Annotated in this window: 42 protein-coding genes (2 of these 42 running past the window's edge); 32 read left to right on the top strand and 10 right to left on the bottom strand. The window is 74.2% G+C overall.

The genetic code is table 11. From position 1 onward, the window contains the following. From ACQKM2_RS09505 to trpD, 3 genes are all read left to right on the top strand, one after another. Positions 1 to 752, top strand: the 3' portion of a protein-coding gene (locus tag ACQKM2_RS09505) for a class II 3-deoxy-7-phosphoheptulonate synthase (protein WP_427708051.1). Its footprint begins 607 nt before the window's first position; only the last 752 of its 1359 coding nucleotides appear in the window; its start codon lies beyond the left edge, outside the window; it ends in the stop codon at positions 750 to 752. A 264-nt stretch (positions 753 to 1016) separates the two neighbouring features. After that, entirely contained in the window at positions 1017 to 1220 is a 204-nt protein-coding gene (locus ACQKM2_RS09500) for a hypothetical protein (protein ID WP_427708049.1), read from the top strand. Between the two features lie 35 nt (positions 1221 to 1255). Further along, positions 1256 to 2359, top strand: a complete 1104-nt coding sequence (gene trpD / locus ACQKM2_RS09495; protein WP_427708115.1) for an anthranilate phosphoribosyltransferase — start codon at positions 1256 to 1258, stop codon at positions 2357 to 2359. A 102-nt stretch (positions 2360 to 2461) separates the two neighbouring features. Here trpD and ACQKM2_RS09490 read toward each other — a convergent pair whose 3' ends face one another. The 3 genes from ACQKM2_RS09490 to ACQKM2_RS09480 all read right to left on the bottom strand — a co-directional run bounded on the left by ACQKM2_RS09490 (position 2462) and on the right by ACQKM2_RS09480 (position 6119). After that, complete coding sequence (locus ACQKM2_RS09490; RefSeq protein WP_427708047.1) at positions 2462 to 3775, bottom strand: cation:proton antiporter; 1314 nt, start codon at positions 3773 to 3775, stop codon at positions 2462 to 2464. Next, positions 3762 to 4418, bottom strand: a complete 657-nt coding sequence (locus ACQKM2_RS09485) for a flavin reductase family protein (protein WP_427708045.1) — start codon at positions 4416 to 4418, stop codon at positions 3762 to 3764. The genes ACQKM2_RS09490 and ACQKM2_RS09485 overlap by 14 nt, the downstream gene beginning before the upstream one ends. 102 nt (positions 4419 to 4520) lie before the next feature. Beyond that, positions 4521 to 6119: a tryptophan halogenase family protein gene (locus tag ACQKM2_RS09480; RefSeq protein WP_427708043.1), complete on the bottom strand. Its 1599-nt coding sequence runs from the start codon at positions 6117 to 6119 to the stop codon at positions 4521 to 4523. Positions 6120 to 6295: 176 nt separating this feature from the next. On the opposite strand from ACQKM2_RS09480, the gene sbnA reads away from it, so the two are divergent. From sbnA to ACQKM2_RS09355, 25 genes are all read left to right on the top strand, one after another. After that, entirely contained in the window at positions 6296 to 7330 is a 1035-nt protein-coding gene (gene sbnA, locus ACQKM2_RS09475; RefSeq protein ID WP_427708041.1) for a 2,3-diaminopropionate biosynthesis protein SbnA, read from the top strand. A gap of 68 nt (positions 7331 to 7398) precedes the next feature. Continuing rightward, entirely contained in the window at positions 7399 to 7662 is a 264-nt protein-coding gene (locus ACQKM2_RS09470; protein ID WP_007267082.1) for an acyl carrier protein, read from the top strand. Continuing rightward, positions 7659 to 8927 (top strand): beta-ketoacyl-[acyl-carrier-protein] synthase family protein, encoded by a 1269-nt coding sequence (locus ACQKM2_RS09465; RefSeq protein WP_427708039.1) that lies wholly within the window; start codon positions 7659 to 7661, stop codon positions 8925 to 8927. The genes ACQKM2_RS09470 and ACQKM2_RS09465 overlap by 4 nt, the downstream gene beginning before the upstream one ends. After that, positions 8924 to 10018, top strand: a complete 1095-nt coding sequence (locus ACQKM2_RS09460) for a beta-ketoacyl synthase N-terminal-like domain-containing protein (RefSeq protein WP_427708037.1) — start codon at positions 8924 to 8926, stop codon at positions 10016 to 10018. The genes ACQKM2_RS09465 and ACQKM2_RS09460 overlap by 4 nt, the downstream gene beginning before the upstream one ends. 92 nt (positions 10019 to 10110) lie before the next feature. Continuing rightward, entirely contained in the window at positions 10111 to 10854 is a 744-nt protein-coding gene (gene fabG / locus ACQKM2_RS09455) for a 3-oxoacyl-[acyl-carrier-protein] reductase (RefSeq protein WP_427708035.1), read from the top strand. Positions 10855 to 10900: 46 nt separating this feature from the next. Then, complete coding sequence (locus ACQKM2_RS09450) at positions 10901 to 11617, top strand: 2-hydroxychromene-2-carboxylate isomerase (protein ID WP_427708033.1); 717 nt, start codon at positions 10901 to 10903, stop codon at positions 11615 to 11617. Next, entirely contained in the window at positions 11614 to 13071 is a 1458-nt protein-coding gene (locus ACQKM2_RS09445; RefSeq protein ID WP_427708032.1) for a condensation domain-containing protein, read from the top strand. The genes ACQKM2_RS09450 and ACQKM2_RS09445 overlap by 4 nt, the downstream gene beginning before the upstream one ends. After that, positions 13068 to 14240: an FAD-dependent monooxygenase gene (locus ACQKM2_RS09440; protein WP_427708030.1), complete on the top strand. Its 1173-nt coding sequence runs from the start codon at positions 13068 to 13070 to the stop codon at positions 14238 to 14240. The genes ACQKM2_RS09445 and ACQKM2_RS09440 overlap by 4 nt, the downstream gene beginning before the upstream one ends. Positions 14241 to 14384: 144 nt before the next feature. Beyond that, positions 14385 to 14627: an MbtH family protein gene (locus tag ACQKM2_RS09435; RefSeq protein WP_427708028.1), complete on the top strand. Its 243-nt coding sequence runs from the start codon at positions 14385 to 14387 to the stop codon at positions 14625 to 14627. Positions 14628 to 14729: 102 nt separating this feature from the next. Further along, positions 14730 to 19979: an amino acid adenylation domain-containing protein gene (locus tag ACQKM2_RS09430; protein ID WP_427708026.1), complete on the top strand. Its 5250-nt coding sequence runs from the start codon at positions 14730 to 14732 to the stop codon at positions 19977 to 19979. Beyond that, on the top strand, positions 19976 to 26509 hold the full coding sequence (locus ACQKM2_RS09425; protein ID WP_427708024.1) for an amino acid adenylation domain-containing protein: 6534 nt from the start codon (positions 19976 to 19978) through the stop codon (positions 26507 to 26509). The genes ACQKM2_RS09430 and ACQKM2_RS09425 overlap by 4 nt, the downstream gene beginning before the upstream one ends. A 4-nt stretch (positions 26510 to 26513) precedes the next feature. Continuing rightward, complete coding sequence (locus ACQKM2_RS09420) at positions 26514 to 27527, top strand: ornithine carbamoyltransferase (protein ID WP_427708022.1); 1014 nt, start codon at positions 26514 to 26516, stop codon at positions 27525 to 27527. Continuing rightward, a complete protein-coding gene (locus ACQKM2_RS09415) occupies positions 27524 to 28888 on the top strand; it encodes an MFS transporter (protein ID WP_427708020.1) in 1365 nt (454 codons plus the stop codon). The genes ACQKM2_RS09420 and ACQKM2_RS09415 overlap by 4 nt, the downstream gene beginning before the upstream one ends. Positions 28889 to 29120: 232 nt before the next feature. After that, entirely contained in the window at positions 29121 to 29909 is a 789-nt protein-coding gene (locus ACQKM2_RS09410) for a Tat pathway signal sequence domain protein (RefSeq protein ID WP_427708018.1), read from the top strand. A gap of 92 nt (positions 29910 to 30001) precedes the next feature. Beyond that, complete coding sequence (locus tag ACQKM2_RS09405) at positions 30002 to 31213, top strand: inositol-3-phosphate synthase (protein ID WP_427708016.1); 1212 nt, start codon at positions 30002 to 30004, stop codon at positions 31211 to 31213. Next, positions 31210 to 32202 (top strand): SCO3242 family prenyltransferase, encoded by a 993-nt coding sequence (locus tag ACQKM2_RS09400; RefSeq protein WP_427708014.1) that lies wholly within the window; start codon positions 31210 to 31212, stop codon positions 32200 to 32202. The genes ACQKM2_RS09405 and ACQKM2_RS09400 overlap by 4 nt, the downstream gene beginning before the upstream one ends. Then, positions 32199 to 33095, top strand: a complete 897-nt coding sequence (locus ACQKM2_RS09395) for a sugar phosphate isomerase/epimerase family protein (protein WP_427708012.1) — start codon at positions 32199 to 32201, stop codon at positions 33093 to 33095. Before ACQKM2_RS09400 ends, ACQKM2_RS09395 begins: the two co-directional genes overlap by 4 nt. After that, positions 33092 to 33775: an EboA domain-containing protein gene (locus ACQKM2_RS09390; RefSeq protein WP_427708010.1), complete on the top strand. Its 684-nt coding sequence runs from the start codon at positions 33092 to 33094 to the stop codon at positions 33773 to 33775. Before ACQKM2_RS09395 ends, ACQKM2_RS09390 begins: the two co-directional genes overlap by 4 nt. Before the next feature lie 30 nt (positions 33776 to 33805). Continuing rightward, positions 33806 to 34663 carry a TatD family hydrolase gene (locus tag ACQKM2_RS09385; RefSeq protein WP_427708008.1) on the top strand — a complete coding sequence of 286 codons (858 nt, stop codon included), beginning with the start codon at positions 33806 to 33808 and terminating at the stop codon, positions 34661 to 34663. A 20-nt stretch (positions 34664 to 34683) separates the two neighbouring features. Continuing rightward, positions 34684 to 35898: a metabolite traffic protein EboE gene (eboE, locus tag ACQKM2_RS09380; protein WP_427708006.1), complete on the top strand. Its 1215-nt coding sequence runs from the start codon at positions 34684 to 34686 to the stop codon at positions 35896 to 35898. Further along, positions 35895 to 37292, top strand: coding sequence for an alkaline phosphatase family protein (locus ACQKM2_RS09375; protein WP_427708004.1), 1398 nt, complete (start codon positions 35895 to 35897; stop codon positions 37290 to 37292). The genes eboE and ACQKM2_RS09375 overlap by 4 nt, the downstream gene beginning before the upstream one ends. 30 nt (positions 37293 to 37322) lie before the next feature. Then, positions 37323 to 38144, top strand: coding sequence for a 4'-phosphopantetheinyl transferase superfamily protein (locus tag ACQKM2_RS09370; RefSeq protein WP_427708002.1), 822 nt, complete (start codon positions 37323 to 37325; stop codon positions 38142 to 38144). Between the two features lie 264 nt (positions 38145 to 38408). After that, the gene (locus tag ACQKM2_RS09365) at positions 38409 to 39086 is read left to right on the top strand and encodes a hypothetical protein (protein ID WP_427708000.1); all 678 of its coding nucleotides are present in this window, start codon (positions 38409 to 38411) and stop codon (positions 39084 to 39086) included. A gap of 205 nt (positions 39087 to 39291) precedes the next feature. After that, positions 39292 to 40071: an ABC transporter ATP-binding protein gene (locus ACQKM2_RS09360; protein WP_427707998.1), complete on the top strand. Its 780-nt coding sequence runs from the start codon at positions 39292 to 39294 to the stop codon at positions 40069 to 40071. Then, positions 40071 to 42632, top strand: a complete 2562-nt coding sequence (locus tag ACQKM2_RS09355) for an FtsX-like permease family protein (protein WP_427707997.1) — start codon at positions 40071 to 40073, stop codon at positions 42630 to 42632. Before ACQKM2_RS09360 ends, ACQKM2_RS09355 begins: the two co-directional genes overlap by 1 nt. A gap of 75 nt (positions 42633 to 42707) precedes the next feature. Here the strand turns inward: ACQKM2_RS09355 and ACQKM2_RS09350 are convergent, their stop codons facing one another. After that, positions 42708 to 43715 (bottom strand): TauD/TfdA family dioxygenase, encoded by a 1008-nt coding sequence (locus ACQKM2_RS09350; RefSeq protein WP_427707995.1) that lies wholly within the window; start codon positions 43713 to 43715, stop codon positions 42708 to 42710. 219 nt (positions 43716 to 43934) lie between these two features. Between ACQKM2_RS09350 and ACQKM2_RS09345 the strand changes: the two genes are divergently transcribed. Together ACQKM2_RS09345 and ACQKM2_RS09340 are read left to right on the top strand one after the other, a co-directional pair. Next, positions 43935 to 44723 carry a 4'-phosphopantetheinyl transferase family protein gene (locus ACQKM2_RS09345; protein ID WP_427707993.1) on the top strand — a complete coding sequence of 263 codons (789 nt, stop codon included), beginning with the start codon at positions 43935 to 43937 and terminating at the stop codon, positions 44721 to 44723. 205 nt (positions 44724 to 44928) lie between these two features. Beyond that, positions 44929 to 45489 (top strand): hypothetical protein, encoded by a 561-nt coding sequence (locus ACQKM2_RS09340; protein WP_427707991.1) that lies wholly within the window; start codon positions 44929 to 44931, stop codon positions 45487 to 45489. 49 nt (positions 45490 to 45538) lie between these two features. Here the strand turns inward: ACQKM2_RS09340 and ACQKM2_RS09335 are convergent, their stop codons facing one another. Together ACQKM2_RS09335 and ACQKM2_RS09330 are read right to left on the bottom strand one after the other, a co-directional pair. Beyond that, positions 45539 to 47371, bottom strand: a complete 1833-nt coding sequence (locus ACQKM2_RS09335; RefSeq protein WP_427707989.1) for a BTAD domain-containing putative transcriptional regulator — start codon at positions 47369 to 47371, stop codon at positions 45539 to 45541. Between the two features lie 134 nt (positions 47372 to 47505). Then, positions 47506 to 47955 carry an Lrp/AsnC family transcriptional regulator gene (locus ACQKM2_RS09330; RefSeq protein ID WP_042802011.1) on the bottom strand — a complete coding sequence of 150 codons (450 nt, stop codon included), beginning with the start codon at positions 47953 to 47955 and terminating at the stop codon, positions 47506 to 47508. 123 nt (positions 47956 to 48078) lie between these two features. Here ACQKM2_RS09330 and ACQKM2_RS09325 point away from each other — a divergent pair, with 123 nt between their 5' ends. Together ACQKM2_RS09325 and ACQKM2_RS09320 are read left to right on the top strand one after the other, a co-directional pair. Continuing rightward, positions 48079 to 49080, top strand: coding sequence for an asparaginase (locus tag ACQKM2_RS09325; protein WP_427707987.1), 1002 nt, complete (start codon positions 48079 to 48081; stop codon positions 49078 to 49080). Between the two features lie 66 nt (positions 49081 to 49146). Next, entirely contained in the window at positions 49147 to 52236 is a 3090-nt protein-coding gene (locus ACQKM2_RS09320; protein WP_427707985.1) for an NACHT domain-containing protein, read from the top strand. A 30-nt stretch (positions 52237 to 52266) separates the two neighbouring features. Here ACQKM2_RS09320 and meaB read toward each other — a convergent pair whose 3' ends face one another. The 4 genes from meaB to ACQKM2_RS09300 form a co-directional block, all read right to left on the bottom strand. Beyond that, entirely contained in the window at positions 52267 to 53250 is a 984-nt protein-coding gene (meaB, locus tag ACQKM2_RS09315) for a methylmalonyl Co-A mutase-associated GTPase MeaB (RefSeq protein ID WP_427707983.1), read from the bottom strand. Between the two features lie 12 nt (positions 53251 to 53262). After that, entirely contained in the window at positions 53263 to 55464 is a 2202-nt protein-coding gene (scpA, locus tag ACQKM2_RS09310; protein WP_427707981.1) for a methylmalonyl-CoA mutase, read from the bottom strand. Continuing rightward, a complete protein-coding gene (gene mutA, locus ACQKM2_RS09305; RefSeq protein ID WP_427707979.1) occupies positions 55461 to 57326 on the bottom strand; it encodes a methylmalonyl-CoA mutase small subunit in 1866 nt (621 codons plus the stop codon). The genes scpA and mutA overlap by 4 nt, the downstream gene beginning before the upstream one ends. Before the next feature lie 63 nt (positions 57327 to 57389). Beyond that, positions 57390 to 57671 carry the final stretch of an ROK family protein gene (locus ACQKM2_RS09300; RefSeq protein WP_427707977.1) on the bottom strand. The gene runs 984 nt beyond the window's last position, so only the last 282 of its 1266 coding nucleotides appear in the window; its start codon lies beyond the right edge, outside the window; the stop codon is at positions 57390 to 57392.

Here is a 57671-nt window from a genome sequence, read left to right as displayed (position 1 = left end):
GCGAGCGCTACGCGGCGCTCGCCACCCAGATCGACCAGGCCCTCAACTTCATGCGCGCCTGCGGCGCCGACGAACGCATCCAGCACGCCGTGGAGTTCTACGTCAGCCACGAGGGCCTGCTCCTGGAGTACGAGGAACCACTGGTCCGCGAGGACCCGGCGACCGGCCGGCGCTACGCGACCAGCGGGCACATGCTCTGGATCGGGGAGCGCACCCGGGACCTGGACGGCGCGCACGTGGAGTTCTTCTCGCAGATCGCCAACCCGGTCGCGGTCAAACTCGGCCCGACGACGGACTGCGACACCGTCCTGCGGCTGATCGACCGGCTCGACCCCGAGCGCGAGCCCGGGCGGCTCACGTTCGTCGTCCGGATGGGCGCGGGGCAGGTGCGCGACCGGCTGCCGGAGCTGGTGGAGAAGACGGCGGCGGAGGGCGCGCCCGTGGCCTGGGTGAGCGATCCCATGCACGGCAACACCTTCGAGGCGCCGTCGGGCCTCAAGACCCGCCGCTTCGACGACATCGTCGACGAGGTGAAGGGCTTCTTCGAGGTCCACCGCGAGCTCGGGACGCATCCCGGGGGCGTGCACCTGGAATTCACCGGGGGCGACGTCACGGAATGCGTGGGAGGCGGTGAGGAGGTGAGCCTGGACGGACTGAGCGAACGCTACGAGTCCACTTGTGACCCCCGGCTCAACCGCACCCAGTCGCTGGATCTCGCATTCCTGGTGGCCGAAATGTATCGGGAACGCTGAGCTCCGCTTGTTGTCGTTATCGCGGGTGCCCCGCGGGGATATCCCGATGATCCCTCAAGCGGCTCGCGAGCGGTGGTCAAGAGGGGTCCCGAGGGCTTGTTATCGCCCTCTGGGCCCCTCCTGACCTGCGGATATATCGTCCTTATCGAAATTGTGCGGCCCCGGAAGGCGGAGCGATATCAGCTCGAAGCCGTTCCTTCCTAGTGTTCTTCTCACCGGAACAAAGCGAAGCTCAAGTGGCACTCAACGGGGAGAAGAACAGAGATGCAGAGCACGTGGCGCACCCAGGTCAAGCGCATCACCGTCGCAGTCATCGCGGCGACGGCCATCGCCGGCGGGGTGCAGATCGCGGAAGAGGGATCGGCGGCGGGCACGAACCGTGTCTCCGCGGACGACACCACCCAGCACGCTCCGGCGCCCGCCACCCCGACCCCGTCGTCCACCAAGAACGGCGAGGAATGGGGCTGAGCGGCGGGGCTTGAACCCATACCTCACCGAGGGAGATTCACGTGATCACCGCCAGCGCAGAATCGGGCCAGGGGGCACGCGCCTGGCCCGCCTTGCTCCAGTCCGTCTTGGCCGGCCGTGACCTGGCCCCCGCCGACACGGCCTGGGCCATGGACCGGGTGATGAGCGGCGAGGCCACCGACGCCCAGCTCGCCGGCTTCCTGGTCGCCCTGCGCGGCAAGGGGGAGACGGTCGGTGAACTGGAGGGCCTGGTACGGGCCATGCTCCACCACGCGGTACCCCTCGACGTCCCCGGCGCCACGGTCGACGTGGTCGGCACTGGCGGCGACGGGGCCCGTACCGTCAACATCTCGACCATGTCCGCGATCGTGGCGGCCGGCGCCGGCGCCCGGGTCGTCAAGCACGGCAACCGGGCGTCGAGTTCGGCCTCTGGCTCGGCGGACGTGCTGGAGGCGCTGGGCGTGCGGCTGCGCCTGGAGCCGGCGCGGGTGGCCGCCCTCGTGGAGGAGGCGGGGATCACCTTCTGCTTCGCCCCGGACTTCCACCCGTCCATGCGGCACGCCGCCGCGGTCCGCAGGCAGCTGGGGATCCCGACCGTCTTCAACGCGCTCGGGCCGCTGACCAACCCGGCCCGTCCGACCGCCCAGGCGGTCGGCGTGGCGGACGCGCGGCTGCTCCCGCTGATCGCCGGGGTCCTGGCCCGCCGGGGCGGCAGCGCCCTGGTGTTCCGCGGGGACGACGGCCTCGACGAGCTCAGCGTCACCACCACCTCGACCGTGCTCAGCGTCGAGGGGGGAAGGGTCCGGGAGGAATGCTTCGACCCCCGCGACGCGGGCATCGCGCCCGCCCCGGTGGACGCGCTGCGCGGCGGGGACGCCGCGCACAACGCGCAGGTGGCCCGGCGGCTGTTCGCCGGCGGGGAGCGGGGCCCGGTACGCGACGCGGTGCTGCTCTCGGCCGCCGCCGCGCTGGCCGCCGCCGAGCCGTCCCGGGGCCGCACGGTCACCGAGCGGCTGCGCGAGGGGATCACCGCCGCGGCCGCCTCCCTGGACTCGGGGGCCGCGGAGGCGGTCCTGGAGCGCTGGGCGCGGGCGGCCGCCGGACACGCCGGAGCGCCGCTCGCCGCCGCGGGGCGGTGAGCGGTACGCAGCCTGCCGGACGCGGACGCGCCGCGGTGCGGCCGGGCCGGTCCCTGGGAGGGGGACGGCTCGGCCGCACCGGCGGCGGTCAGGGGTGAGGGGTCAGGGGGACAGGGCGGCCGCCTTCGCCGGCAGCCGTACCGGCTCGTGGACCAGCGGCCCCTCGGCCACGTCGTCGGCCTCCGCGCCCGGGGGCACGCCCTTGCGGATCCAGGACAGGGCCGGCGAGGTGACCGCGGTGGTCAGCAGGGCCATCAGGACCAGCATCGTGAACAGCTGGGGCCCGATCACCCCCAGCTCCAGCCCCAGGTTGAGCACGACCAGCTCGGTCAGGCCGCGGCAGTTCATCAGCGCCCCGATCGACATGGCGTCCCGCCAGGACTGGCCGGTGGCCCGGGCGGCCGCGGTGCTGCCGCCCCACTTGCCGACGAAGGCGACGACCATGACGGCCGCGGCCCACAGCCACATCATCGGATCGGCGGCGATCAGCCCCACGTCGGTCTTCAGGCCGGTGTTGACGAAGAACAGGGGCAGCAGGATGGGAATGGTGAAGGCCCGCAGCCGGGCCGCGCACAGCTCGATCACCCGGGAGCCGCGCGGGGTGATCACCCCGAAGACGAAGGCCCCGAACAGGGCGTGCACGCCGATCTTGTCGGTGGTGAAGGCGGACAGGCACAGACCGCTGAAGAGCACCACCAGGACGACGGAGTCCACCGTGCGGGCGGCCCGTACGGCCCACTTGGCGAGCAGCGGCCGGATCGCGTAGATCATGAACGCCAGGAACAGGGCCGCGAGCGCCGCGGTCGTCGCCGCCTCGACGGGGGAGCTGCTGGTGCTGACGGCGACCACGGCGGCCAGCAGGCACCAGGCGGTCACGTCGTCCACCGCCGCGCAGGCCATGGCCAGCGCGCCGATCCGGGTGTTGTAGAGCCCCCGGTCGGTCAGGATCCGGGCGAGCACCGGGAAGGCCGTGATGCTCATGGACACGGCGATGAACAGCACGAACGCGAGCTTGGTGACGCCCTTCGGGGCCATCGTGTCGTACATCAGCAGGGCCAGGCCCGAGCCGAGCACCAGCGGGAGCGCGATGCTCGCCTGGCTGACGCCGATGGCCGTGCGACTGTGCCCGCGCAGCGCCGAGAGGTTGAGTTCCAGGCCCACCAGGAACATGAACGCCAGCAGACCGATGTTTCCGAACGCCCCGGTGAACGGCAGGACCGTCCCGGGGAACAGCCATGTCTGGGCATCGGGCCACAGCCAGCCGAGCAGCGAGGGGCCGAGCAGGATGCCGACGGCGATCTCCCCGACCACCGGCGGCTGACCGAGCCGGCGGAAGAGCATGGCGCCGGCCTTGCACGCGATGATCACGGCCGGGATGGCGATCAGCAGGTCGGGCAGCGGGTCACGGGCGGACACGGGCCGCTCCTTCCCGGTCCGAGGGGACGGCGACCGGTGCGGGTATCGCCGGCAGGGGAGGGGCCGCCGCGGGTGGGCCGGGGACGGCCGTGGCGTCGGTCCAGCGGGCGTAGCGGCGCTTGCCGTACAGCAGGGGCGCCTCGTCCTCGCGCAGCGAGACCCGGGTGATCCGGACGAACACGGCGGTGTGGTCGCCGAACTCGACGGCCTGGGTGACCTCCCCGTCGGCCACCGCGTGCGAGGCCTCCGCCAGGTGCGGGCCGCCGGCGCCCAGCGGCAGCCGCCACTCGACGCGCTCGAAGCGGTCGGAGGCGCCCGAGGCGAACAGGTCGGAGACGGGGCGGGCGTTCTCGTGGAGCAGGTTGACCGCCACGTGCCCGGTCTCCAGGACGGCCTGGACGGTCGGGCTCGCGGTGCGCAGGCACAGCACCACGGTGGGCGGGGAGAGGGCGACGCTGGCGAGCGAGCTGCACGTCATGCCGCGCGGCTCGGAGTCCGTACCGATCGTGGTGATCACCGAGACGCCCGAGGGGAAGGCCGACATCAGGGGCCTGATGTCGGCTTCGGCCGCGCCTTCGGCGAGGCCGGCGCGGGAGGAGGGGGAGGAGGGAGCGGAGGGGGACGGCTGCGAGGTGGCTGTCATGGGTGGGGACTCTCCTGGGATCCGAAGGGGTGCGGCGGGGGCCCGGAAGCCGGAGGGAGGGGCCGGCTCCGGGCCTGCGCACCGGAAGGAAGCGACTGCGTACTAGCCGTGCAGCTTGCGGAGGTATTCGTACGTGCTGGGGAGGGTGTCGAGGAGGTGGTTCTGCTCCTGCTTGACCTTGCCGAACAGGGCCTCGGCGCCGGCCACCGATTCGGGCTTGTGGGCGAGGATCGGCAGCGGGGCGTCCGGTTCCAGGCCGAGGCCGGCGAAGACGCAGTAGTAGCTGCCGTTGGTCCAGAAGTTGCGGAATTCCGCCTCGAAGTTGCCGTAGTACGTGGACTCGTCCGCGATCGGCGAATTGATGGCCAGGCCGGCCTTGTAGGCGGAGATCTTCTCCTGGATGTTCTTCGGGAGGGTCAGCTCCTTGTTGGCCCGCCAGAACGGGGTGTCGTTGCGCGGCGCGTAGTAGAAGTGCGCCTGGATGAAGTCGCGGGTGTCGTCGAACATCACCTCGATCTCGTGGTTGAAGCTGTTCGCCAGCTCCGGGTTGAAGGTGCGGTCCGGGAAGTGCTTCGCGAGCTGGTAGATGGCCGCCGTGATGAAGTAGATCCCGGTCGATTCCAGCGGCTCCAGGAACGCGGAGGAGAGGCCGATGCTGACCACGTTGTTCACCCAGGCGCGGCGGTTGCGGCCGACCCGGAACTTCACGTGGTTGAACTTCGTCGTCTCCGGGTCCAGGCCCCAGAGGGCGCTGAATTCCTTGGTCGCCTCCTCCTTCGTCGTGAACCTGCTGGAGTAGACGTAGCCGGAGCCGAAGCGGCCCAGCATCGGGATCTTCCAGGTCCAGCCGGAGGACATCGCGATGGCGGAGGTGTACGGCTCGATGCCGTTCGCCTCGTCGTCGTGCGGGACGGCGGTGGCGACGGCGCTGTCGCACAGCAGGTGGTCGCTCATGTCGATGAACGGCTCTTCCAGGGCCTGGTTGATGAGCAGGCCGCGGAAGCCGGAGCAGTCCACGAACAGGTCGGCGTCCAGCACCCGGCCGGCCTTGGTGTGCAGGGCCTTGATGAACCCGCGCTCGTCCTTCTCGGCGTGCGTCATCTCGTCCTGGACGTGGTTGACGCCCTGCTTCTCGGTGGCGAAGCGGCGCAGGAAGTCGGCGACCAGGGCGGCGTCGAAGTGCCAGGCGTAGCGGGTGGACGGGGTGCCGTCGATCCACTTCGGGGACTTCTTCGCGTCCATCACCGGGGGCTCGCGGAAGCACGCGTAGTCGAACGGCTCCTCCGTCCGGCCCTCCAGCTTCCGCTTGGCCCAGTAGTGCGACATCGGGACGTTGTCGCTGTCGGGCAGGATGCCGAACGGGTGGTAGAAGTGGTCCGGGCCGCCGTTCTCCAGCTCCCGCGCGTCCGGCTGCCCCTGGCCGCCGGTTCTCCAGTTCACGAACCGCACCGCCATCTTGAAGCTGGCGTTGCACTCCCGCATCCACTCCTCCTCGGCGATGCCGAGGTAATCGAAGAGGACCTTGTGGAGGTTCGGGACGGTGGCCTCGCCGACACCGATCCGCGGAATCGCCGGCGCCTCCAGGACCGTGATGTCCACGGTGCCCTGCAGGGCCTTCCCGAGATATGCGGCGGTCATCCAGCCGGCGGTACCGCCGCCCAGGATGACGACTTTCTGAATGCGCGAGTCGGTGCCGGTCATGTGGGGACTCTCTCTTCCGTCTGCTGGGGAGTTCCGTTGTGCGATGGGAAGAGATTCGGACCGTCGACTATGCGCCACCTATAACCAGCCGTATGGCGTCGATATAGCGGATTGGCCGAATCTCGGTCCCGTTGTATCCGCACCCCGCAACTCCCAGCAGAGGATGGCTGCATCAGATGCCGTACGACGAAGGGACGAAGGGAATCCTCTCTACTGTGGGAGGAACGCCGCTCATCGAACTGGAGCGTTTGCTGCCGGGCCTAGGCTCGCGGGTGTTCGCGAAGGTGGAGCGGTTCAATCCCGGAGGAAGTATCAAAGACCGCTCGGCACTCTCCATGGTGCTGACGCGCATCAGGTCCGGGGAACTCGTCCCGGGCAAATCCACGGTGATCGAGTCGAGTTCGGGCAATCTCGCGATCGGGCTCGCCCAGATCTGCGGCTATTTCGGCCTGCGCTTCATCTGCGTCGTCGACGCCCGCACGACCCGGCAGAACGTGGCGATCCTGCGGGCCTACGGGGCCGAGGTCGAGATCGTCGTCGATCCCGACCCGGTCACCGGCGAGCTGCTGCCCGCCCGGCTGCGACGGGTCGCCGACCTCGTCGCCGACACCCCCGACGCCTACTGGCCCGACCAGTACTCCAACCCGCTCAACCCGATCGCCCACCAGAACACGATGCGCGAGATCGCCGAGGCCCTCGACGGCCGCGTCGACCAGCTCGTCGTGGCCGCGGGCACCAGCGGAACCCTGGGCGGCTGCGCCGAGTACATCCGCCGGAACGGCATGAACACCACCGTCAACGCGGTCGACGCCATCGGCAGCGTGCTGTTCGCCCCGCCCGAGCGCGTCACCCGGCTGATCCCGGGACACGGCGCCTCGGTCGTGCCCCGGCTGCTGCGCCCCTCGGACGCGGACCGGGTCATCCACGTCGGCGACCTCGACTGCGTCGTGGGCTGCCGCCGCCTGGTGCGCCAGGAAGCGGTGCTCGCCGGCGGCTCCTCGGGGGCCGTGGTCGCCGCCCTGGAACGGATCGCCCCGGACATCATCCCGGGCTCCAACGTGGTGCTCGTCCTGCCCGACGGCGGCGACCGCTACCTGGAGACGATCTACGACGACGCCTGGGTGCGCCGCCAGTTCGGCGAGGTCTCCCACCTGTGGAAGGACCCGCAGCCGGCCGTCACGCCCCACCTCGTGGATATAGGCCACGGATAGCAGCCGCTCCCACCATCGAACCCAACGCTCCCCCCCCCGCACGATCCCCACCCAACGGAGGAATTCGGATGACCACCCAGATCGCCACCCTCGACGCCGAGCGCAAGGAGCAGATCAAGGAGATCGTCTGCGACATCCTGGAGCTCGACCTCGACGAGGTGACCGAGACCAGCCTCTTCAAGGAGGAGCACGACGCCGACTCCCTGCGCACCATCGAGATCCTCGCCTCGCTGGAGCGCGTCTTCGGCATCACGCTGGAGCAGGCCGAGCTCAGCCGCATGGTCAACCTGGTCGGCGTGTACGCCGTGATCGCGGAGGCCGAGGGCAAGTGACCTCCGAGACGGCCGCGACGGGGCGGCGACCCGCCGCCCGGCACCGGGTGGTGATCACGGGTCTCGGTGTCGTGACGAGCATCGGCACGGGCGTCGACGCCTTCGCCGAGGGCCTGCGGGGCGGACGCAGCGGGGCCAAGCCCATCAGCGCGTTCGACACCACCGGCTTCGCCCATTCCAACGCCTGCGAGATCACCGACTTCGAGCCCGAGGCCTGGCTGCGCGAGCTGCCGGCCGACGAGCTCGGCCGGGCCGCCCAGTTCGCGGTCGCCGGGGCCCGCATGGCGGTGGCCGACGGCGGACTCACCGAGGCGGACGTCCGGGCCAGGCGCTCCCTGGTCTCGGTCGGCACCACCGACGGCGAGTCCCGCGACCTGGACCACCTCACCGGGCTCCAGGTCGCCCAGGGCGAGGACACCCTCGACCCGGTGGTCGCCCGGCGCGTCTGGCCGGGCCGGCTCTCCGCCGGCATCGTCCGCGAACTGGGCCTGGAGGACGTCGAGACGGTCACCGTCCCGACCGCCTGCGCCGCCGGAAACTACGCCGTCGGCTACGGCTACGACGCCATCAGCTCCGGCGACGTGGAGATGGCCCTGTGCGGCGGCGCCGACGCCCTGTGCCGCAAGACGTTCACCGGCTTCTACCGGCTCGGCACCATCGCCCCCGACGTGTGCCGGCCCTTCGACGCCGACCGGCAGGGCATCCTCACCGGCGAGGGCGCCGGCATCCTGCTGATGGAGTCACTGGAATCCGCCCTGGCCCGCGGCGCCCGGATCTACGCCGAGGTCCTCGGCTACGGGCTGTCCTGCGACGCCAGCCACCCGGTCGCCCCCGACCGGGACTCGATCGCCCGCTGCATCACCGCCGCGCACGCCAACGCCGGCATCACCCCCGCCGACGTGGACTTCATCTCCGCGCACGGTACGGGCACCAAGGCCAACGACGTCACCGAGGTCGGCGCGATCCGCCAGGTGTTCGGCGAGGACCTGCCCCGCACCGTCTCCATCAAGTCGATGATCGGCCACACCATGGGCGCCGCCAGCGCCCTGGCCTCCGCGGCCTGCGCCCTCGCCCTGCGCGAGGGGTTCATCCCGCCGACGATCAACCACCGCACCACCGACCCCGAGTGCGGAGTGGACTGCGTACCGAACGAGGCCGTCGAAGCCGACCTCAAGGTCGTGCAGAACAACGGACTCGCCTTCGGCGGCAACAACGCCGTGCTGGTCCTCGGCCACTGGGAAGACGAGAGGAGCGCCGTCGCATGAGCACGGCAGCGGAACCCCGCGAGCGGCAGCTCGTCATCTCGGGCTGGGCGGTCAGCTCCCCGTACGGGCTCGGCCGCCGGGCCTTCGCCGAGGGACTCCTCGCGCGGACGGCGGCCACCGCCCCCGTCGACACCGGGAAGTGGCCCGTCCCCTACGAGGAGGCGGGCCTGATCCCCGGCTTCGACATCAAGGAGGTGCTCGGCCGCAAGGGCACCCGCTCCATGGACCGGGCCACCGGCATCGCCGTCGTCACCGTCGGCGAGCTCCTGGAGGACTTCGGCCGGGGCCTGGCCGCCGACCCGGAGAAGACCGGGCTGGTGCTCGGCACCTCCGGCAGCGTCCAGTCCATCATGGACTTCACCAAGGACGCCCTGACGGGGGAGAAGCCCTACCTCGTCGACCCGGCCCGGTTCCCGAACACCGTGATGAACTGCCCGACCGGCCAGAGCGCCATCCGGCACACCCTCAAGGGCCCCAACGTCACCGTCTCCGGCGGTTCGGCCACCGGCCTGCTCGCCCTGAACTACGCCTCCCGGCTGCTGCGCGGCGGCCACGCCAACGCCCTGCTGGCCGGCGCCGCCGAGGAGTACTCCGTCCAGCGGGCCCGCCTGGAGCGGGTCGCCGACCACGGCGGCGCCGAGGCCGACCCGCTCGGCGAGGGCGCCGCGCTGTTCCTGCTGGAGAGCGGGGACGCCGCCCGCGACGGGGGCCGCCAGGTCCTCGCCACCGTGCTCGGCTCCCGCTTCCGGGCCTTCCCCGAGAGCGGCCGGGCCGGCTCCGCGCTGGCCCGCTGCGTCGAGGAGGTCCTCGCCGACGCGGGCGCCGCCCCCCAGGACGTCGCCCTGGTCGCCCCCGGCACCCCGGCCGGACTGCTCGGCAAGCAGGAGGAATCCGCGCTGGACGGCGTCGCGGGCGAGCGGATCGCCGTACGCCCCCTCGTCGGCGACGCCACCGCCGCCTCGGCCGCCTTCCAGCTGGCCGCCGTCCTCGCCCACGCCGGCGCCCGGCCCGCCCTGGTCGACCGGCTCGCCCTGGTCACCGCCATCGACCGGGACGGCACCGTCGGGGCCACCCTGCTCCGGCTCGGCTGAACCGGACCGTCCGGGGGGCGCACGCCGACGCGCCCCCCCGGCACCCCGCCCCGTACACGCGCACCCGCGTCCCGAGAGAGAGGCACCAATCCATGTCCGAGACACCGAGGCCGGTAGCCCTCGTCACCGGCGGCTCCCGCGGCATCGGCCGGGCCGTGGTGGAGATCCTGGCGCGGGACGGCCACGACGTGGCCTTCTGCTACCAGGCCAACGAGGAGGCCGCCCGGCTCGCCGCGAAGTCCGCGGAGGCGCTGGGGGCGCGGGTGCTGGCCCGCCGGGTGGACGTCACGGACCGCGAACAGGTCCGGGCCTTCACCGCGGAGGCCGAGGCGGAGCTCGGCCCGGTCGAGGTGCTGGTCACCGCCGCCGGCATCGTCCGCGACGGACACCTCGCCATGATGAAGGACGAGGACTGGGACGCGGTCGTCCGCACCAACCTCGACGGCACCTTCAACTTCGCGAAGGCAGTGGCCTTCCCGATGATGAAGCGCCGCCGCGGCACCATCATCACCCTCTCCTCGGTCGCCGCCGCCGGCAACGCCACCCAGAGCAACTACTCCGCCACCAAGGCCGGGATCATCGGCTTCACCAAGGCCCTCGCCAAGGAGTCCGGCCGCAGCGGCCTGCGCGCCAACGCCGTGGCCCCCGGCTTCATCGCCACCGACATGGTCGGCGGCCTGTCCGAGAAGCACGCCAAGGAGATGGTGGACCGCATCCCGCTGCGCCGCTTCGGAGAGGCGCACGAGGTCGCCGAACTGGTGTCCTTCCTCGCCTCCGACCGCGCCTCCTACATCACCGGACAGGTCTTCCACATCGACGGCGGTCTGGTCGTCTGACCCGCCCGACCACCGGGACCAGCCTGATTCACAGAGGAGTTTCGACATGGCCGGCCGTGCCGCCAAACCGCCCCGGTTCTACTTCAACCTGCGCAGCCCCTACAACTTCTTCGCCCTGCACGACATCGAGCGCCGGCACCCCGGACTGCTCGACCGACTCGAATGGCGCCCCTTCTGGGAGCCCGACGAGACCACCGGCCGGCTCCTCGAAGAGGCCGGCGGGCAGTTCCCGTACACGCCGATGAGCCGCGCCAAGCAGTTCTACATCCTGCGCGACGTACGCCGCCTCGCCGCCGACCGGGACCTGCCCCTGACCTGGCCGGCCGACCGCACCCCCTGGTGGGAGCCGGCCCACCTGACCTGGTTCCTCGCCGCCGACGCCGGCCTCGGCCGCGAGTGGGTGGCACGCGCCGGACGGGCCCGCTGGCTGGAGGGCCGCGACATCTGCGACCCCGCCACCGTCGTCGAACTGGCCGCGGAGATCGGCCTGGACGCCGCCGCCGTGGCCGCCGCCCCCGACGACGCCGCCCTGCGCGCCCGCGGGGCCGCCGCCCTGAAGGACGTGCACCGCGACGGGGTCTTCGGAGTCCCGTACTTCATCAACGGCAGCGAGCCCTACTGGGGCCTGGACCGGGTCGAGGAGTTCGCCGCCTCCTTCGCGGACGAGGCCCCCGCCCCGGCCGCCCGGCCCGAGGAGAAGGAACTCGCCGTCGTCGGAGCCGGCCGCACCACCGACATGAGCCACGCCGGAGGCTGCGGATGAGCACCACCACCGTGGAGGCGCTGCCGCTCACCGCGATCCAGCAGTCCATGTGGACGGCCTACCGGGTCTCGCCCGAGGCCTCCGCCTACAACATCGTCATGCCGCTGCGGCTGCGCGGCCGCGTCGACCCCGTCGCCATGGACGCCGCCGTCACCGCCGTCGGCGCCCGCCAGGACCTGCTGCGCTCGGTCTTCACCGAGAGCGCCGCCGGAGTGCGCCGCACCGTCAGCGAACAGCCCCTGGTCCGCCTGGAGTTCCACGACCTCGAAGGCGCCGGCGAGGCCGAACTGCACCGCGCCGCCGAGGAGGCCGGGGCCCGCCCCTTCCGCCTGGAGTCCGGAGCCTTCCGGGTGGTGCTGCTGCGCCGCTCCGACACCGACTGGGCCCTGGTCACCTCCGCCCACCACATCGTCAGCGACTTCACCTCCCGCTGGCTCCTGGTCCGCGACGTCCTCGACGCCTACGCGGGCATCGCCGCCGGCACCGAACCCGCCTGGCGCCCCATCCCCGGCTCCTACGCCGACCACGCGGCCGAGGAGCTGCGCTACACCGCCTCCGAGGCGGGACAGCGGGCCGCCGCACTGTGGCACGAGTCGGTGGCCGGCGCCGCCGCCGCCGAACTGCCCCTGGACCGGCCCCGGCCCGCCCTGCGCTCCTACCGCGGCGGAACCGTCGTACGGCAGCTCGCGAAGGACACCGCCGACGGCCTGCCCGCGGCGGCCTCCGCCGCCGGGGTGACGCCCTTCGCGTACCTCCTCTCCGTCTTCCAGGCCCTCACCCACCGCTGGACCGGCCAGGACGCCTTCGTCCTCGGCGTCCCCGCCACCAGCCGGATGGGCCGCGCCCAGCGCGACGTGATCGGCTGCTTCCTCAACACCATGCCGGTCCGCGCCGACTTCGACGCCCGCTCCACCTTCCGCAGCGCCGCCGCCCAGGCCGGCGAGCGCGTCATGCGCGGCATGGTCAACGTCCGCTACCCCTGCGCGCTGGCCTTCCCCCGCGCCACCGTCTTCCGCACCGCGCTGTTCCTCGTCCAGATGGACCGCATGGAGCCGCCGGTGCCCAACGTCCCGCCGGGCGCGGGCGAGGGCCCGTCCGTCCCGTACGCGGGGCTCGACATCGCCCTGATCGACGTCCCCCAGCAGGAGGGCCAGCTGGACCTGCTGCTGCGCATCGAACAGACCCCGGAGGGGGTCACGGCCGTCTTCTCGTACGACACCGACGTACTGGACCGCGAGACCGTCACGCGGTTCGCCGACGGCTACGAGCGGATGCTCGCCGCCGCCGTCCAGGACCCGGACACCCCGGTCGCCGACGTGGAACTCGCCGGCGCGAGCGAACTGGAGGCCCTGCTGGCCCTGGGCACCGCCGCGGGCACCGACCTCGACGGCTTCGACGGCTTCGACGGCTTCGACGAGTTCGAGTCCTTCGAGAACGCCCGGGAGCAGCGGTGAGCCCCCGCGTCGCCGTCATCGGTGCGGGACTCGGCGGCCTGACCGCCGCCGCGGCCCTGTACGCCCGGGGCCTGGACGCCACCGTGTACGAGCGCGGCGAGGCCCTGCGCGAGCAGGGCGTCGGCATGCACCTGGGACCCAACGGCACCAGACTGCTGGAACGCCTGGGCCTCGGCCCGCGCCTCGCCGAACTGGCCGTCCGCCCCGAGGCCCTGGAGGTCCGCGCCTTCCACAACGGCGCCCCGGTGGCCGTGCAGGAGATGGGCGAGGCCTGGGAGCGGCAGTTCCGCGCCCCCTACCTCACCGTCCACCGCGGCGACCTGCACCGCATGCTGGCCGGCCTGGTCCCGGCGGAGCGGGTGCGCACCGGCAAGGAGCTGGTGCGGTACGAGGAGCGCCCCGACGGGGTCCTGCTGGAGTTCGCCGACGGCACCACCGGCCGGGCCGACGTCCTGGTCGGCGCCGACGGGGTGCACTCGGCGGTGCGCCGCTCCCTCGCCGGCGACGACGCCCCCGTGTACTCCGGGAACAGCGCCCTGCGCGGACTGGTCGCCGCGGCCGACGTACCCGGCCTCGACCCGGCCCGCATGTACATGTTCGCGGGCCCCGGCGCGCGGGTGCTGTGCTACCCGGTCTCCGGCGGGCGGGAGTTCACCTACGTGGTGGTCGCCCCGGCCCCCGAGGGCGACGCCGAGTCCTGGACCAGCGCGGGCGACCGGGCCGACCTGGACTCCGTACTCGCCGGCTGGGCACCGCAGGTCCGCGAACTGGTGGGCGCGGCGGGCGAGGTGCGCCGCTGGGCCCTGTACGACCGGGCCCCGCTGGAACGCTGGAGCACCGCCCGCACCACCCTGCTCGGCGACGCCGCCCACCCGATGCTCCCGCACCACGGACAGGGCGCCAACCAGGCCGTCGAGGACGCCGTCGCCCTCGCCGTCTGCCTCGCCGAAGCAGACGCCGGCGCCCCCGGCACCGCCGCCGCCCTCGAACGCTACGAGGCGCTCCGCCGCCCCCACACCACCCGGGTACAGCTCGGCTCCCGCGAGGGCGGCAAGCCCCGGGGCGGTCCCGGCGGCGACGTCAGGGGCGCGGCCGCCGACGTGAGCTGGATCCTCGACCACGACGTGGAAGCCGCCCTGCGCACCCCGGTGACCAGCGCTGCCGCCTGAACCGCACCACCCCCTCCCACGGGCCCCCGACGCCATCCGGCGCCGGGGGCCCGTCCCGCGTTCCGGCCCGTATATGCGCTCGATAGGGCATCGATAGCGCCCTCTTCAAGGATGGCCACACCTGATCACGCGAAGGGAACAGCGATGAGCGAACAGCAGAACGGCAACCGGTCCGGCGACGGACAGGCCGAGACCCGCTACCGCGTCGTCCTCAACGACGAGGAGCAGTACTCGGTCTGGTGGTCCGAGCGCGAACTCCCCGCCGGCTGGACCGCCGAGGGCACCGAGGGCACCCGCGAGGAATGCCTCGCCCGGATCACCGAGGTGTGGACCGACCTGCGCCCCGCCAGCCTGCGCCGGCGCATGTCCGCCGCCCCCGCGGCCTGACCCACCCGCACCGCCGGGCCCGTCCCGCACCCCCGGGCCCGTCCCGGACCGCCAAGGCCTCGGGCACGGCCGACGCCACCCGATCCCGATGAAGGAGAGAACGTGAACGACCGTACGCAGTCGGGATCCGCCCCCGGCCGTCTGCTGCTGCCCGCCCTGTTCAGGGCCCAGGCCGCCCGCACCCCCGAGGCCCCCGCCGTCCTCGGCGCCGACGGATCCGCCCTCGGCTACGCTGCCCTGGACGGGCTCGCCGTCCGCTACGCCGCGGCCCTGCGCGCCCGGGGCGTGGCCCCCGGCGACTTCGTCGGCGTCTGCCTGCCCCGCGGCCCCGAACTGGTCGCCGCACTGCTCGGCGTCTGGTTCGCCGGCGCCGGCTACGTCCCCCTCGACCCCGACTACCCCGAGGCCCGCCTCGCCCTGGTGCTGGAGGACGCCGGCGCGGCCGTCGTGCTCGCCGCGCACGGCACCGCCGCCCGGCTGCCCGCCGGCACCACCGTCCTCGACGTCGCCGACGCGCCGCGGACCGTACCGGACGAGGAGGCCGCCGCCTTCCCACTGGCCCCCGACGCCGCCCGGCCCGCGTACGTCCTGCACACCTCCGGCTCCACCGGCCGCCCCAAGGGCGTCCTCGTCCCGCACGGAGGCATCGCCAACCGGGTCCGCTGGCTGGCCCACCGCCACAAGCTGGGCGCCGCCGACCGCTTCCTGCTGAAGACCACCATCGGCTTCGACGCCGCCGGCCTGGAGGTCTTCTCCCCGCTGATCAGCGGGGGAGCGGTCGCCGTCGCCCCCGAGGACGCCGAACGCGACCCGGCAGCCCTGCTGCGCGCCGTCGCCGAGCACGGGGTCACCGTCCTGCAGGGCGTGCCCTCCGTCTACCGGCGCCTGGTCGAACAGGCGGGCTGGGAGGCCGCCGGCGCCCTGCGGCTGGTCTTCAGCGCGGGCGAGCCGCTGCACGCCGAACTCTGCCGGGCGATCGCCGAACTGGCCCCGCGCGCCGAGATCTGGAACACCTACGGCCCCACCGAGGCCTCCGTCGACGTCACCGAACACCGCTGGGACCCCGCCCAGCAGACCGGCGCCGTCCCCATCGGCCGCCCCATCGCCCACATGCGGGCCCTCGTCCTCGACCCGGCCGGCCGGCCCGTCCCCGTCGGCGTCCCCGGCGAACTGCACGCCGGCGGCGTCGGCCTCGCCCTCGGCTACCAGGGCCGCCCCGACCAGACCGCCGAACGCTTCGTGCCCGACCCGTACGGCGCCCCCGGCGAGCGGCTCTACCGCACCGGCGACCGCGTCCGCTGGCTCGCCGACGGCACCCTGGAGTACCTCGGCCGCCTCGACCACCAGGTCAAGGTCAACGGCGTCCGCATAGAGACCGGCGAGGTCGAGGCCGCCCTCGCCGCCCACCCCTGGGTCCGCGCCGCCGTCGCCGCCGCCGTCCCCGACGGATCCGGCGGACACCGCCTCGTCGCCTGGGTCCAGTCCCGCGGCGAGCTGCTGCGCCCCGAGGAACTGCGCACCTTCCTGCGCCGCGCCCTGCCCGACCCGCTGATCCCGTCCCTCTACGTGCCCGTCGCCGAGTTCCCGCTCACCGCCAACGGCAAGATCGACCGCTCCGCCCTGCCCGAGCCGGCCGCCGCGGCCGCCTCCGCCGCCGAGGGCCCGCACGTCCCCGTGCGCACCCCCGCCGAACGGGTCGTCGCCGAGCAGTGGTCCGCCCTCCTCGGCATCCCCGCCGAGGAGATCGGCGCCACCAACGACTTCTTCCAGCTCGGCGGCGCCTCCCTGCTCCTCAGCCGGCTCGCCGAGGCCCTCACGGCCGCCTCCGGCACCCGGGTCCCGCTGCGCGCCCTGTTCACCGCCACCACCGTGCGGGCGCAGGCCGCCCTGCTCGCCGACGCCCCCGCCCTGGCCGCCGCCGGAGCCGACGCCGACGACACCGTCCGGCCCGTGGAACGCCCCGCGGCGGGCCTGCCCCTGTCGCCCGGCCAGCAGGGCCTGTGGCTGATGGACCGGATGCGCCCCGGCAGCGCCGAGTGGAACGCGCCCGTCTTCATCACCCTGCCGCACGCATACGCCGACGCCACCGTCGCCGCCGCCCTGACCGGCCTCGCCGAACGCCACGAGATCCTGCGCACCCGCTACGTCCTGCGCGGCACCGAGCCCGTCCAGATCGCCGACGCCGACGCCCGCGTCGAGCTGCGCACCACCCGCGCGGACACGGCTGCCGCCCGGGGCGCCCTGATCGAGGACGAGTTCAGCCGCCCCTTCGACCTGGAGGACGGCCCCGTCTGGCGCGCCCTCACCGTGCGCGGCGCGGACTCCCTGCACCTCGTGCTGTCCGTCCACCACATCGCCTGCGACGGCTGGTCCTCCGTCGTCCTCGAACGCGACCTGCTCGCCCTCGCCGCCGCCCACCACCACGGCACCACCGCCGAACTGCCCGCCCTGCCCGTGCAGTACGCCGACCACGCCGCCCACCAGCGGCGCCGGCTGGCCGGAGCCGCCGCCGGCACGGAGCTCTCGTACTGGAAGCAGGCCCTGGAGGGCATCCTCCCCGTCGACCTGCCCGCCGACCGGTCCCGGCCCGCCGTCCGCGACGGACTCGGCGCCGCCCACGTGTTCACCGTCCCCGCCGACCTGGCCGAACGCGCCGCCGCCCTCGGGCGCGGCCACGGCGCCACCCTCCAGCAGACCCTGCTGACCGTGTTCGGGACGCTCGTGGCCCGGCTCACCGGCCAGTGGGACGTACCCGTCGGCGTGCCCGTCGCCGGGCGCGAGCGGCCCGAGGTCGCCGACGTCGTCGGCTTCTTCCTCAACACCCTGGTGATGCGCTGCGACGCCCCCGCCGACGCCACCTTCGCCGAGGCGCTCGTCCGGGTCCGCGACACCGCCCGGGCCGCCTTCGCCCACCAGGACCTGCCCTTCGACCGGCTCGTCGCCGAGCTGGACGAGTCCCGGGACCCCGCCCGCACCCCCCTCTACCAGGTCATGTTCGACCTGCACGAGGAGGGCCGCACCGGCACCGCCGCGGCCGCGGACGACGTCGACGCCTTCCGCGGTGCCTGGCGCTCCGCCCGCACCGACCTCACCTTCGTCGTACAGCGGCAGGCCGACGGCTCCCTGCTCGGCATGGTCGAGTACGCCACCTCCCTCTTCGACGCGGCCACCGTCGAACGGTTCGCCGCCGGCTGGGTCCGGCTCCTGGAGTCCGTCACCGCCGACCCCGGGGTCCGCCTCGGCCGCGCCGACCTGCTCCCGGCCGCCCTGCGCACGGAGCTCCTGGCGCTGGGCCCCGGCGCCCCCGAACCCGGCACCGGCCGGGCCGCCGAGGACGCCGTGCACACCGCGATCGCGGCCGTCGCCCGCCGCACCCCGGACGAGACCGCCGTCGTCTGCGGCGGCGAGAGCTGGAGCTACGCCCGGCTGGAACGCCGCGCCGAGGCCTTCGGGCAGCGGCTGCGGGAACTGGGCGCGGGCCCCGAGACCACCGTCGCCGTCATGCTGGGCCGCACCCCCGACCTGATCGCCGCCTACCTCGGCACCTGGAAGGCCGGCGCCGCCTACGTACCGCTCGACCCGGCGGCCCCCGACGACCGCCTCGGCTACGTCCTGCGGGACGCCGGCGCCACCCTGCTGGTCTCCGACCTGGCCGGCGCCACCCGGCTGCGCGGCCACCACGAGGGCCCCTGGCTGGCGGTGGACACCGACGAGCGTCTGGCTTCGCTGGGCTCCGCCCCCGCGGACCCCGCCGCCCGCCCCGGCGTCGGGATCGCCGCCTGGGCGCCCAGCGCCGAGTTCGCCTCCGCCGCCGGGGCCGCCGCCCTGGCCTCGGCCAGCGACCCCGCGCTCGCCGCGGACGGCCTGGCCTCGTGGACCCGCACCGAAGGCGCGGCCGGGCAGCACACCGAGGGGCCGCTGTCCTGGCCCGGCACACCGCCGGAGGCACCGGCCGACCCGGCGCGGCTCGCGTACATCATGTACACCTCCGGCTCCACCGGCCGCCCCAAGGGCGTCGCCGTCGAGCACCGCACCCTGCTGGCCATGCTCCGCGCCTCGCAGGCCCACCTCGACTTCGGCCAGGGCCCCGACGACGCCTGGCTCGCCCTGGCCCAGCCCACCTTCGACATCTCCTGCACCGAGCTGCTCATGCCGCTCGTCGCCGGCGGCCGGGTGGTCCTGGCCCGGGAGCGGGACCTGAACGACCACGCCGCGCAGCTCCGGCTCATCGAGGAGCACGGCGTCAGCCACCTCCAGGTCGCCCCGCCGCACTGGCAGATGCTCATCGACGCAGGCCTCGGCCGGCGCCCCCTCGTCGGCCAGACCGGCGGCGAGCCCTGCCCGCCCGCCCTGGCCCGGGACCTGTCCCGCCGCCTGCTGCGGTTCGTCAACGAGTACGGGCTCACCGAGACCACCATCGCCGCCACCCGCTGGGACGCCCACGACACCGCCACCGCCGTACCCGTCGGCCGCGCCTACCCGCACGTCACCGCCCGCGTCCTGGACGAGTACCTGGAGCCCGTCCCGTACGGCACCACCGGCGAACTCTGCGTCGGCGGCACCGGCCTGGCCCGCGGCTACCACGGCCGCCCCGACCTGACCGCCGCGTCCTTCGTCCCCGACCCGTACGGAGCCCCCGGCGCCCGCCTCTACCGCACCGGCGACCGGGCCCGGATGTCCGCCGACGGCACCATCGAGTTCGCCGGCCGCGCCGACGGCCAGGCCAAGATCCGCGGCCGCCGCGTGGAGACCGGGGAGGTGCAGGGCGTCCTCGCCGAGCACCCCGGCGTCTCGCAGTGCGCGGTCGTCGTGCACGGCACCGGCTCCACCGCCGCGCTCGTCGGCTACTGGGTGCCCAGCGGCTCCAACCCGCCCGGCGACTCAGAACTCCTCGACCACTGCGCCCGCAGCCTGCCGGACTACATGGTCCCCGCGCTGCTGGTGCCCGTACCCGAGATCCCGCTCACCCGGCACAACAAGGTCGACACGGCGGCCCTGCCCGCCCCCGACCTCGCCGCCGCCCTCTCCGACGAGCCGTACACCGCGCCCGAAGGCCCGGTCGAGGAGATCGTCGCCGAGATCTGGGCCGAGGTCCTCGCCGGGGAGGACGGCACCACCCGCCGGATCGGCGCCCGCCAGGGCTTCTTCCGGATCGGCGGGAACTCCGTCCTCGCCGCCCGCGTCATCGCCCGCCTCCACGAGGAGTTCGACGTCGAGATGCCGCTGCGCGCCGTCTTCGAGCACCCCACCGTCGCCGGTCTCGCCGCAGCCGTCGAAGAGGCCGTCCGCCTCGAGATCGAGACCCTCGACCACGCCGAACTCGCCATCGCCCACAGGGAGTACCAGCCGTGACCGCACCCACCGCACCCACGCAGGACGAGCTGCGCGCGGAGCTGCTGCGCAGACGGCTCGCCGGCCGCGCGGGCCGCGCCGCGGGCGGCCCGGCCCGTACCGGGATCCCGCGCGCCGACCGGGGGGCGCCGCTGGCGCTCTCCGCCGGCCAGCGCCAGCTGTGGTTCCTGCACCAGCTCGACCCGGACAGCCCCGAGTACCTGCTGCCGCTCGCCCACCGGCTGCGCGGCCCCCTCGACGAGAACGCCCTGCGCCGCTCCTTCGACGCACTGGCCGCCCGCCACGAGATCCTGCGCACCCGCTACCTCCTCGACGGCGCCGAGCCCCGCCAGTGCGTCGACCCGGCCGGCCCGGTCGACTACGCCGTCACCGAGGTCAGCGGCGTCGCCGACGCCGACCGGGACGCCGCCGCGGCCGCCTTCGCCCGGGCCCGCGCCACCGAGGTGTTCGACCTGGCCACCCAGGCCCCGCTGCGGGTGCGGCTGCTGCGCCTGGCCGCCGACGACCACGTCCTGGTCGTGGTCATGCACCACATCGCCTGCGACGCGCTGACCCGGCCGCTGCTCCTCGCCGACCTGGCCGCCTGCTACCGGGCCGCGGGGACCACCACCGGCCCGCTCGACGGCGTACTGCCCGAACCGCCCGTCCAGTACGCCGACTACGCGGCCTGGATGAACGCCCGCCAGAGCGGCCCCGCCGCCGAGGCCGCACTCGACTGGTGGCGCGGCCGGCTCGCCGGCACCGAACCGCTCGGCCTGCCCACCGACCGGCCCCGGCCGTCCGTGCGCGGATGGGCCGGCGCCGTCGCCGAGTTCGACGTGCCCGCCGCCACCGCCGCCCGGCTGCGCACCGTCGCCGAACAGGAGGGCGCCACCCTCTTCATGGTCCTGCTCAGCGCCTACCAGGCACTGCTGGGCCGCTACACCGGCAAGCGGGACGTCAGCGTCGGCACCGCCGTCTCCGGCCGCACCCGCCCCGAACTCCAGCAGATGGCCGGCTACGCCTACAACAGCCTCGTGCTGCGCGGCCGCTGGGAGGGCGACCCGGCCTTCCGCGAGCTGCTCGCCGGCAACCGCACCGCGGTCCTGGACGCCTTCGACCACCAGGACACCCCCTTCGACCGGATCGCCGACGAGCTGGAGCCCGAACGCGACCTGTCCACCACCCCCCTCTTCCAGGTGATGTTCGACCTGGCCTCCGGGCAGGGCTCCGACAGCCCCGACCTGCCCGGCCTCACGGTCGGCCCGGTCGCCGCCAGCGGCCGGATCGCCCGCTTCGACCTCACCATGCACCTCGCCGAACGCCCCGACGGCTCCCTGCACGGCGCCCTGGAGTACGCCACCGACCTGTTCGAGGCCGCCACCGCCGAGCGCATCACCGGCCACTACGCCGCCCTGCTCGGCGCCGTCGCCGAACGCCCCGGCGCCCCCCTGTCCACCCTGGAGTTCATCGGCGGCGCCGAGCGCGCCCTGCTCCTCGACGGCCCCGCCGAGCCCGTCGGCGCCCCCGTGGAGGCCGCCGCCCTGCGGCCCGTCTTCGAGACCATCGCCGAGCGGATGGCCGCCACCCCCGGCGCGGTCGCCGTCCGGCACGCCTCCGGCGAGCTCACCTACGCCGAACTCGACGCCCGCGCCGACCGGTTCGCCCGCCGCCTGGTCCAGCTCGGCGTACGCCCCGACGACACCGTCGGCGTGCTCCTGGACCGCGGCCCCGACCTGGTCGCCGCCCTGCTGGGCATCTGGCGGGCCGCCGCCGCGTACGTGCCGATCGACCCGGGCTACCCGGACGAGCGCATCGCCTACATGCTCGGCGACACCGCCACCCGCCTCGTCGTCACCCAGTCCCGGCACGCGGACCGCTTCGAGGGACCGGACCTGGTCGTCGTCGACGACCCGGCCGAGCGGACCGCCCTCGCCACCGCCGACGCCGAACTGCCCGCCGCGTACGACCTCGACCAGCTCGCCTACGTCATCTACACCTCCGGCTCCACCGGGAAGCCCAAGGGCGTCCTCATCGGCCACCGGGGCCTGGCCAACTACCTCAACTGGACCGCCGGCGCCTACGCCTCGGCCGGCACCGGCGGCGCGCCCCTGTTCTCCTCCGTCGCCTTCGACCTCGGCGTCCCCGACCTGTACGCCCCCCTGATGACCGGGCAGAGCGTCCACCTGCTGCCCCAGGACTTCGACACCGCCGACCTGGGCGCGCTGCTCGCGGACGGGGGACCGTACGCCTTCATCAAGCTCACCCCGGGCCACCTCGACCTGCTCTCCCAGCAGCTCGACGCCGCCCAGGTCCGCGACCTGGCCGGACTGGTCATCGCCGCCGGCGACTCCTTCACCCACCGCCTCGCCGAGCGCTGGGCCGCCGCCGCGGGCCCGGACGGAACCCGCCTCGCCGCCGAGTACGGCCCCACCGAGATCACCGTCGGCAACTCGGCGCACTTCCTCGCCGCCGACGGCGCCCCCCACGGCCCCGTCACCACCGAGCTCGTCTCCATCGGCCGGGCCGTCCCGAACACCACCATGTACGTCCTCGACGAGCAGTTGCGGCCGCTGCCGCTGGGCGTCCCCGGCGAGGTGTGGATCGGCGGCACCGGCCTGGCCCGCGGCTACGCCGGCCGCCCCGACCTGACCGCCGAACGCTTCCTGCCCGACCCGTACGGCGCCCCCGGCGCCCGCATCTACCGCACCGGCGACCTCGCCCGGGTCCTGCCGGACGGCAGCCTCGACTTCGTCGCCCGCATCGACCACCAGGTCAAGCTCCGCGGCTACCGCATCGAACTCGGCGAGATCGAGACCGCCCTCACCGCGCTGCCCGCCGTCGAGGAGGCCGTCGCCCTCGTCCGCGAGGACACCCCCGGCGACAAGCAGCTCGTCGCCTACCTCGTCCCCGCCCCCGGCGCCGACGAGACCGCCCTCGCCCCCGCCGCCCTCAAGGACGCGCTGGCCGAGGCCCTGCCCGCCTACATGATCCCCTCCGCCTACCTGCGCCTGGACGCCCTCCCGCTGACCGCCAACGGCAAGCTCGACCGGCGCGCCCTGCCCGCCCCCGGCCGCGAGGCCACCGCCGTCGGCGAGCACGTCGAGGCCCGCGACGCCGCCGAGGCCTCCATCGCCGCCGTCTGGGCCCAGGTCCTCGGCCTGGAGAAGGTCGGCGTCCACGACAACTACTTCGACCTCGGCGGCGACTCCATCCGCGCCGTCTCCCTCGTCGGCGCCCTGCGCGAGGCGGGCTGGGAGACCAGCGTCCGCGACGTCTTCGAACACCGCACCGTCGCCAAGCTCCGCGCCGCCCTCGCCGACCAGGCCGGCGACGGCTCCGCCGAACGCGCCGACGGCCCCGTCTCCCCCTTCGCCCTGATCTCCGAGGAGGACCGGCTCACCCTGCCCGCCGACGTCACCGACGCCTACCCGGTCTCCCGGATCCAGGCCGGAATGCTCGTCGAGATGCACGGCCGCAGCGGCGAGAACCGCTACCACAACATCACCTCCTTCCGGATCCGCGACGCCCTGCCCTTCGACCCCGAGGTCTTCCAGCGCGCCGCCGACCTGATCGTCGAACGCCACGAGGTGATGCGGACCTCCTTCGCCATGGCCGGCTACAGCGAGCCCCTCCAGCTCGTCCACGCCGTCGGCACCGTCTCCATGCCGTGCGTCTTCGAGGACCTGCGCCACCTGCCCCGCGAGGACCGCGAGTCCACGCTGTGGTCCTTCGCCGACCGCGACCGCGAGGAGCTGTTCGACCTCACCGCCGCCCCCCTCATGCGGATGGCCGTCCACCTCGTCGACGACGAGAGCTGGTGGCTGTCCATCACCGAGTGCCACCCCGTCATCGAGGGCTGGAGCTACCACTCCCAGCTGATGGAGCTGCTCCGCGCCTACAACGCGATCCGCACCGGCGGCGAACCCGAACCGGCCCCGCCCGTCCCGGCCGTGCGCTACGCCGACTTCATCGCCGGCGAGCTGCGCTCCCTGGCCAGCACCGAGGACCGCGACTACTGGCGCGGACTCGTCGACTCCCACGAGAAGTTCACCATCCCCACCGGCTGGGGCGGCGACCCGCACGGCATCGACGAGCGCTACCGCATCGACATCGAACTCGCCGAGGTCGAGCCGGGCCTGCGCGCCCTCGCCTCCGCCGCGCAGGTCCCGTACAAGAGCGTCCTGCACGCCGCGCACAGCAAGGTCCTGTCGACGCTGACCCGGGCCGGGGCCTTCCGCGGCGGCATGGTCGCCGACGCCCGCCCCGAGGAGGCCGGCGCCGAGCGGGTCTCCGGCATGTACCTCAACTCCGTGCCCTTCCCCTACCGCACGGGCTCCGCGACCTGGGGCGAGCTGGCCCAGGAGGTGTTCGCCCGCGAGGTCTCGCTGTGGCCGCACCGCCGCTACCCGATGCCCGCCATGCGCGTGCCCGGCGGCGAGAGCCACCTGATCGACGTGCTCTTCCACTACCTGGACTTCCACCAGGTCGACGTGGAGCTCATCGACATCATGGCCAGCCGCGACGACAGCCCCAACGAGTTCCCGCTCGTCGTCGGCACCCCGGTGCGCGGCCACATGTCGATCGCCTCCCGTACGAGGACCCTCGCCAAGGCCAACGCCGAGCGCCTCGCCGGGCTCTACAAGGCCGTGCTCGCCGACATGGCCCGCACCGGGGCCGACGGGGACGCCACCGGCGCCTTCCCCACCGCCTACGAGAAGGCCCGCCTCGCCGCGCCGCCGCTGCCGCACCCCGACACCCCGGTGGACGTCCTCACCGGCTTCGAGGCACGGGCCGCCCGCACCCCCTGGGCCACCGCCCTCACCGGCGCCGGCACCTCCGGCACCTCGTACGCCGAGCTCGACGAGCGGGCCAACCGCATCGCCCGCAGGCTGCGCGCCCTCGGCGCCGGCCCCGAGACCCGGGTCGCCGTCCTGCTGGACCGCGGGCCCGAACTGGTGGCCGCGCTGCTCGGCGTGTGGAAGGCCGGCGCGGCGCAGCTCCCGGTCGACCCGTGCACCCCGGACGCCCGGATCGCCGGGCTCGGCTTCGAACTGGCCCTCACGCAGGCCTCGTACGCCGGACGCTTCGCCGGGATCCTGCCCGAGGGGCGGGTGCTCGCCGCCGAGGACGTCTCCCACGAGGGCGACGGCGGCCCGCTCGGCCTGGACCTCGACCCGGACCGGCTGGCGTACGTCCTGCACACCTCCGGCTCCACCGGCACCCCCAAGGGCGTCGAGGTCACCCACCGCGCCCTCGCCCACTACCTCGACTGGGCCGTACGGGCCTACGCCGAGGCCGGCACCGGCGGCGCCCCCTGGTTCACCTCGGTCGGCTTCGACCTGGGCATGCCCGCCCTGTACGCGCCGCTGCTCACCGGGCAGCCGGTGCACCTGCTGCCGCAGGACTGGCAGCCGGGCGAGTTCGGTCCGCTGCTGCTGGCCGGAGCCCCGTACTCCTTCGTCGGGCTCACCCCCGGCCACCTCCAGCTGCTGGAGGCGCAGCTCACCGACTCCGAGCTCGGCGGTCTCGCCGGGATCACCGTCTGTGCCGGCGACGCCTACCCGACCGCACAAGCCGAGCGGGTCTCCGCCCGGATCGCCGCGGCCGGCGGGCGGATGCTGCTCGGCGCCGAGTACGGGCCCACCGAGGCCACCGTCGCCGCCACCTTCGGGTACGTCCGCCCCAACACCGGCCGCACGCTGGTCCCGCTGGGCTCCAACCTGCCCGGGGTGCTGCTGCGGATCCTCGACGAGCGGCTGCGGCCCGTCCCCGACGGCATCGCCGGCGAGGTCTGGCTCGGCGGCGAAGGACTGGCCCGGGGCTACGCCGGACAGCCCGCACTCACCGCCGAATCGTTCCTGCCGGACCCGTACGGGCTCCCCGGCACCCGCATCTACCGCACCGGCGACCTCGCCCGCCTCCTGCCCGGCGGGATCCTGGAGTTCACCGGCCGCGCCGACGAGCAGGTCAAGATCCGCGGCCACCGCGTCGAACCCGGCGAGGCCGAAGCCGCGCTGACCGCCGACCCGGCCGTCCGCGAGGCGCTCGTCACCCCCGTGGACGCCGCCGACGGCGGCAAGCGGCTCGCCGCCTGGGTGGTCCCCGCCGACGGGGCGCCCGTCGAGGTGGCCGCCCTGCGCGACCGGCTGCGCACCGTCCTGCCCGCCGCCGTCATCCCGGCCACCGTCACCGTCGTCGCGCAGCTCCCGCTGACCGCGAACGGCAAGCGCGACAAGGGCGCCCTGGCCTCCCGCCAGGCCACCGCGACCCCTCTGCCGTACACCGCCCCCCGCACCGACCTGGAGAAGGTGCTCGCCGAGGTCTGGTGCGAGGTCCTCGGCCTCGAACAGGTCGGCGTCCACGACGACTTCCGCGACCTCGGCGGGGACTCCCTGCTGGTGGCCCCGCTGCTCGTCACCGCCCGCCGGCACGGGCTGGCCCTCGACCTGGCCACCGCGCTCCGCAACCACACCATCTCCCGGACGGCCACCGCGCTCGAAGCCGCCGCCGCCCGCCAGGACGGCGCAGACCACCCCCGGAAGGGCTGATCCGATGGACCGCCACACCACCGACCGGCAGGGCCGCCGCCCCGCCCGCCACCTGATCTCCATCGACGACCTCACCGACCTGGACCTGCGCCGGATCGTGGCCCGCGGAGCCCAGTTCTCGGCGGGCACCGCCACCGGCTCCGACGCCCTCGACGGCCTCGTCGCCGGCATCTACTTCGCCAAGACCTCCACCCGCACCCGCACCGCCTTCTCCTCCGGCGCCCTGCGCGTCGGCGCGAAGACCGTCGCCTACGGCCCCGGCGACCTCCAGCTCAACACCGGGGAGTCCGTCGAGGACACCGGCCGCGTCCTGTCCGGCATGCTCGACGTCCTCGTCGCCCGCACCGCCGGACCCGAGGCCGAACTGCGCGGCTGGGCCGCCCAGGACCGGATGGCCGTCGTCAACGCCATGAGCGCCGAGGAGCACCCCACCCAGGCCCTCACCGACCTCACCACCCTGCTGCGCCACTTCGGCCGGATCGAGGGGCTGCGCATCCTCTACGTCGGCGAGGGCAACAACACCGCCGCCGCCCTCGCCCTGGCCCTCACCCGCTTCCCGGGCGTCCACTTCGAACTGCGCACCCCGCCCGGCTACGGGCTGCTGCCGTCCATCACCCGGCGGGCCCTGGCCCAGGCCGAGCGGACCGGCGCGGTGCTCGTGGAGCGGCACGACATGGACCTGCTGCCCGAGGGCTTCGACGTCGTCTACACGACGCGCTGGCAGACCACGGGCACCGAGAAGCCGGACGCGAACTGGCGGGAGATCTTCGCCCCGTTCCAGGTCACCGCCGGCCTGTGGGAGGGCAGCCCGCGCGCCGCCTTCATGCACGACCTGCCCGCCCACCGGGGCGAGGAGGTCACCGCGGAGGTGCTGGACGGGCCGATGAGCATCGCCTTCGCCCAGGCCGCGAACAAGATGCACAGCGCCATGGCCGTCCTGGAGTACACCCACTCCGGCCCGGCCCCGGACACCGCCGACGACCTGGCCGGGCTCCGCCCCGCCCTGGCCGTACGGTGACCCCGCCGCCGAAGACGGCGACCGACCCGGCGGTCCTCCAGTGGCACCTGAACGAGGACGCCGGGGACGTATCCGACACCGGGACCCCGGAGGAGGCCGCCCCCGCCGGGGCCGTCACGGAAGCCCCCGCCGGGGCCGGGGACCCCGCCGGAGGCGAGGCGGTACCGCTGCGGCGGAACCGGGACTTCTCGCTGCTCTGGGGCGGTGCCGGGCTGTCGCTGCTCGCCGGGCGGGCCACCGCCGTGGCCTACCCGCTCACCGTGCTGTGGCTCACCGGCTCGCCCGGCGACGCCGGCCTGGTCGGCACCGCCCTGCTCCTCCCGCAGCTCCTCGTCCAGCTCCCCGGCGGTGCCCTCGTCGACCGCTGGGACCGGCGCCGGATCATGCTCGGCGCCGGCCTCGGACAGGCGCTGGTCGCCGGGGCGGTCGCGGCGCTGCTGCTCAGCGGCCACGTCTGGCTCTGGGCCCTGCTCGCCGCGGCCTTCGTGGAGGGCACCCTCGGCGTCCTGCACCAGCTCGCCGAGCGGGCCGCCGTCCCCGCGGTCGTCCCCGCCGAACAGCTCCCCGCCGCCCTCACCGGCAACGAGGCGCGCACCCGCGGCGCGGCCATCGCCGGCCAGCCGCTCGGCAGCGGCCTGGTCGCCCTCGGGGCCTCCTTCCCCTACGTGGCGGCGCTCGTCGGCCAGCTCGCCTCCGTCGCCCTGCTGTTCGGGGTACGGGGCAAGCTCCAGACCGAACGCACCGGCCCGCGCCCCGACCTCCTCGCGGACGTCAAGGAGGGCCTCGTCTGGATGTGGCGCCAGCACTTCCTGCGCGCCGTCATGGCCGCCGTGGCCGTCTCCAACCTGCTCTTCCAGGGCCTCAACCTCGCGGTGATGACGGGGATCCAGGAGAACGGCGGCTCACAGTTCGAGATCGGCCTCGTCCTCTCGCTGAGCGGGGCCGGCGGGCTCGTCGGCGCCATCAGCGGCGGCTGGTGGGCCACCCGGTTCTCGCTGCGCACCCTGGTCCTCGGCGGACTGGCCGTCTGGACGGCGCTCATGGTGCCCGTCGCCTTCCTGCGCGACCCCTTCGCGCTCGGCGCCCTCTTCGCGGCCAGCGGCTACGTCGGCGGCGTCTTCAACGTCGCCGGCGGGGTCTTCATGGTCCGCGTCGCCCCCGACCGGATGCGGGGGAGGGCCAACTCCCTCGCCATGCTGGTCGGCGGCGGGGCCATGGCCGCCGGACCCGTCGCCGCGGGCTTCGCCCTGGAGGCGTACGGGCCCACCCGCACCGTCCTCGGCCTCGGCGCCGCCATGGGCCTCACCACGCTCGCCGCGCTGCTCTCGCCCGCCCTGCGCCGCAACCCCCTGGAGGCGTAGCCGCCCCCCGTACCCGCCCGTACCCGTACCCGCCCGTACCCGTACCGGCCCGCACCCGTGCCCGAACCCGCGCAGGCCCCCGCCCAGGGGGCCTGCGCGGCCGCGTTCCCGGGGGCCCGGACAGACGTACGGAACGTATAGAGCGGCCATAGCGGGCCACGGAAAAGTACAGGTCATCGCAGTCCCCCGAATGCCCGTCCGCATCCGCGCCAGACCCCGAAGGAGCACGACCATGCCGCTCAACTCCATGGACCGGAGGAGCGTCCTGCGGACCGCCGTCGGCGTCGCCGGAGCCGCAGCCACCGTCGGCCTCGTCGGCGCGGCGCCGGCCGCGGCCCACGGCCGCCACCGCCCCGAGCTGCCCAAGGTCGAGGGCCTGGTGGGCGACCGCTGGGCGAGCGAGTTCTGGTACGACTACGACGAGATGTCGTACTACAACCCCAGCGCGGAGATGAAGGCCGCGGTCGGGGCGATCACCGCCCCCTTCGGCGGGTTCACCAAGTCGTACGACGCCTGGGTCGCCACCCGCAAGGGCGGCCGCTACCCGCGCAGCTGGACGGAGATCATCCAGCCGAACCGCGCCCACTTCGAACTGCTCTCCCGCGAGCAGAAGAAGGTCTACGACAAGTGGTACGGCCGCGACCCCAAGGGCCTCGTCTTCGCCTTCCAGGAGTTCGGCCAGGGCACCCTGTTCGACCCGCGCCGCCCCGCCGGCAACAAGGTCCACATGATGAACTACACGCCGCCCACCCCCACCCAGGCCTACCACCGCTGGCACGCCTACCTGCAGTCCTTCCAGCTGCTGGACATCGACCGCCGCTTCTGGGCGCACATCAACCGCCTCACCGGCATGGCCTGGGAGCTCCAGTCGATCGGCAAGCCGGTCAACGACGCCAACGACAACAAGCACCTGCCCCGGCACACGGTCAACAAGGTCACCGCCAAGTGGCTGTGCCGCTCGGACGCCAAGGTCACCGCGGCGTTCGACGTCTGGCCCTACCCGGCCGACCTGGGCAAGTAGCCACCGCCCCGGGCCCGTCCGCCGTACCGGACGGGTCCCGGACCCCACACCCCGGCACCACGTTCCTTATGGCTCAGGAGGATTGGCACACCATGCGAGACACGACCGGATCAGCACCCCGAATCGGCGTCTGGATGGTCGGCGCGCGAGGCTCGGTCGCCACGGCCGCAGTCGCCGGCGCCGCCGCCGTCGTCGCGGGTGCCGCCTCCCCCGTCGGGTGCGTCACCGAAACCCCCTCTTTCGCGGACGCACCCCTCCCGGCCCTCGCCGACCTGGTGTTCGGCGGCCACGACGTCGTCGGCACACCGCTGTCGGCGAGGGCCCGGCAGCTCGTGGACGCGGGAGTGCTGCCCGCGTCCGTCCTGGGGGCGCTGGACACCCCGCTGGCCGCCGCCGAGCTGGAGATCCGCGACGGATCCCCCCGCCCGGGCGAGTCCCAGTCCGAGACCGCCGCCCGCCTCGCCGAGGACATGGCCGCCTTCCGCGACCGGCACGCCCTGGAACAGGTCGTCGTGGTCAACGTCTCCTCCACGGAGCCGCTGCCCGAACCCGACCCGGCCTTCCTGGACCTCGCCGCCCTCGAAGCGGGCCTCGCCGCCGGCACGGTGACCCTCCCCGCCAGCTCCCTCTACGCCTACGCCGCCTTCACCGCCGGCTGCTCCTACGTCAACTTCACCCCCTCGGCGGGCGCCGCCCTGCCCGCCCTGGAGGAACTGGCCCGGCTGCGCCGCGTCCCGCACGCCGGCCGCGACGGCAAGACCGGCGAAACCCTCGTCAAGAGCGCCCTCGCGCCCATGTTCACCCAGCGCGCGCTGCGCCTGCGCTCCTGGTCCGGCACCAACCTCCTCGGCGGCGGCGACGGCGCCACCCTCGCCGACCCGGCCGCCGCCCGCTCCAAGACCGAGTCCAAGCAGCGCGCCCTGGAGGACACCGTCGGGCACGCCGTCCAGGGGCAGACGCACATCGACAACGTCCCCGAGATGGGGGAGTGGAAGACCGCCTGGGACCACATCTCCTTCGAGGGCTTCCTCGGCGTCCGCATGACCATGCAGTTCACCTGGCAGGGCTGCGACTCCGCGCTCGCCGCCCCGCTGGTCCTGGACCTCGTACGGCTCACCGCGCTGGCCGCCCGGCGCGGCGAGGCCGGGGCGCTGGCCGCCCTCGGCTTCTTCTTCAAGGACCCGGCCGGCTCCGCCGAGCACAACCTCACCCTCCAGTACGAGACCCTGCGCGCCTGGGCCACCGCCCCGGCCACCGCCCCCGCGCAGGTCGGACCGGACCCGCTGAGCGGGGCCCGGCCGTGACCCCCGCAGCAGGCCCGGCCCTGAGCCCCGCCGCGAACGACGCCGCGGCCGGGCGGGCGGCCCGCCCCGCCCCCCGCACCACCGCCCCCGGCGGGCCGCTGCGCCTGCCGCCCTTCCCCGGCCGGGCCTTCCGGGCCCGCCGCACCCTGCGCGCCTACGCCGAGCTGCTCCGGGCGCCCGCCGCGATCACCGTCCCCGGCGACGTCCTCGCCGGGGCGCTGGCCGCGGGCCGCGGCACCGGCCCCCGCACCCTGGGCCTGGCCGGCTCCTCCGTCTGCCTCTACTGGGCGGGCATGGCCCTCAACGACTGGGCCGACCGGCAGCAGGACGCCGCCGAACGGCCCGAACGGCCCCTGCCGTCCGGCCGGATCAGCCCCCGTGCCGCCCTGGCCACGGCCGCCGCGCTCACCGCCGCCGGACTGGGCGCCGCCGCCCTCGCCGGCGGGCCGCGCACCGTCCTCACCCGGACCCTGCCCCTGGCCGCCGCCGTGTGGGCCTACGACCTCGGGGCCAAGAACACCCCCCTCGGGCCCGCCGTCATGGCCGCCGCCCGCGGCCTCGACGTCCTGCACGGCACCGGCCCCGGCCCCGCCCGCCCGGCCCTCGCACCGGCCGCCGCCGTCGCCGGCCACACCCTGGCCCTCACCCGGCTCAGCCGCCACGAGGTCGCGGGCGCCCCGCCGCACGAGGCGGCCCTGACCGCGCTGGCCTCCGCCGCCGCTGCCGCGGGCACCCTCCATCGCGGCACCGGACCCGTACAGGGCGCCGCCCTCGCCCTCTACGGCGCCGGCTACGGAGCCGCCCTCGCCAGGGCCGTCCGCCGCCCCGCCGCTCCCGAGGTGCGGCGGGCCGTCGGCGCCGGCATCCACGCCCTCCTGCCCCTCCAGGCCGCCCTGGCGGCCCGGGCCGGAGCCCCCCGACTCGCCACCGCGCTCGCCGCCGCCCTCCCGGTGGCGCGCGGGCTCGCCCGGAAGGTCTCCCCGACATGAGCGCACCCGCCGCGCTCCGCTTCGCGTACGGCACCAACGGCCTCGCCGACCACCGCCTCGACGACGCCCTGCGCCTCCTCGCCGACCTGGGGTACGAGGGCGTCGCACTGACCCTGGACCACCAGCACCTGGACCCGTACGCACCAGGACTCGCGGCACGCCTGAACGGGATCCGGCGGGCCCTGGACGACACCGGCCTGGACGTCGTGATCGAGACCGGCGCCCGCTACCTCCTCGACCCGCGGCGCAAGCACCGGCCCACCCTGCTGTCCGCCGAACCGGCGGGCCGCGCGCTCCGCCTCGACCTGCTGCGCCGGGCCGTCGGCATCGCCGAGGTCCTGGGCGCCGGGGCCGTGCACTTCTGGAGCGGCACCCCCGACCCGGACACCACCCGCGAACGGGCCTGGCAGCGGCTGCTCGACGGCTGCGCCGAAACCCTCGGGCACGCCGAGGCCGCCGGGATCGACCTGGCCTTCGAACCCGAGCCGGGGATGCTCGTCGCCGACCTCGCCGGCTACCGCAGACTGCTGGCCGACCTCGGCCGGCCGGACCGCCTCCGCCTCACCCTGGACCTCGGCCACTGCCGCTGCCTGGAACCCTGGCCCGTCGCCGACTGCGTGGCCCTGGCCGCCGACCGCCTCGCCCACGTCCAGATCGAGGACATGCGCCGGGGCACGCACGAGCACCTCCCCTTCGGCGAGGGGGAGATCGACTTCCCGCCCGTCCTGCGCGCCCTCGCCGACGCCGGCTACCGGGGCCTGGTCTCCGTCGAACTCCCGCGCCACAGCCACGCCGGAGCGCAGTACGCCCGCCACAGCATCGCCTTCCTGCACGCCGCCGCCGGCCGGCGGCCGCAGCGGCAGACCCCACAGAAGGAGGCCGTACCGGTATGACCGCTCCCACCCTCGCCCCGCCCGCCGCCACCCTCGCGGACAGCGCCGTGCACGACGCGCTGACCCTGCGCACCCTCCGGGAGTCCCTGCGCTCCGTCCTCGACCAGGAACACCGCAGCCGCCTCACCGCCGCCGAGGACGCCGTCGCGGCCGAAGGCCACACCGCCCTGGACCGGCGCTTCCCCGCCGCCGGACGCGAGTACGGCCGCGGCCCCCTGCCCGGCTGGGCCGACTGGGCCGTCGAGGACGCCGTACGCACCTTCCTGCTGCTGGCCCTGACCCGGTACGGCACCACCGGCGCCGCCCTGACCGCCCAAGCCGCCGAGCGGTACGCGCACGGCGACGCCGCCGAACGCCGCGGCGTCCTGCGCGCCCTGCCGTTCCTGCCGGTCGGCGACCGCGCCGCGCACCTCACCGACGACGCCCTGCGCACCAACGACAACCGGCTCATCGCCGCCGCCCTCGGCCCCTACGCCCGCGCCCACCTCGACCAGTACCGCTGGCGCCAGGCCGTCCTCAAGTGCCTGTTCACCGGCATCCCCCTCGCCAAGGTGGCCGGCCTGCACGAACGCCGCGACGCCGAACTCGCCCGGATGGCCCACGGCTTCGCCGCCGAACGGCGCGCGGCCGACCGCACCGTGCCCGCGGACCTGTGGCTCGTGGCCACCCTCGACAACTGACGCCCCACCAACCCCTACCGGAGCCCGACCATGCGCATCTTCGACCCGCACATCCACATGACGTCCCGCACCACGGACGACTACCGGGCGATGCACGCCGCCGGCGTGCGCGCGCTGGTCGAGCCCGCGTTCTGGCTGGGCCAGCCCCGCACCTCACCCGCCAGCTTCACCGACTACTTCGACGCCCTCCTCGGCTGGGAGCCCTACCGGGCCGCCCAGTTCGGCATCAGCCACCACTGCACCATCGGCCTCAACCCCAAGGAGGCGAACGACCCGCGCTGCACACCCGTACTGGACCTGCTGCCCCGCTACCTCGCCAAGGACGGGGTCGTCGCCGTCGGCGAGATCGGCTACGACACCGTCACCGAGGCCGAGGACCACGCCTTCGCCGTCCAGCTCGCCCTCGCCGTCGAGTTCGCCCTGCCCGCCCTCGTCCACACCCCGCACCGCGACAAGGCCGGCGGCACCGGACGCTCCCTCGCCGTGATCCGCGAGTCCGGCATCGACCCCGGCTTCGTCGTCCTCGACCACCTCAACGAGGTCACCGTCCGCGAGGTCCGCGACTCCGGCTGCTGGATGGGCTTCTCCATCTACCCCGACACCAAGATGACCCCGGACCGCATGGTCGCCATCCTCAAGGAGCACGGCACCGAGCGGATCCTCGTCAACTCCGCCGCCGACTGGGGCCACAGCGACCCCCTGCTCACCCGCGCCACCGCCGAGGCCATGCTCGCCGGCGGCTTCGACGAGGACGACGTGGACCGCGTGCTGTGGCGCAACCCGGTCGCCTTCTACGCCCAGTCCGGCCGCCTCGGCCTCGACGGCTACACCGACGTCCAGGCCGCCGGCCTCTTCGCGGGGAACTCCATCGCCCGCGGCGGAAACTGATCAGGAGGAAGGAACGCCTGATGCGCTTCCGCCACCCGGACGGCACCGTCGTCCACCTCGCCTACTGCACCAACGTGCACCCCGCCGAAACCCTGGAGGGGATCACCGCCCAGCTCGACGCGTACGCCGAACCGGTCCGCCGGGCCGCCGGCGAGCCCCTCGTCGGCCTCGGCCTGTGGCTGCCCGTGGACGCGGCCGCCGCCCTCGCCGCCGACCCGTCCGCCGTCACCCGGCTGCGCGGCGAGCTCACCGCCCGCGGACTGGAGACGGTGACCCTCAACGGCTTCCCCTACCGGGGCTTCCACGCGCCCGTGGTCAAGCGGGCCGTGTACTACCCGGACTGGTCCGAGCCCGCCCGCCTCGACTACACCCTGAACCTGGCCCGGATCCTCGCCGGACTGCTGCCCGACGACGCCGAGCGCGGCTCCGTCTCCACCCTGCCGCTGGCCTGGCGCACCGCCTGGTCGCGCACCCGCACGGCCGCCGCCGCCCGCAACCTCGACGCGCTCGCCGCCGGACTCGCCCGGATCGAGGCCGAGACCGGACGCACCGTGCGCGTCGCCGTCGAGCCCGAGCCGGGCTGCGTCGCCGAGACCACCGAGCAGGCCGTCGCGGTGCTCTCCGGCGTCGACCACGACCGGATCGGGCTCTGCCTGGACGCCTGCCACCTCGCCGTCGCGCACGAGGACCCCGGCACCGCCGTCGGCCGGCTGCTCGCCGCCGGACTCCAGGTCGTCAAGCTCCAGGCCTCCAGCGCCCTGGAGGCCACCGACCCGCAGGACCCCCGGGTCCGGGAGGCCCTGGCCGCCTTCGCCGAGCCGCGCTTCCTGCACCAGACCCGCGAGGCCGGGCCCGACGGCACCGGCCTCCACGGCTCCGACGACCTCGGGCCCGCCCTGGCCGGAGCCCTGCCCGGCAAGGCGCCCTGGCGCATCCACTACCACGTGCCGCTGCACGAGGAGCCCGCCCCGCCGCTGGCCTCCACCCGGCCGGTGCTGCGCGACACCCTGCGGACCCTGTTCGGCGGGGACCGCGCCGTCACCGACCACGTCGAGGTGGAGACGTACACCTGGTCCGTGCTGCCCGAGGCGGCCCGGCCCGTCGGCGCCGCCGGCCTCGCCCGGGGCATCGCCGCCGAACTCGCCTGGACGGCAGGTGAGCTGACCGCACTCGGCCTCACCGCGCTCGCCCCGGTCCCGACCGCCCCCGCCGCGCAGAAGGAGCCCGGCTCATGACCGCCCCCACCCCCTCCGGCCGGCGGCGCAAGACCGCCGTCCTGTGCACCGTCGGCCTCACCCCCCGGCTGCTGCCGCACATGCCGAACGTGCGGGCCATCGGGGAGCAGGGCTTCGCCGCCGCGCTCGACACCGTGTTCCCCGCCGTCACCGCCACCGTCCAGGCCACCCTCACCACCGGCACCCTGCCCCGCGAGCACGGCGCCGTCGGCAACGGCTGGTACTTCCGCGACCACGGCGAAGTGATGATGTGGCGCCAGCACAACGCCCTCGTGACCGGCGAGAAGGTCTGGCAGGCCGCCCGCCGCCGCGACCCGGACCACACCACCGCCTACCTGTGCTGGTGGTGGGCCATGGGCGCGGACGTCGACACCGTCCTCACCCCGCGCCCCGTCTACCACTACGACGGCCGCAAGGCCCCCGACTGCTACACCGTCCCCGCCGCCCTGCGCGACGAACTGACGGCCGCCCAGGGCGAGTTCCCGCTCTTCAACTACTGGGGTCCGACGGCCTCGCTCACCTCCACCCGGTGGATCGCCGGCGCCGCCCGGCACGTCGCCGACACCCGCGACCCCGACCTGTCCTTCATCTACGTCCCGCACCTGGACTACGACCTCCAGCGGTTCGGCCCCGACAGCCCCGAGGCCGTCCGCGCCGCCCGCGAGGCCGACGCCGCCCTCGGCCCGCTCCTCGCCGACCTGCGCGACCGCGGCACCACCGTCGTCGCCCTCAGCGAGTACGGCATCTCGCCCGTCAGCCGGCCCGTCGACATCAACCGCGCGCTGCGCCGCGAGGGCCTGCTGTCCGTCTACACCCAGCGCGGGATGGAGTACCTCGACCCGTACACCTCCCGGGCGTTCGCCGTCGCCGACCACCAGGCCGCCCACGTCTACGTGGCCGACCCGGCCGACGTCCCGCGCGTGCGCGACGTACTGAAGTCCCTGGACGGGGTCGACGAGATCTGGGACCGCTCCCAGCAGGCCGACCACGGCATCGACCACCCGAACGCCGGCGAGCTCGTCGCCGTCTCGGAACCCGACGCCTGGTTCACGTACTACTACTGGCTCGACGACGCCCGCGCCCCGGACTTCGCGCGCGGCGTCGAGATCCACCGCAAGCCGGGCTACGACCCGGCCGAGCTGTTCTTCGACCCCGCCGACCCGGCGGTCAAGGCGAAGGCGGCCCTCGCGGTGCTGAAGAAGAAGGCGGGGATGCGCGCACCGCTCCAGGTGGTGCCGCTCGACCCGGGCTGCGTCCGCGGCAGCCACGGGAGGCTGCCCGGCGACGACCGGGACGCGCCCGTGCTGCTCTGCTCGGACCCGTCCCTGGAGCGGCCCCGCTACCACGCCACCGAGGTGAAGGACCTGCTCCTGAGCCTGGGCGGACTGACCTGACAACGCCCTCAAGGGGGAGAGGAGGACCCGATGACGAGCCAGACCCTGACCGCCGTGCGCGGCCGCATCGACCACACCGCCACGACCGGTGTACTGCCCGTGCCCGCAACGGCCGCACGGGAGGCCGCGAGACTGCGCGCCACGGGCGAGGCACACGTGTGGTGGTGGCCGCTCGAAGACCGGGTGGACCAGGCCGACTTCGACCTGCTGGACGAGGTCGAGCAGGTACGCGCCCGCCGCTACCGGGCCGAGAAGGACGCCGCCGCGTTCATCCGGACCCGGGCCGCCGCCCGGCGCGCGATCGGCGAGCTGCTGGGGGTGGAGGCCCGTACGGTGGCCCTCGGCCGCCGCGTCTGCCCCGGCTGCGGAGACCTGGAGCACGGCCCGCCGGCCGTGGCGAGCCCCGCCGTCGGGCTCGCCGTGAGCCTGACCCGCACCAGCGGCTGCGGGGTGCTCGCCCTGCACGCGGGGGACTGGATCGGCGTGGACGTCGAGGCGCTGCGGCCCGTGGAGTCCGGCTCCCTCGCCAATGTCGTCCTCGCCCCCGCCGAGCACGCCTACATCCTGTCGCTGCCCGCCGGGCCGGAGCGGACCGCCGCCTTCCACCGGGTGTGGACCCGCAAGGAGGCCGTGCTCAAGGGGGTCGGGCTGGGGCTGCTCGGCATCGACCTCAACGCCCTGGACGTCACCCCGGGCACGCCCGGCCCGGTCGAGGTGGAGCACGGCTACCAGGGCGAGGTCAGCCGCTGGCAGATCGACGACCTCGACCTGGACGGCAACTGGTCGGCCTCCCTGGCCCGCCCGGTGGACGGCTCCCCGCTCGGCCCGGTCCACCGCCACCGCCCCGCGTAGCCCGCCCCCGCCAGAACCCCCAGCGCCCCCGGACCCCCGTGCCTCAAACGCCGGCGGGGCTGTCCACAGCCCGTCCGGCGTTTGAGGACCGGGGTCAGGGGCGGAGCCCCTGGGAACGGTGGAAGGGCGGGGAGGGGCCCGCTCCGCGCAGCGGGGTTCGGCCCCGGGGCCGAACCGCCCGCCCGACCCGAACCGACCGGCCGCCGGGCCCGACCGGCAGACCCCGCCTCCCCGCACGGAGGACCGACCCTTCCCGGAGCTCCCATGGCTCAGCCCACCGTCACCCGCCCCGCCGACCCGGCCCCCGCCCCCGCCCGGCCAGGGCCCCCGCACACCCCCGCCCCCGGGGCCGCGGCCGTCACCGGCGGGCTGCTCGTCGTCGCCCTGCTGCTGTGCGCGGGCCCCCTCGCCGGCGGCGCCGTCCAGGAGTTCCTGGACCGGATGGCCGGCGTGTTCGCGCTCGTCGCGCTCTCCGGCTCCGTGATGCTCGGCCTCGCCACCGTCTTCCGCGACGTACTCACCCCCGCCCAGCGGCAGTTCGCCCAGCTCCTGCACCGCGCGGCCGGCCTGGCCGGCGTCGGCTTCCTCCTCGTCCACATCGGCGTCAAGGTCGCCGGGCAGAAGATCGGCGCGGCCGACGCCGTACTCGGCTGGGGGAGCGGGGACCTCCTCGTCGACCTCGGCACCCTGGCCGCCCAGCTCTTCGTCCTCGCCCTGCTCACGGGCCTGTGGCGGGGCGTCTTCGCCACCCGCCGCTGGATCCGCCCCTTCCGCGTCCTGCACGGCGCCGCGTACGCCGGCTGGGCCGCCGGCCTGGTCCACGGACTCGGCGCCGGCCGCACCCCCGCCGCCTGGGTCGTCGCCTGCTACGCCCTGTGCGCCGCAGCCACCCTCGCCGCCCTCGCGTACCGCCTCACCCGCGGCCGCCGCCGCCCCCGCTGACCGCTCTCCCCGCTCACCGAACGGCCCCGGACCGCACGGTTCCGGCCGGAGGGCACCGCCCCCGGCCGGAAACCGGCGCCCGGGGCCTTCTCGCGTAGAGGGAATATAGACCCGCCCTCAAGGATCGGCGTGTTGCATCCGCCGCCTTGGGCGGATGGGGCTGCTGACAAACCCCCCTCAAACGCATGGGAAGGACTGGTCGCGCATGCGGACCCAGACGAACAGCCTCCGTGGGCAGAGCAGCACCGGATCCCCCGGGTTCGCGCTGCGCCTGGACGGGGTCGTGAAGGAGTACGGAAAGAGCGGACGCGGCGTACGCGCCCTGGACGGGGTCTCGGTCGGCATCGAACGCGGCTCGTTCACGGCCGTGATGGGACCCTCCGGTTCCGGAAAGTCGACCTTCCTGCACTGCGCGGCCGGTCTCGACAAGCCGTCCAGCGGCAAGGCCTACATCGGAGACACCGAACTCGGCGGGATGAACGAGACCCAGCTGACGAAGCTGCGCCGCGAGCGCATCGGCTTCGTCTTCCAGGCCTTCAACCTCATCCCGGCCCTGTCGGTGCGCCAGAACGTGGAGCTTCCGCTCCGCCTGGCCGGCGAGCGCCTCGACCCGGCCTGGCTGGAGGAGATCCTCACCCGCGTCGGCCTGGGCGGCCGCGCAACCCACCGGCCCGCCGAACTCTCCGGCGGCCAGCAGCAGCGCGTCGCCATCGCCCGCGCCCTGATCACCCGCCCCGACGTCATCTTCGGCGACGAGCCCACCGGCGCCCTCGACACCGTCACCGCCAAGGAGATCCTCTCCCTGCTGCGGTCCTGCGTCGACGAGACCGGCCAGACCGTGGTCATGGTCACCCACGACCCGGTCGCCGCCTCCTACGCCGACACCGTCCTCTTCCTCGCCGACGGCCGCATCGCCGACCGGATGCACGCCCCCACCGCCGACCGCGTCGCCGACCGCATGACCCACCTGGGAGCGTGGGCCTGATGCTGCGCTATGCCCTGCAGACCCTGCGCGCCCGCAAGGGCGGCTTCATCGGGGCCTTCCTCGCCCTCTTCTGCGCCGCCGCGCTCGTCACGGCCTGCGGCATCCTCCTGGAGACGGGTTTAAGAGGAGAGATCGGCACCGAGCGCTACGCCGGTGCCCCGGTGATCGTCGGCGGTGACCAGAACGTCCACCAGGTCACCGTCAAGAACAAGGGCGACAAGACCAAGACCAAGGAGAAGGAGAAGCCGCTCGGCGAGCGGGTCTGGCTGCCCGCCGACACCGCCGCCACCCTCGGCTCGCTGCCCGGCGTCAAGGCCGCCCTGCCCGAGGTCACCTTCCCGGCCTACGCGGTGAGCCCCAAGGGCCAGGTCGTCCAGGGCGTCAACGGAAAGCCCTCCTACGGCCACTCCTGGACCTCCGCGGCCCTGACCCCCTTCACCCTGTCCGAGGGCGCCGCCCCGGCCGGCGCCGACGAGGTCGTCGTCGACCGCGAACTCGCCCGCCGGGCCGGCATCAAGCCCGGCACCGAACTGACCGTCCAGGCCACCGGCTCCCCCCGCAAGTACCGCGTCAGCGGCATCGCCGCGCCCGCCGGAGGCGATCTGGAACAGCAGACCTCGCTGTTCTTCTCGGACTCCGAGGCCGAGCGGCTCTCGGGCCGCGCCGGACAGGTCGCCGTGGTCGGCGTACTGGCCAAGCCCGGCGTGTCCACCGGGGACCTCTCCGCGCAGGTGAAGAAGGCCCTCGACGGCACCACCGCCCAGGTGGTCACCGGCGGCGAGCGCGGCCCGGTCGAGTTCCTCGACGCCGCCAAGGCCCGCATCAAGCTGGTCTCCATGGGCGGCGCCATCGGCGGCACCTCGCTGCTCGTCGCGATCCTCGTGGTCGTCGGCACCTTCGCCCTGTCCATCCAGCAGCGCTACCGCGAACTGGCCCTGCTGCGCGCCATCGCGGCGACGCCCAAGCAGGTCCGCCAGCTCATCGGCCGCGAGGCACTGATCGTCGGCGCCCTCGCCGGTGTGCTCGGCTCGGTCACCGGCCTGCCCATCGCCTACTGGCTGCACGGCAAGTTCGTCGGCTTCAAGGCGATCCCCGACACCCTCGAAGTCACCTTCAGCGTCTTCCCGTTCTTCGCGGCGATCGGCGCGGCCCTGCTGGGCGCCTGGGCGGCCGCACGCATCTCCGCCCGCCGCACCGCCCGCATCCGCCCCGCCGAGGCCCTGTCCGAAGCGGCCATGGAGCAGCGGAACTTCGCCTGGGGCCGGCTCGGCGCCGGCGCCGCGTTCCTGGTCGGCGGCATCGTCCTGCTCGCGGTCCTCTCGGCGCTGCGCAGCGAACCGGCGTCCACCCCGGTGACCTTCCTGTCGGTCGTGGTCCTCGCGGTGGCGGTGTCGCTGCTCGGCCCGCTGATCGCCCGGATCGCGGTCGCCGTCCTCGGGGTCCCGCTCAGGGCCTCCCGGGTCGGCGGCTACCTGGCCACCGCCAACGCCCGCGCCAACACCAAGCGGCTGTCGGCGGCGGTCACCCCGCTCGCCCTGCTGATCGGCATGGCCTGCACGGTCTTCTTCGTCCAGACCACCATGGGCGCGGCGGCCACCGCCCAGGCCAAGGCCGGCAACAAGGCCGACTGGGTCGTCGGCTCGGCCGGCCCCGGCGTGCCCGCCCAGGCCGCGGACAGCCTCCGCCGGGTCGCCGGCGTGACCGCGGTGACCGAGGTCGTACGCACCTCCGTGCGCGTCGGCCTGGAGAAGTACCCGGCCCAGGGCGTGTCCACGCAGGGCCTGACCCACACCTGGGACCCGGGTGTCAGCGCCGGCACCCTGGACGGCTTCGGACCCCAGTCCGTCGCCCTCAGCGACGTCGCCGCCGACAACCTCGGCAAGAAGCCGGGGGACAAGCTGAAGCTGACCCTGGGCGACGGCACCGAGACCGAGCTGACCGTCGCGGCCGTCTACGACCGCGGGCTCGGCTTCGGCGACCTGACGATGTCCCACGAACTGGTCGTCAAGCACGTCGACAACCCGCTCGCCTCCTCGCTGCTGGTCAAGACCGCCGGCGAGGGCAAGCCCGGCCGCGGCGAGCTGCAGAAGGCCGTCGGCGCCCTGCCCGGCGTCGGTGTGCTCGACCGCGACCAGGTCGAGGACCTGCAGGCCGAGGTCCAGCAGTCCAACGCCGAGGTCAACTACGTGGCGATGGGCCTGATCATCGCCTTCACCGCGATCGCCGTGGTCAACACCCTGGCCATGTCGGTCTCCGACCGGATCCGCGAGTTCGCCCTGCTCCAGCTCGTCGGCACCACCCGCCGGCAGGTGATGGGCATGCTCCGCATCGAATCCGCCCTGGTGGTCATCATCTCCGCCGTGCTCGGCACCGGCATCGCCTTCGCGGTGCTCACCGCCTTCAGCATCGGGATGACCGGCTCCGCGTCCCCGTCCATCGACCCCTGGATGTACCTCGGGGTGCTGGGCTTCGCGGTGGTGCTCACCGCCCTGGCCACGCTGGTCCCGGGCCGGCTCGCCCTGGCCGGCCGCCCCGCGGACGTCATCGGCTCGCGCCAGTAGCGGCCGCCACGGCCGGAGGGCCGGCCCCCCTCGCGGGGGCCGGCCCTCCGGCCTTCGGTGCGTGCGGTCCGGTCCTCAGTCGAGCACCGCCCCGCCGCCCTTGCGGTCCACCCGGCTGCGCCGGTGGTCCAGGTGCGCGTACACCCGGTGCAGCCAGCGGTCCTGGCCGTCGTAACGAGGGGTGAAGGAGGTCCTGCCGTGCACGGCGAGCCGGTTGTCCACCACGGCGAGGTCGCCGACCCGCAGCGCCAGCGCCGACATCGTCCGCATGAGCGCCTCGCGCAGCTCGGACATGGCGGCCGCGGCCTCGTCGTCCAGCGGGTGCGTCGCGGCGAAGTCCACCAGGATGTTCGGGTCCTCGATGTCCCCGACCAGGATGGGGTGCGCCGGCGTGACGGAATTCAGGCCGCCGAAGGACGGCGGCGGCTCGGTGAGGAACCGGGGCGCGGCCAGTACCGCGACCGTGCGCTCGGAAAGCAGCGGGAGCGCCCGCCGTATCGAGGACGTGCACAGCTTCGCATCGCCCGTCGCATCCTCGCGCACGCAGAGCAGCCCCACGTAGTCGGGCTTGTTGTCGTGGAAGGCGTTCTCGACGTGGAGTTCCAGCAGAACCGATCCCGCATTGCTCTGGGAATTCTCGCTCCCCGGCACCGGCACGACGTTCTGCACCAGGGCGCCGGTCTTCTCGCTGCGATAGGCGATGACTTCGCCGAGCTGCATCATCGCCGCCGTGACCAGGGCCGACGCCACGGCCGGCACCCGCTCCACGGAACCGGGCACGCTCGGCGTCTCCGGCAGCGGGTCGCTGGCCGCCACCGGCACGTTGCGCAGCAGCAGCACCGCGTCCGGGCCGGCGTCGTGCCGGAATCTGCGCAGCTCGGCGAGGATCCGGCGGGGCAGCATCGCCGAGGCGTCCCGGACGGTGTCCAGCCAGGCCGGCTCGTCGATCAGCGCCGGGCCGGCCGCCAGCACCCGGGAGGCCAGGGCGATCAGCTCGTCGCGCTCGGCGTCGGTGAGGGTGACGGCGTCCGGCGTCGTACCGGTCACGGGAAGGGTAAGCGTGTGCTCTCGCGTCCTTGGCATGAAGAATTCCTCGGGGTAGATGAGCCTTGACCCGAGTCAGTTTCCGGACGCGCCCTATCACATTCCTATGGAAAACACTCCCGAACGGGCAGCGGAAATAGGTATAGGCGGGACATAGTTGCCCGCCGAATGCTTATGGGGCGGCTTTGTCCCCGGTGAAATCCGCCGGCCGGCCGCAGTTCCCGCACCGTTCGACGGGGGCAAAGAAGGGAGGATTTCATGGCATTGAGGGAAGAGGACCCCGCCCACGGCGCGGCGATCGCCGCGGCCGGCGCCCTGGGCGCCCAGGGGGAGGCCCACGTCTGGTGGTGGCGTCCGCCCGAGAACACCGATCCGGCCGACCTGCCGCTGCTGGACACCGAGGAGTTCCGGCGGGCGCTGTCCCTGCCCGCGGAACGCGACGCCGCGGCCTTCGTCCGCTCCCGCGCCGCCGTCCGCCGGGCACTCGGGGAGCTGTTCCGCCTCGAACCCCGGGACATCGCGCTCGGCCGGGACGCCTGTCCCGGCTGCGGCGACGGCAGCCACGGTCCGCCCCGGCTGGTCGTCCCGCCGGTGCCGCTCGCCCTCAGCACGAGCCGCACGAACGGCTGCGGGGTCTTCGCGCTCGGCGCCGGCCCCGCGATCGGCATCGACGCCGAGGCCCTGCGGCCCGTACGCCGCTCGGCGACCACCGACCCGGACCTGACCCCCGCCGAGCGGGCCCACCTGGCCGCCCTGCCCCAGGGGCCCGAACGGGACGCGGCCTTCCACCGGATCTGGACCCGGAAGGAGGCCGTGGTCAAGGCCACCGGCCTCGGTCTGTCCGGGGTCGAACTCGGCCTGCTGGAAACCCATCCGGCCCGCACGGGCCCCGTCCGGGTCACCCACACCCACCGCGGCCGGACCACCGCCTGGACCGTCGAGGACCTCCGGGTGTTCGACGGGATCGCGGTGGCACTGGCCCGGCCGGCGGGACCCGCCGCGCACGGCCCCGTCCACCACCACACCGACCGGCCGACCGCCGCCTGAACCCGCGCACCGCACCGGCTCCGCGCACCGCACCGGAACCAGCACCCGCACCGGAACCAGCACCCGCACCAGTACCAGTACCCGCACCCGCACCCGCACACCGGATCAGTACTCGCACCGCATCCACACCCGCACCCGCGCCCGCCGCGCACCCCGTCCCCGCCGGACCGCCCCGGTACCGCCTCAGCGAAAGGCCCGCAGAGCCATGACCATCGAGTCCTTCTTCCCCGTGGAAGAGCTGATCGCCGCCCACCCCGCCCACGGCCGGCCCGCGTCCCAGGCCCCGGCCGGCACCACCCTGCTGGGCCTGACCGCCGAGGACCTGGAGGCCTACTTCACCCGGATCGCGGAGGCCGTCGAACAGGACGACCCGGGCCCGGCCGCACGCGGCGGCTGGGAGGAGCGGGAGCGGCTGCGCTTCTCCACCTGGGTCCGCCGGGTCTACGAACACCCGCTCTCGCCCGCCGTCTTCGCGCTCCCCGTCAACCGGCTCATCCGCGAGGTCCAGCTGGCCCAGGCCGCCGAGCTCGCGTTCCGCATCGACGTGGGCCGGGCCCGGGCGAAGGCCGCGAAGCCCTCCGCCGAGGTCCGGGCCACCGCCGCGGTCGCCTCCGCGTGGGCCATCGCCGCCGACGCGCTCTCCCGGTCGCCGCGCCCGCCGCGCGAGCGGGTCGTCGGCGACGTGTGGACCATCGTCCGGGAGACCATCGAGCCCGCCCTGCGGCCGGCCGGCACCTTCCAGCCGCGCTCCCACAGCTCCTGGTGAGCGCCGCCCCGTAGGTGCCCGGCCCGTAGGTGCCCGGCCCGTCACGGGTTCACCGCACCGCGGAGGGGAAGGCGTCCCGCGTGGTCAGCGAGGCCGCCAGCAGCCGTACCAGGTCGTTGCACCGGTACAGCGGCCTGCCCTGGGCGTCCAGCCCGGACAGCTCCATCAGGGCGCCGTCCACCAGGGCGTCCAGGGCCGACTCCGCCTCCTCCTCCGCGGTGCCCAGCACCAGCGCCGCGTACTGGGCGGAGAACGGCTCCCCGTCCCAGTCGGCGAGCCCGGTCAGGGTGGCCAGCTCCGGGCCGCCGACCCGGCGCACGCAGTGCACCAGCGCCTCGCGCACGCTCACGTCCCCGTACGCCAGCTCGGCCAGCCGGCCGTCCGGGTCGGCCAGCCGGGCCGCCAGCCGGGCCACCGGCCAGTGCGGCCGCGCCGCGAGCCGGGCCCCGGTCACCGACAGGGCCAGCGGCAGCCCCGCGCAGTACGCCACCAGGTCGTCGGCCGCGTCCGGGTCCGCCTCCAGCCGGTCCCGCCCGACCAGCGAGGCCAGCAGCTCCATCGCCTCGTCGTCGTCGACCGGGGTCAGCGCGGTGGTGTCCGCGCCCGCCACCCGGGCCAGCCGGGCCTGACTGGTGATCAGTACCGCGGCCTCGGGGCCGCCCGGCAGCAGCGGTCCCACCTGCCGGTCGCCCACAGCCCCGTCCAGCACCAGCAGCAGCCGGGCGTCCGAGGTCCGGGTCCGGTACAGCCGCACCAGCTCCTCCAGGTCCTGCGCGGCCGCCGCCGGCGGCGGCTCCCCGAGGGCGCGCAGCAGCCGCACCAGCACCTCGGCGGGCTCCTTCGGGGCACCGTCCGGATGGCACAGCTCCACGTACAGCTGCCCGTCCGGGAAGCGCGCGGCGCAGTCCTGGGCCGCGCGCACCGCGAGCGCCGTCTTGCCCACCCCGGCCATGCCGGTGATCAGCAGCCGGCGCGGGCGGCCGTCCTCCCGGGTCAGCCGCTCGCGCAGCGCGGCCAGTTCGGCCCCGCGCCCGGTGAACTCCCCGTAGGGCGCGGGCAGCGTCGACGGCGCGGCCCGCCCCGCGGGCACCGCCCCGGCCGCCGGAGCGCCCTCCGCGGCGGACGCCCGGGGCGCGGCCGAGGTCAGACCCAGTCCGCCGCCGAGCACCGCCTGGTAGGTGGAGCCCAGCGCCTCGCCCGGGTCCACGCCCAGCTGGTCGGCGAGGACCGCGCGCCCCTCGTAGTAGGTGTGCAGCGCGTCGGCCTGCCGCCCGCAGCGGTACAGGGCCGTCATCAGCTGCGCGCGCAGCCGCTCCCGTACGGGGTGCTCGGCGACCAGCCCGGTCAGCTCGGCGGTCACCTGCTCGTGCCGCCCGACGGCCAGGTCGGCCTCGATCCGGCTCTCCAGCGCGATCATCCGCGCCTCTTCCAGCGGGGGCAGCTCCGCCTCGATCATCTGCTCGGTGGCGTTGGCCAGCGCGGTTCCCCGCCACAGGTCCAGCGCGTCGCGCAGCAGCGCCCCGGCCTCCTCGAAGCGCCGGTCGGCGAGCGCCTCGCGGCCCAGCCGGTCGAGCCGGGTGAACTCGGTCAGGTCGATCCACGCCCCGGGCGCCCGCAGCACGTAGCCGGGCTGGCGCCGGACGATCTCGATCTCCTCGCCGAGGTGCTTGCGCAGCCTCGACATGTACGTGTAGATCTGCGCGCTCGCCGTGGCCGGCGGGTCCCACCCCCACAGGAGCGCGCTGAGCCGTGCATCGGAGACCACGCGCCCCTCGGACAGCAGCAGCGCGGCGAGCACCGTGTGCACCTTCGAACCGGAGAGCGGGATCGTAGCGCCGCCTCCCCGTTTGGCCTCGATCGGCCCGAGCAGCCGGAAGTCCATGCGGCACCCCCTTCTGGTGTGAGCATCCGTTCTGGATTCCAGAAGCTATGCGGGGGCCTTATTGGAGGGTTATCGCTCGCCGTGCGCCTCCCGCCCCGCGGTGATATCCGCAGGCCGGGAGGGGTGGCGCCGGCTCACACGGGCAGGCCCGTGGGGTCCTTGACGCGCTTCATGATGATCTGGGAGTTGACTTCGGTGACCCCTTCGAGCGCCGTCAGCCGCTCGATCCACAGCCGCTCGTACGCGCGCAGGTCCGCGACCGCGATGCGCAGCAGGCAGCCGGGGCTGCCGAACAGCCGGTAGGCCTCCACCACGTCGGGGATGTCCTGCAGGGCCGCCTCGAAGGCCTCGACGGCGTCCCGGTCCCGGCGGACCTCCACCGACACCAGCACCTCGAAGCCCCGGCCCACCGCCTCGGGGTCGATCACCGCGCGGTACCCCTGGATCACCCCGTCCTGCTCCAGCTGCCGCACCCGGCGCATGCAGGGGGAGGGGGTCAGGCCCACGCGCTGGGCGAGCTCCTGGTTGCTGAGCCGGCCGTCGCGCTGGAGCTCGCGCAAGATTTCACGGTCAATCGCGTCCATCACGCAATTATCACTCGCCTTTTGTTACAGCTCGGCTCAAACGCGCAATCGCATTGCGCGTAGATCTCACTATCATTGCCCCCTCCAGAAAATCTGTACGAATGACATGAAGGAAGGGTGGCCATGGGGCGCATCGTCGTCATCAGCACCGGCGGGACGATAGCCAGCCGGTGGATGGGCTCGGGCTTCGCCGCCGAGGCGGACGGCCGCGAGGTCATGGCCACCGCACCGCTGCCCGAGGGCGTCAGCGTCGAGGTCGTCGACCTGTTCAGCGTGAACAGCCCCCGCCTCACCACCGCCCACCAGCTGACCCTGCTGCGCACCGTCCACGAGGTCCTCGCCGACCCCGGCGTCGACGGCATCGTGGTCACCCACGGCACCGACACCCTGGAGGAGTCGGCCTTCCTGGTCGACCTGCACCACCACGACGCGCGCAGCGTCGTGTTCACCGGCTCGCAGCTCCCCATGGGCTCCGCCGACGGCGACGGCCCCGGCAATCTCTACGACGCCCTCCTCACCGCCGCGACCACGCGGGGGCTGGGCGTCCTGATCACCTTCGCCGGCCGGGTCCACGCCGCCCGCGGCACCGTGAAGACCCAGGCCGTGGCCCTGGATGCCTTCGCGGACCCTTCGAAGGAACTGCTCGGCAAGATCGGCTTCGGCAAGGTCGCCGTGCTCCGCCAGCCCGAGCGCCCGGCCCCCCTCGCCCTGCCCGCCATGCCGGAGCTGCCGCCGCGCGTCGACATGGTCATGCACCACGCCGACGCCGACCCGCTGCTGCTGAACGCCGCCGTCGAGGCCGGCGCCCAGGGCATCGTCCTCATCGGCACCGGCGCGGGCAACGCCACCCCCGAGATCGTCGAAGCCGTACGGGCCGCCGTCGCCCGCGGCGTCCTCGTCGCCCTGACCACCCGGGTCGCCGCCGGCCCGGTCACCGAGATCTACACGCACGGCGGCGCGGTCGACCTCGTCGCGGCCGGAGCCGTCCCCACCGGAACCCTCCGCGCCGGCCAGGCCCGCATCGCCGTCCTCGCGGCCCTGCTGTCCGCCACCGACCCCGCCGCCCGCACCCGGACGCTGCGCGCGGCCCTGGGCACGCCGGACCCGGTGCTGGTCGACGCGTAGGGCTCTCGCCCCCGGAGCCATAGGATCCTCCGCAACGGACACACGACGTCGCGGGGGGACGCGGACATGGAGCCCGGGATCATCGGCACCAGGCTGGCCTCGGCGGCCATCGGCCCGCTCGTCAGGAAACTCTTCGCCGGCGAAGGCCCCGGCGCGGGCCTGGTCGACAAACCGATCCGGATCTCGGGTTACGTCTCCTTCACCGGCGAGAAGCGCACCCTGACGGAAGCCGACCTGCGGATCCTGGCGGGGAAACTCGTCCGCCAGGCCCTCCGCACGGGCGAACGCCCCGTTGCCGCCGACGAACAACAGGCGGTGGCCGACGCCCTCGCCACCACCCTGCACGCCCTGGGTGACCTCACCATCACCGACCTGGACGCGGTCCGGCTGGGCGCCGGGGCCTTCGCGCGGGAACTCCGCCTCGCCGCCGACCGCCCGGAACGCGAACTCACCTCCGACGGCACGTACTTCTACGAGCGCCTGCTCGAAGCCGCCTGCCTGCACATCCTGCACTTCTTCACGCAGCGCTCCACCTTCGTCGCCCACGCCCTGGTCTCCCAGACCCGGGGCATCGCCGAGCTGACGGCCAAGGTGGACGAACTCATCCGCCGCGACCCCCTCCCGGGGGCGGAGGACGCCGCGTTCGAGGAGCAGTACCTCCCGTACGTGGCCCGCAAGCACGCGAAGCTCACCATCTACGGCATCGACCTGGGCAACACCCCGAACCGGTGGCCGCTGGACGCGGCGTACCTGAGCCTGGAGGCGGCCAGGTCGTGGAAGCCGGAGGAGCTGCCCGAGGGGTGGACCGTCGACGGGACGGGCGGCGTGGCCCGCGCCACCGGCGACAGCGTCAAGGCCCTCAGGAACCTGCGGGCGCACCTCGCCTCCGTCGCCCCGCAGCCCGCCGACCGGGCCTTGGCGGACAACAGCCGGGTTCTGCTGCGCGGCGAAGCCGGTTCCGGCAAGACCACCCTCGTACAGTGGCTGGCCGTCTCCGCCGCCCGGCAGGACCTACCGCCGCAGATGGCGTACCTGGACGACCGCGTCCCGTTCGTCCTGCCCCTGCGCACCCTGACCCGCCACGGCGACCGGCTCCCCGAGCCCCGGGACTTCCTCACCGCCGCGGGCTGCCCGCTCGGCGGGGGACAGCCCGACGGCTGGGCGCACCGCGTCCTCGCCACAGGGCGCGGCCTGGTCCTGATCGACGGCATCGACGAGGTCCCCGAGCGCGAGCGCGAACGCACCCGGACCTGGCTGCGGGACCTGATGGACCTGTACGACGGCGACAACCGCTGGCTCGTCACCTCCCGCCCGTCCGCCGTCGGCATCGACTGGCTGGCCGAGGAGGGCTTCACCGAGCTGACCCTGTCCGCGATGGGCCCGGCCGAGACCGCCACGTTCATCAGGCGCTGGCACGCGGCGGCCCGCGAAGGCACCGACGAGGACGCGGAGCTGGAGGCGTACGAGAGCCAGCTGCTCGGCGCCGTGCGCCTCAAGTCCGACCTCGGCCGGCTCGCCACCAACCCCCTGATGTGCGGGCTGATCTGCGCCCTCCACCGCGACCGGCGGGGCTTCCTCCCGCACGGCCGCAGAGACCTCTACGAGGCCGCGCTCTCCATGCTGCTCAGCCGCCGCGACCGCGAGCGCGACATGCGCCTCCCGGACCTCCGCGAAGAGCCGCAGCTCGACCTGCTCCAGCGGCTCGCGTACTGGCTGATCAGGAACGGCCGTACGGAAATGGACCGTTCACGGGCCGAGGACATCATCGCCCGGGCTCTGCCCGCAGTCCCCGAAGCCGCGGCCCTCGGCGAAGCACCCGTGGTGTTCGAGCACTTCCTCCAGCGCAGCGGCCTGCTCCGAGAGCCAGCCCCCGAGACTGTGGACTTCGTCCACCGCACCTTCCAGGACTTCCTGGGTGCCCGGGCCGCCGTCGAGAACGGCGACTTCGGACTGCTGACCGCCCACGCGGCCGACGACCAGTGGGAGGACGTCATCCGCATGGCGGTCGCCCTGGCCCGCCCCGCCGAGCGCGTGGCGATCTTCCGTGACCTGCTGGACCTCGGCGACCACTCCTCCGACCGGCGCACCAGGGCCCGGGTCTACCTGCTGGCGGCGGCCTGCCTCGAACACGCCACCACGCTCTCGCCCGAGATGCGGGCAGAGGTGGAGGCGCGCACCGAGTCTCTCATTCCGCCGCGGGACGAGGAGGAAGCGCGAGCCCTCGCCGAGGTCGGCCCCCTGATCCTGGGCCTCCTTTCCGGCCCGGCGGACCTCGAGGACATCGATGCGTACCACACGGTCATCGCGGCCTCGCACGTCGCCTCGGAAGCAGCGGTCCCCTTCCTCGCGCAGTTCGCCCGGTACGACTTCCGCGAGGTGCGCATGCAGCTCGTGTGGAGCTGGTCCCGCTTCGACAGTGCCGACTACGCCGACCAGGTCATCGCGCTCCTGGACCCGGACGACCTCCTCTACACCGTCCGGTCCGACGAGCACCTGCGCCAGCTCGACCGTCTCGGGCTGGCCGTGGACCAACTGGACGTCAGGCGGGGCGTGTCTCCGGAGGCTCTGGCGGCGTTCCTCGGCCACCGGAGCCCCGGGCGCATCGTGTTCCAAGGCGCGGACCTGTCCGACTTGGGCTGCCTGGCGGGCCAGTCCGGTCTGAAAGTGGTCGGCATCAGCAACTGCGCGGAGCTGAAGGACCTTTCCGCCCTCAGCGGACTGAACGTCCGCCAGCTCACCATCTTCGATGCCTCCCCGGATCTCGACCTGCGGGCGATTGCGGGTATGCGCGAGCTCGACAGCCTCATTCTGCCGGTCTCGGCGTTCGACGCACTTCCCGTGGACGCGACCCTGCCGGACCTCACCGATCTGTTCCTCGACTGCCGGTCCGGGGAGAAGGGGCTCCAGGAGGCCGTTCGACGCATCCCCGCGATCTTCCCCGGGCTGGAACGGTGCACCTTCTTCGGCGACGTCACCGCGGAGGGTGACCTCGACGTCACCGCCCTCGCAGGACTGGCCAACCTGTCGTTGCTCAACGTCGATACGAGCCCCGACCGCATCCGCGGTGTCGACCGGCTGCCCCGTTCCGTGAAGCTGGCAAGCCTCCGGGAGCAGCACCCCCAGCCGGACGACGCGGACGAGCCCGCCTCCGCATGACACGTTGACGGGCCCGGCCAGGGCAGCGGCTCACCCCCCGAACGCCCCCAGGATCCGGTCCGCCGCCGACGTCGGGGTGACCGTGCCCGCGCGGACGGCCGCCTCCAGTGAAGGGGCCAGTTCGCGTACCGCCGGGTTCGAGCGGAGGCGTTCCAGGAGTTCGTCGCGGACCATCGACCAGGTCCACTCCACCTGCTGCGCCGCCCGCTTCGCCGCCAGGCGGCCGCCCGTCTCCAGGACCGTCCGGTGCTGCTCCAGGCGGTTCCAGACCTCGTCCAGGCCCGAGGACTCCCGCGCGCTGCACGTCAGCACCGGCGGGGTCCACGCCGCGTCCGCCGGGTGCATCAGGCGCAGCGCGCCCGACAGTTCCCGGGCCGCGGCCTTCGCGTCGCGCTCGTGCGGGCCGTCCGCCTTGTTCACCGCGAGGACGTCCGCCAGTTCCAGGACGCCCTTCTTGATGCCCTGGAGCTGGTCGCCCGTACGGGCCAGGGAGAGGAGCAGGAAGGAGTCCACCATCCCCGCCACCGTGGTCTCGGACTGGCCCACGCCGACCGTTTCGACGAGGACCACGTCGTAGCCCGCCGCCTCCATCACGATCATCGACTCGCGCGTGGCCTTCGCGACCCCGCCCAGGGTCCCGGCGGACGGCGAGGGGCGTACGAACGCCGCCGGGTCGACCGCGAGCCGCTCCATCCGGGTCTTGTCGCCCAGGATGGAGCCGCCCGTACGCGTGGACGAGGGGTCCACCGCGAGGACCGCGACCCGGTGCCCCAGGCCCGTCAGCATCGAGCCGAACGCGTCGATGAAGGTGGACTTGCCCACCCCCGGCACCCCGCTGATGCCGATCCGGCGCGCCTTGCCCGTGTGGGGCAGGAGCTCCGTCAGCAGCCGCTGGGCCAGGGCGCGGTGGTCCGCCCGGGTGGACTCGACGAGGGTGATGGCGCGCGCGATGTGCGCGCGCTTCCCGTCGAGGACGCCCTTCGCGTACACGTCGATGTCGATCTTCGGGGGCATCCGCTCGGCCGCCTACAGCTCGTGGCCCAGGTCCGCGGCCAGCCGCGTCACCAGGTCGTGGGCCGCGTCCGGGATGACCGTGCCCGGCGGGAAGACCGCCGTCGCACCCATCTCCAGCAGCGTCGGGACGTCCGCCGGCGGGATCACACCGCCCACCACGATCATGATGTCCTCGCGCCCCTCCTCCGCCAGCTGCTCGCGCAGCGCCGGTACGAGGGTCAGGTGGCCGGCCGCCAGCGACGAGACGCCCACCACGTGGACGTCCGCCTCGACGGCCTGGCGGGCCACCTCCGCGGGGGTCTGGAACAGCGGGCCGACGTCCACGTCGAAGCCCAGGTCGGCGAAGGCCGTCGCGATGACCTTCTGCCCGCGGTCGTGGCCGTCCTGGCCCATCTTCGCGACCAGGATGCGCGGACGGCGGCCCTCCGCCTCCTCGAACCGGTCGACGAGCGCACGGGTGCGCGCCACGGACGGGGACTCGCCTGCTTCGGTGCGGTACACACCCGAGATCGTACGGATCTGGCTCGCGTGCCGCCCGTACACCTTCTCCAGTGCGTCCGAGATCTCACCGACCGTGGCCTTGGCCCGCGCCGCGTCCACCGCCAGCGCGAGGAGGTTGCCCTCCAGGCCCTGGCCGGCGCCGCGCTCGGCCGCGTTCGTCAGCGCCCGCAGCGCGTCCTGCGTACGCGCCTCGTCGCGCTCCTCGCGCAGCCGCCGCAGCTTGGCGATCTGCTGCGCGCGCACCGAGGAGTTGTCGACGACGAGGACGTCGATCTGCTCGTCGTTCTCCACGCGGTACTTGTTCACCCCGATCACCGGCTGGCGGCCGGAGTCGATCCGCGCCTGCGTACGGGCGGCGGCCTCCTCCACGCGCAGCTTCGGGATGCCCGCGTCGATGGCCTGCGCCATGCCGCCGGCCGCCTCGACCTCCTGGATGTGCTGCCACGCCCGGCGCGCCAGGTCGTACGTCAGCTTCTCCACGTACGCGCTGCCGCCCCACGGGTCGATCGACCGGCAGGTCCCCGACTCCTGCTGGAGCAGCAGCTGGGTGTTGCGGGCGATGCGCGCCGAGAAGTCCGTCGGCAGGGCGAGGGCCTCGTCGAGGGCGTTCGTGTGCAGCGACTGGGTGTGGCCCTGCGTCGCGGCCATCGCCTCGATGCACGTGCGCGTGACGTTGTTGAAGACGTCCTGCGCCGTCAGCGACCAGCCCGACGTCTGCGAATGGGTGCGCAGCGAGAGGGACTTGGCGTTCTTCGGGTCGAACTGCTTGACCAGCTTCGCCCACAGCAGGCGCGCCGCGCGCAGCTTGGCGACCTCCATGAAGAAGTTCATGCCGATCGCCCAGAAGAACGACAGGCGCGGCGCGAACGCGTCCACGTCCAGCCCGGCGCCCCGGCCCGCCCGCAGGTACTCCACGCCGTCCGCGAGGGTGTACGCCAGCTCCAGGTCGGCCGTGGCCCCCGCCTCCTGGATGTGGTACCCGGAGATCGAGATGGAGTTGTACCGCGGCATCTTCTGCGAGGTGAACGAGAAGATGTCCGAGATGATCCGCATCGAGGGCTTCGGCGGATAGATGTAGGTGTTGCGGACCATGAACTCCTTGAGGATGTCGTTCTGGATGGTCCCGGCGAGCTTGTCGGGCGAGACGCCCTGCTCCTCCGCCGCCACGATGTAGAGGGCCAGAACCGGCAGTACCGCGCCGTTCATGGTCATCGAGACGGACATCTTGTCGAGGGGGATCCCGTCGAACAGCTGCCGCATGTCGTAGATCGAGTCGATAGCCACGCCCGCCATGCCGACGTCGCCCGTCACGCGCGGGTGATCGCTGTCGTAGCCGCGGTGCGTCGGCAGGTCGAACGCCACCGACAGGCCCTTCTGCCCGGACGCCAGGTTGCGCCGGTAGAAGGCGTTGGACTCCTCCGCCGTGGAGAAGCCGGCGTACTGCCGGATCGTCCAGGGCTGGTTCACGTACATCGTCGGGTACGGGCCGCGCAGGTACGGCGCCGCACCCGGGTAGGTCCCGAGGAAGTCCAGGCCCTCCAGGTCCCGGCCCGTGTACAGCGGCTGTACGCCGATGCCCTCGGGCGTCTCCCACAGCAGGTCGGCCGGGGTGGTGCCGGTGGACTCCTTCACCGCGGCACGCCACTGGTCCTCGGTGGCGCCGCGCGGGGCCGCACCGAGGGCGAGCTCGGAGAAATCGGGGATGCTGCTCACTGCGCGACTCCCATCCGGTCGAGTACGGAGGACAGCACGGCGACCGCGTCGCAGCCGGCGAACACGTACTCGTCCACGGCGTCGGCGCAGGTGCCGGGCTTGCCCGCGAGGAACACGGTCGTCGCGCCGGCCCCGCGCAGGGCGGCGGCCACCGCGGCGGCCCGCTCCTCGTACAGCGCGTCCGAGGAGCACAGCACCGCCACGCCGGCCGCGCCGCTCGCCGCGTACGCCTCGGCGGCGTTCGCCGCGTCGACCGACACCGGGTCGTGCACGGGCTCGATGCCGCCCGCCTGGAACAGGTTCGACGCGAAGGTCGCCCGCGCGGTGTGCGCGGAGGCCGGGCCCAGGGCCGCGAGGAAGATCCGCGGCCGGCCGCCGGTGGCCTCCAGGTGCGCGTCACTGCGGGCGCGCAGCGCCTCGTACGCCTCGTCGCGCCGCACCCGCGGCAGACCGCCCGAGGGAGCGGCCGGAGCCGCCTCGCGGACCAGGGGCTTCTCCGACAGCAGCGGGAACTCGCTGACACCGGTGACCGGTTCGCGGCGGGTGGCCAGCTTCTTCGAGCGCGCCGCCCAGGTGGCCGCGAGCCGCTCCGCGACCAGCCCGGAGCGCAGCGCGGCGGCCAGGCCGCCCGCGCGCTCGACGGTCTGGAAGAACTCCCAGGCCGCGTGGGCCAGTTCGTCGGTGAGCTGCTCCACGTAGTAGGAGCCGCCGGCCGGGTCGATCACCCGGGCCAGGTGCGATTCCTCCAGCAGGACGGTCGAGGTGTTGCGGGCGATGCGGCGCGCGAAGGCGTCCGGCAGGCCCAGCTCGCTGTCGAACGGGAGCACGGTGACGGAGTCCGCGCCGCCCACACCGGCCGCCATGCAGGCGACGGTGGTACGCAGCATGTTCACCCACGGGTCGCGGCGGGTCATCATCACCGGCGAGGTGACGGCGTGCTGCCGCTGCGCACCCGCCTCGGGGGTGCCGCAGGCCTCGGCGATCCGGGCCCACAGGCGGCGCGCGGCCCGCAGCTTGGCGATGGTCAGGAACTGGTCGGCGGTCGCGGAGTAGCGGAACTCCAGCTGCCCGAAGGCGGCTTCGGCGGCGAGGCCGGCCCCGGTGAGGGCGCGCAGGTACGCGACGCCGGTGGCCAGGGACAGGCCGAGTTCCTCGGCCGCCGAGCCGCCGGCCTCGTGGTACGGCAGGGCGTCGACGGTCAGCGCGCGCACGCCCGGCCAGGACGCGGCCGCCTCGCGGGCGATCTCCACGGCGGGGGCGGTGTCCAGGGCCTCGCCGGTGCGGGCCTCGTGGCCCAGCGGGTCGATGCCGAGCGCGGCGCGGGCGGCCTCGGGGGCCACCTCGCGCTCCGCGTACAGGGCGAGCAACGCGCGTGCGGCGTCGGCGTATTCGGCGCCGGCGTCCAGGGTGACCGGGGCGAGGTCGAGGTAGACGTCCTGCAGGGCGCGGCCCAGGGCTCCGGCGGGTACGCCCTGCCGGCCGACGGTCAGCCAGAGGGAGGTGGTGCCGTTCTCCAGGTCGGCGAGGGCCGCCTCGTTGACCCGTACCGGATCACTGCCCGCGATGCGCTGGCGCACGTCCCAGCCCGAGGCGCTGCCGCCCTCGGGGGTGCCGCCCCGTACGAAGGGCGCGAACCCGGGGAAGCCGGTGTCGGGGCCGTCCGCGTCGGGGCGCGCCGTGTACAGCGGGCGGGTGATGAGCCCGTCCTCTAGCTTGGTGGACAGTGCTGCTTCCGCTGCCTCGCCGGTGACTTCCTTGCCCGACTTGCGCAGTACGCCCTCGACGAGGCGTTGCCACTGCTCATGTGTCGCGTCAGGAAATTCGGCGGCCAGGGAGAGCCCGTCGTCAGGCAGGACCGTCATGGCTCGAATGCTAGGGGTGGCTACTCGACGGTTACCAGAACCACCGGATGTGATCTCGCCCTCTCAGATGAGCTGTGGGGTCGGGGGTGGGGTGGGAGTGGGGTCGGGGTGGGGTGGAGGTGGGGTGGGAGCCGGTGAGGGGCCTGTGATGGGGGCCGGGGCGCCGCCCGCCGGGTCCCGGAAGAGGGGGGCCAGGAGGACCGCCGCGGCGGCCTGGGGGAGTACGGCCGGGCCGGCGTGCGGGGCGACGATCCGGGCGGGGTCGTCGCACACGCGGGACAGCTCCAGGGCGGCGGTGCGGATCTCGTCGAGGTACGCGTCGTGCAGGACGCTGGAGAGTTCCGT

Origin of the sequence: Streptomyces sp. NPDC004126 (assembly GCF_050275515.1) — a bacterium.
GTDB lineage: Bacteria > Actinomycetota > Actinomycetes > Streptomycetales > Streptomycetaceae > Streptomyces.
Note: the sequence above shows the minus strand (reverse complement) of the source record. Positions and strands in the feature narration are given on the sequence as shown.

What these genes read in the sequence shown, in the direction of transcription:
- ACQKM2_RS09500 (WP_427708049.1), top strand. Translation starts at nt 1,017, where the DNA reads ATGCAGAGCACGTGGCGCACCCAGGTCAAGCGCATCACCGTCGCAGTC.
- ACQKM2_RS09485 (WP_427708045.1), bottom strand. Translation starts at nt 4,418, where the DNA reads ATGACAGCCACCTCGCAGCCGTCCCCCTCCGCTCCCTCCTCCCCCTCC.
- ACQKM2_RS09480 (WP_427708043.1), bottom strand. Translation starts at nt 6,119, where the DNA reads ATGACCGGCACCGACTCGCGCATTCAGAAAGTCGTCATCCTGGGCGGC.
- sbnA (WP_427708041.1), top strand. Translation starts at nt 6,296, where the DNA reads ATGCCGTACGACGAAGGGACGAAGGGAATCCTCTCTACTGTGGGAGGA.
- ACQKM2_RS09470 (WP_007267082.1), top strand. Translation starts at nt 7,399, where the DNA reads ATGACCACCCAGATCGCCACCCTCGACGCCGAGCGCAAGGAGCAGATC.
- ACQKM2_RS09460 (WP_427708037.1), top strand. Translation starts at nt 8,924, where the DNA reads ATGAGCACGGCAGCGGAACCCCGCGAGCGGCAGCTCGTCATCTCGGGC.
- fabG (WP_427708035.1), top strand. Translation starts at nt 10,111, where the DNA reads ATGTCCGAGACACCGAGGCCGGTAGCCCTCGTCACCGGCGGCTCCCGC.
- ACQKM2_RS09450 (WP_427708033.1), top strand. Translation starts at nt 10,901, where the DNA reads ATGGCCGGCCGTGCCGCCAAACCGCCCCGGTTCTACTTCAACCTGCGC.
- ACQKM2_RS09445 (WP_427708032.1), top strand. Translation starts at nt 11,614, where the DNA reads ATGAGCACCACCACCGTGGAGGCGCTGCCGCTCACCGCGATCCAGCAG.
- ACQKM2_RS09435 (WP_427708028.1), top strand. Translation starts at nt 14,385, where the DNA reads ATGAGCGAACAGCAGAACGGCAACCGGTCCGGCGACGGACAGGCCGAG.
- ACQKM2_RS09420 (WP_427708022.1), top strand. Translation starts at nt 26,514, where the DNA reads ATGGACCGCCACACCACCGACCGGCAGGGCCGCCGCCCCGCCCGCCAC.
- ACQKM2_RS09410 (WP_427708018.1), top strand. Translation starts at nt 29,121, where the DNA reads ATGCCGCTCAACTCCATGGACCGGAGGAGCGTCCTGCGGACCGCCGTC.
- ACQKM2_RS09405 (WP_427708016.1), top strand. Translation starts at nt 30,002, where the DNA reads ATGCGAGACACGACCGGATCAGCACCCCGAATCGGCGTCTGGATGGTC.
- ACQKM2_RS09395 (WP_427708012.1), top strand. Translation starts at nt 32,199, where the DNA reads ATGAGCGCACCCGCCGCGCTCCGCTTCGCGTACGGCACCAACGGCCTC.
- ACQKM2_RS09390 (WP_427708010.1), top strand. Translation starts at nt 33,092, where the DNA reads ATGACCGCTCCCACCCTCGCCCCGCCCGCCGCCACCCTCGCGGACAGC.
- ACQKM2_RS09385 (WP_427708008.1), top strand. Translation starts at nt 33,806, where the DNA reads ATGCGCATCTTCGACCCGCACATCCACATGACGTCCCGCACCACGGAC.
- eboE (WP_427708006.1), top strand. Translation starts at nt 34,684, where the DNA reads ATGCGCTTCCGCCACCCGGACGGCACCGTCGTCCACCTCGCCTACTGC.
- ACQKM2_RS09375 (WP_427708004.1), top strand. Translation starts at nt 35,895, where the DNA reads ATGACCGCCCCCACCCCCTCCGGCCGGCGGCGCAAGACCGCCGTCCTG.
- ACQKM2_RS09370 (WP_427708002.1), top strand. Translation starts at nt 37,323, where the DNA reads ATGACGAGCCAGACCCTGACCGCCGTGCGCGGCCGCATCGACCACACC.
- ACQKM2_RS09365 (WP_427708000.1), top strand. Translation starts at nt 38,409, where the DNA reads ATGGCTCAGCCCACCGTCACCCGCCCCGCCGACCCGGCCCCCGCCCCC.
- ACQKM2_RS09360 (WP_427707998.1), top strand. Translation starts at nt 39,292, where the DNA reads ATGCGGACCCAGACGAACAGCCTCCGTGGGCAGAGCAGCACCGGATCC.
- ACQKM2_RS09355 (WP_427707997.1), top strand. Translation starts at nt 40,071, where the DNA reads ATGCTGCGCTATGCCCTGCAGACCCTGCGCGCCCGCAAGGGCGGCTTC.
- ACQKM2_RS09350 (WP_427707995.1), bottom strand. Translation starts at nt 43,715, where the DNA reads ATGCCAAGGACGCGAGAGCACACGCTTACCCTTCCCGTGACCGGTACG.
- ACQKM2_RS09345 (WP_427707993.1), top strand. Translation starts at nt 43,935, where the DNA reads ATGGCATTGAGGGAAGAGGACCCCGCCCACGGCGCGGCGATCGCCGCG.
- ACQKM2_RS09340 (WP_427707991.1), top strand. Translation starts at nt 44,929, where the DNA reads ATGACCATCGAGTCCTTCTTCCCCGTGGAAGAGCTGATCGCCGCCCAC.
- ACQKM2_RS09335 (WP_427707989.1), bottom strand. Translation starts at nt 47,371, where the DNA reads ATGGACTTCCGGCTGCTCGGGCCGATCGAGGCCAAACGGGGAGGCGGC.
- ACQKM2_RS09330 (WP_042802011.1), bottom strand. Translation starts at nt 47,955, where the DNA reads ATGGACGCGATTGACCGTGAAATCTTGCGCGAGCTCCAGCGCGACGGC.
- ACQKM2_RS09325 (WP_427707987.1), top strand. Translation starts at nt 48,079, where the DNA reads ATGGGGCGCATCGTCGTCATCAGCACCGGCGGGACGATAGCCAGCCGG.
- ACQKM2_RS09320 (WP_427707985.1), top strand. Translation starts at nt 49,147, where the DNA reads ATGGAGCCCGGGATCATCGGCACCAGGCTGGCCTCGGCGGCCATCGGC.
- meaB (WP_427707983.1), bottom strand. Translation starts at nt 53,250, where the DNA reads ATGCCCCCGAAGATCGACATCGACGTGTACGCGAAGGGCGTCCTCGAC.
- mutA (WP_427707979.1), bottom strand. Translation starts at nt 57,326, where the DNA reads ATGACGGTCCTGCCTGACGACGGGCTCTCCCTGGCCGCCGAATTTCCT.